Genomic DNA, 48,743 nt, shown 5'->3' on the forward strand with positions numbered 1-48,743 from the left:
GCATCTGGTCGATTTCATCCGCTTCTCCTCCGACCAGGTGAAAAACTTCAACCGCACGCAGGTCGATATCCTGCGCTGCCATGCGCCCGGCCGGCCGGTGACCCATAATTTCATGGCCAACAACTTCGATTTCGACCATTACGAGGTCGGCGAAGACATCGATATCGCCTCCTGGGACGTCTATCCCATGGGCGGGCTGATCAACGGCCGGCTGTCGGAGGCGGACAAGGAGCGCTATCTGCGCACCGGCGACCCCGACCAGACGGCCTTTTACCATGATCTCTACCGCGCCGTCGGGCGCGGCCGGGTGTGGGTGATGGAACAGCAGCCGGGGCCGGTCAACTGGGCCTCCCACAACCAGGCGCCGGCCGATGGCATGGTGCGGCTGTGGACCTGGCTCGCCTATTCCCATGGCGTCGACATGGTCTCCTATTTCCGCTGGCGGCAGATCCATTCTGCGCAGGAGCAGTTCCACGCCGCCCTGCTGCTGCCGAATGGCGAGCCGGATCAGGGCCATCTCGAAGTGGCGCAGGTGATCGCCGAAGTCGACCGCCTGCCGAAGGGCGAGCGCCGCGAGGCGGCCAAGGTGGCGCTGGTGGTCGACTATCCCTCGCGCTGGGCAAGCCGCGCTCTGCCGCAAGGCCGCAGCTACCAGGCGACCGCCATCGCGCTCGACTGGTATGCCGCCCTGTCGCGCCTTGGCGTCGATGTCGACATCGTCGGTCAGCATTCCGATCTCGACGCCTACGCGCTGGTGCTGGCCCCCGACCTGCTGATCGCCGACGCCGCCTTCGTCGCCAAGCTGAAGCGGAGCAAGGCAAAGGCCCTGTTCGGCCCGCGTAGCGGCAGCAAGACGGTGGAGATGCATATTCCTGCCGATTTGCCGCCCGGCCCACTGGCGGACCTCATCGACCTCAAGGTGACACGGGTGGAATCCCTGCCCGAATTCCACAGCGAAACCGTACTTTACGGTAACGAGATGCACGCCTCCCGCGTTTGGCGCGAAACCATCCGCAGTCCGGAAACGGTGCTCGCCCGCTTCTCCGGCGATTACCGCGACGGCGCGCCGGCGCTGGTCGGCAATGACAAGGCGCGTTATCTCGCCGCCGGCGCGCAAGGCGATTTCCTGATGAAGGTGATCGGCGATGCGCTCGACTGGGCCGGCGTCGCGCGCCTGCCCGATCTCGGCGACCTGCGCCTCGCCCGTCGCGGCGCGCTGCGCTTCGCCTTCAACTACGGCAAAGGCCCGGCCGAAGTGCCGGCTGGGCCCGATGCTGTCTTCCATGTCGGCGGGCGCATGCTGGCGCCGGTCGATGTCGCCGTCTGGACGGAATAAGTCAGACGCCGACAAGGCCCAATACCCTCTCTTTCGTCATGCTCGGGCTCGTCCCAAGCATCTGCCGGCGCATCCAAAAAATTCAACGTTTGTAGATGCTCGGCACAAGGCCGAGCATGACGAAGAGTATGTGGGCCAGTTTGTCTTCAATCAGGCGGCGAGCGCTGTCTCGACGGCTTCGGCTGTCGCGAACAGGGCGGCGTCGTGGCCGCCGGCGGCGGAGAGCATCAGCCCGGCCGGCGCTTCGCCTGATACGTGCATCGGCAGCGAGATCGAGCAGCCATCCATGACGTTGATCAGCGTCGGATTGCGCAGCATGGTCATGTTGACGCGGGTGAACAGATCCTCGTCGGCCTCCAGATCCGCGATGCGCGGCGCGATCATCGGCACGGTCGGCATGACCACTGCATCGAAGGGGGCGATGACGGCCTCGATGCGGCGAATGAAATCCGCGCGCCGGCCGATCAGTTCGACGTAATCGGCCGCACTCTGCTCCTGCCCGCGCATGATGCGCTTCAGCACCCGGCCGTCATATTCGCTGCCGCGCTCGGCGATCAGCTTGCGATGCCAGGCGAGCGCCTCCGGCGGCGCGAAACCGCCCTTGGCATTGATCGAGGCAACCTCGGCAAATTCCTTGAGCGGCAGCACGGTGATGCGCGCGCCGGCCGCTTCGAGTTGCTTCAGCCGCCGTTCGAACAGTTCGGCGACATAGGGCTCGATATCGTCGAAGGCGACGGTCTGCGGCACGGCGAGGCGCAGGCCCGCAATGTCGCGCGCCGGCATGGCCGGGAGCGCCTGCCCGCTCATGACCTCATGGACGATGCGGCAGCAATCGACGCTCGGCGCCATCGAGCCGATGGAATCCAGCGTCATCGACAGCGGCACCACACCTTCACGGGAAACGGAGCCGGCCGTCGGCTTGTAACCGACCGTGCCGCAAAGCGCTGCCGGAATGCGGCAGGAACCGCCGGTATCCGAGCCGATGCCGGCTGCCGCCATGCCGTCGGCGACGGAAACGCCGGCCCCGGAGGACGAGCCGCCGGGAATGCGCCGCGCCGCCCGGTCCCAAGGGCTGGAGGGCGTACCATAATGCGGATTGAGGCCGAGGCCGGAAAAGGCGAATTCGGTCATGTTGGTGCGGCCGACGACGACGAAACCCGCCGCCTTCAGCCGGGCAATCGCCGGCGCATCCTGTTTCGCCGGGGCGGAATCGGCATGAGCCGTGGAGCCGGCCGGAGTCGGCTCGCCCTTGAGGTCGAACAGATCCTTCACCGAGATCGGGATGCCGGCATAGGGCGACGGTGCGGCGCCCGCAGCGCGCAATCCGTCATGGGCGGCGGCAGCGGCCAACGCCTGCTCGGCATGCACCGTGACGAAGGCGCGCTCGCCCTCCCCCTGCGGATCGCGGATGCGATCCAGCGCCCGGCGCACCATCTGCACCGCATTTTCGCGCCCGCTTTCCAGCGCCTCGGCCCGCGCCTTCAATGTCTCCAGCATTGCCTAACCCTCCGTCACCTTCGTCCCGCATGGGATAATCGATTTGCAGGGAGTGGCAACCTTTTTTGCCGGCTTGGGACGGTTTAGGGATCCGATTGAACGAAGGGTTGCAGGGAGACGCTTCGCAGCCATTCGATGAACTGGCGCACGCTGTCCTTCGACCGCTTGCGGGCGGGGACGACGACGAAATAGGCGGCGCGGGTGCGGATCGAGGCGTCGGTAAGGCGCACCAGTCGGTTCTGCTGCAGCAGGTCGGCGACCAGGCGATGCCAGCCAAGCGCGATGCCCTGGCCGTTCATAGCGGCATAGATCGCCTCGCTGTAGAAGCTGCAGCGCAGGCCGCGGCCCTTCTTCGGCGCCTTGATTGAAAAAGCCGCCAGCCACTCGTCCCAGCCGGTCCAGGTGGGATCGCCGATATCACTGGAAATCAGCGGATGGGCAATCAGGTCCTGCGGCGTGCGGATCGGATCGTGGGACTGGGCGTATTCGGCGCTGCAAATTGGAAAGATGTCGTCCTCGAACAGGAGTTCGGCATGTCCATCCGGCCAGATGCCGGTGCCGTAGCGTATCGCCAGATCCACCTCGTCCGCATCGATGCTCGCCACCGCATCCTGGGTGATGATACGCAATTTCACATCCGGGAAGGCGCGCGAAAAGGCGGCGATGCGCGGCAGCAGCCAGAAATGCGAAAAGGAGATTGTCGCCGAGATCGCCAGTTCGTCGTCGCGCCGTTCCGCCCGCAACTCGGCGACGGTATCGGCGATCAGGCCGAAGGCATCGCCGGTGGCCGTCGCCAGCAGCCTGCCTTTCTCCGTCAGTTCGATCCTGCGGTGCAGCCGTCGAAACAGCGGAAAGCCGAAATCTTCCTCAAGCAGATGGATCTGCCGGCTGACGGCAGCCTGTGTTACCCCCAGCTCCGCCGCAGCGCGCGTAAAACTCGCCAGCCGCGCCGCGGCCTCGAAGGCCGTCAGAGCGGTGAGCGGCGGCAACTTCTTTCTGAGGTTGGTCATGCCTTCATCTTCCCATTACATCCGGTAATGCCAGGCGCGCTTATTTGTGCCGTTGTGCTTTGAGGGAAATTGATCAATCGTACTTTTATCATGCCGTGTCGCCGGCAAAACATGAGGTGGAATTATGCTGCAGACCTTCGCTTCTCCCATATCGGCCCTGCTCGATGCAAGGGCAGAGGGCCATTCGCTTCCGGCCGGGCTTTACACGCGCGAGGATGTGTTCGAGGCGGATCTGGACGTCTTCTTCCGCCAGCACTGGATCTGCATCGGCGTCGAATGCGACGTGCCGGAGCCGGGCGATGCGACTGTCGTCGATATCGGCAAGACCAGCCTCATCCTGCTGCGCGACGATGACGGCGAAATCCGCGTCATGCACAATGTCTGTCGCCATCGCGGCGCCCGCCTGCTCGATCCCGGCAAGACGATCGTTTCGAAACTCGTCTGTCCCTACCACACCTGGGCTTACGAGCTGAGCGGCGAACTGGCCTATGCCCCGCATATGGGCAAGGCGTTCGACAAGGAATGCCGCAGCCTCAAGCCGGTGACCTTCAAGGTGATCGGCGGCCTGATCTATATCTGTCTCTCCGAAAATCCGCCCGCGGATATCGACAATCTCGAGCAGGTGATGGCCGAACGCCTCGCCCCTTACGGCATCGCCAATGCCAAGATCGCGCATGAGGTCGATGTCATCGAGAAAGGCAACTGGAAGCTGACGATCGAGAACAATCGCGAATGCTACCATTGCTCGGCCAACCATCCTGAGCTGTGCGTTTCCTTCGTCGACCTCGATTTCGGCTTCGATCCCGAAAGCCTGAGCCCGGAGGACCAGGCGCAGGCGGAGGAGCATTTCAAGCTCTATGCCGAGCGCACGCAGCAATGGGAGGCCGAGGGTTATCCGTCCGCCGCCGTCGAGCAGCTTGTGGATTGCGCCACCAATTTCCGCACCCAGCGGCTGATCATCTCCGGCGCCGGCGAATCCCAGACGCCGGATGCGACCGCGGCCTCGGCAAAACTGCTCGGCAGCATGACCCGCAAGGATCTCGGCGACACCCATCTGTGGGGCCACAATAGCTGGAAGCATTTCATGGGCGACCATGCGGTGGTGTCGTTCATCATTCCGCTGTCGGCCGACCGGACGCTGGTGCGCACCAAGTGGCTGGTCCACAAGGATGCGGTCGAAGGCGTCGATTACGAGCTGGACAAGCTTACCGACGTCTGGATCGCCACCACCGACCAGGATTCCGAACTCGTTGCCCGCTCCCATGCCGGCGTCGAGGATCCGGCCTATGTTCCCGGCCCCTATTCGCCGTTCACCGAAACCAATCTCGACAAGTTCGCGACATGGTACATCGACCGGATGCGCGCCCATGGATATTAAGAGCCTGGCTGCCGCCGAGCGCCCGCATTCGGCCGCCCTCTGGAACCGCGATGCCGACGAAGATCTCGTCTGCATCGATATCCACTCCGAAACCCATGACGTGAAGACCTTCACCTTCGCGTCGCCGCATGGGAAACGCTTCGCCATCGAGGCGGGGCAATATTTTCTGTTCGACCTGGAAATCGGCGGCGATGCCGAAAGCCGCTGCTACAGCGTCTCCTCCTCGCCGCGGCGCGACAATGCCTTCTCGATCACCGTCAAGCGCGTCGCCGGCGGGCTGGTTTCGAACTGGCTGCACGACAATCTCGGCCCCGGCTCCAAAATCAAAGCCAACGGTCCGCTCGGGCATTTCATCCGCCCTGCCGCGAAGAAATACCTGTTCCTGTCGGGCGGTTCGGGGATCACCCCCGTCATGTCGATGGCGCGAGAGCTTGCCGATACCTGCGAGCCGGCCGACGTCGTCTTCCTGCATGCCGCGCGCAGCCCGAAGGATCTGATCTTCCGCGACGAACTCGCCTGTCTGGCCGCCCGGGTGAAGGGGCTGCGGCTACATTTCCTGCCGGAAACGGTTCTGGGCGAGGCGCAATGGCCGGGGCTGACCGGGCGCATCTCCACCGACTATATGAAACTCGCCGTGCCCGATCTCGCCGAGCGCATCGTCATGTGCTGCGGCCCGGCGCCCTTCATGGCCGCCGCGCGGGCCATCACCGCCGCGCTTGGCGTTCCCGCCGCGCAGTATATCGAGGAAAGCTTTGACGCCGTCGTCATCGACGACGTGGACATTCCCGTGGTGGAGGAAGCGGCGGCGCGGATTTTCCAGGTCGAATTCGCCAAGCAGGGACGCAAGATCGAGGTCACCGGCGAGCAGACCGTGCTTTCCTGCGCCAAGAAGTCGGGCGTCAAGCTGCCCTCTTCCTGCTCCAACGGCGTGTGCGGCACTTGCAAGTCGAAACTCATTTCCGGCACCGTCGACATGAACCACAATGGCGGCATCCGGCAACGCGAAATCGATGCCGGGATGTTCCTGCCCTGCTGCTCCAAACCGCTCAGCGACCTCGTCATCGAACGCTGATCGAGATGGCGGCGCCGTTGCGAATCGGGCGCCGCTCCTTTTTTCTCGCCCATTTCCGGCGAGATGTTCGCGTAGGAAACCGCGAACGGAACCCCGGCAGGACCGCGTGCAGCCGAACGGCTCTTGATCTGCCATCCCCGACCGACTAACACAGGGCTCGCCTGAACCTTCGGGATGCGTCGTACGACGTCTTCTCCTGTCCGCGAGGCCGGTCCCGCTCGATACCACCATGCATCGATCGCGTCATCGGCGGCCGCATTCGGCCGGAGCCGTTTCCGGCGCAGATTTCGAGGTAGTCATGAGTTCCGGACTGGTCGATACGAAACCGCTGGCGGGCATTGCACTCGCAACAGCCGGATATTCCTGTTTCGCCATGCAGGATGCCCTGGTGAAATGGCTGGTCGCGACCTATGAGGTTCCACAAATCCTGTTCATGCGCAGCCTCGTCATCGTGCTGGTCTCGGGCGTGCTGATACGCGTGCGCCGGCATCCGTCGATCTTGAAAAGCCCCTATCGCGGCACGGTCGTGCTGCGCGCCGCCCTGATGCTCGTCGCCTGGATGTTGTTTTATAATTCCGCGCGCTATCTCGGCCTTGCGGAACTGACGACGCTCTATTTCTCAGCGCCGATCATCACCGTCTTCCTTTCGATTCTGGTGCTCAAGGAGGCGGTCGGCGCCGGCCGCTGGATTGCATGCGTCGGCGGTTTCGTGGGCGTGGTGATCGCCGCCAATCCCTCGCATTCGCCCAATCTGATCCCGGCCGCGATGTGTCTGGTGGCCGGCTTCTGCTGGGCCTGGAGCACCATCCTCATCCGGCTGGTCAGCCGCAGCGAGAGCACGCTGACGCAGATGTTCGCCACCAGCCTGCTGTTCGGCATCGCCTGCGCCGCCGCCTTTCCGTGGATTTGGCGCACCCCGGACGCGCAAGGCTGGATGCTGATGATCGCCCTCGGCGTCATCGCCACGATCGGCCAGTTCCTGCTCTATGAAGGCTTCCGTTATGCGCCGGCCTCGGCGTTGGCGCCGGTCGAATATACCGGGCTGATCTGGGCCTTCCTCTACGGCTACATGATCTGGGCGGAAATCCCAGCCTGGAACGTGTTCGCCGGCGCGCTGCTGATCGTCGCCTCCAGCATGGTGCTCGTCCTCTGGGAGCGGCGCGGCGAAATGCCGTCACGGAAACGCACTGTTTCCTAGATTTACGGCAATTAACGGTTTAATCCGCCCGGCGACGGTGATACCAGCACATCATCCCATGCCGCTCACCGCCATGGGGCGCCTTTTATCGAGCGCCTTGCATCTTCGCAGGCGACGGCGGCGATGCTATCTGGCCGCCATGATGGACTCAAGAGCGTGAACTGAAATGACACTTTCAACCGCCGCAGGCAGCGCCGCACCGCAGGAAGGGGTCGCGTCCGCGCCCATGGTCCTGTTCGAGGGCATCAGCAAACGTTTTGGCGACGACGCCAACGCCTTCGTCGCGCTTGACGGCATCGACATGGCCGTCGACCGTGGGGCGATCACCGGTATCATCGGCCGCTCCGGTGCCGGCAAATCGACGCTGATCCGGCTGGTCAACGGACTGGAAAAGGCCAGCGCCGGCCGCGTCGTCGTCGATGGCACCGAGGTCGGCGGGCTGAACGATGCGGGCCTTCGTAGCCTGCGCCGCGAGATCGGCATGATCTTCCAGCATTTCAACCTGCTCTCCTCGCGCACCGCCTTCGACAACATCGCCCTGCCGCTGGAAATCGCCGGTTTCGGCGCTGCGGACATCAAGGCGAAGGTTGGCCCGCTGCTCGATCTCGTCGGCCTCGGCGATAAGGCGGAGCGCTATCCGTCCGAACTGTCCGGCGGCCAGAAGCAGCGCGTCGGCATTGCCCGCGCGCTCGCGACATCGCCGAAACTGCTGCTCTCCGACGAGGCGACCTCCGCCCTCGACCCCGAGACGACGCAATCGATCCTCGCGCTTCTCAAGCAGATCAACGCCGATCTCGGCCTGACGGTGCTGCTGATCACGCATGAGATGGAGGTGGTCAAGACCATCGCCACGCATGTCGCCGTCATCGACCGGGGGCGCATCGTCGAGCAAGGCCCGACCTTCGGAATCATCACCGCGCCGCAACACGAGACGACACGTATCCTTCTCGCCTCGACGGTCGGCACCAACCTGCCGGAATGGCTGCGCAGCGGCCTGAAGCCGGAGCCGTCCGCGGGCGACCGCGTCCTCGTGCGTCTCACTTTCTTCGGCGCGACCGCCTTCCAGCCGCTGACGGCGCAACTCGTCACCGAGATCGGCGGCAGCGTCAACATTCTCGCCGGCGCCATCGAGGAGATCGCCGGGGACCCCTTTGGCACGCTGGTCGTCGCGTATCCGGCGACACCGGACATCCTAGACCGCGCCAACCGCTTCTACGCCGCAACCGGCCTTGCCACGGAGGTGCTCGGCTATGTCGCCTGAGATGCTGTTCGACCTGCTCTGGAAGTCGTTGCTGCAGACGCTGCACATGGTCGCCGTGTCGGGCCTGGTCGGCTCGCTGGTCGGCCTGCCGATCGGCGTCTTCTTGGCCACCAGCGGCCGCAACGAGCTGTTTCCCGCCCCGGCGCTGAACCGCGCGGTCGGGCTCGTCGTCAATGCGGCGCGCTCGACGCCGTTCATCATCCTCGTCGTGGCGATCATCCCGCTGACCCGCCTTTTGACCGGCACGTCGATCGGCACCAGCGCCGCTATCGTGCCGCTGACCATCGCCACAGTGCCCTTCTTCGCGCGCCTGGTGGAGGCGGCGATCCGGGATGTCGACAAGGGGCTGATCGAGGCCGCCCGCGCCATGGGCGCAACGCCGATGCAGATCGTCTTGAAGGTATTGCTCGCCGAGGCGCGGCCGGCAATCCTGCTTGCCTTCACCATGACCATCGTCAGCCTGATCGGCTATTCGGCCATGGTCGGCGCGGTCGGCGGTGGCGGTCTCGGCGATCTCGGCATTCGCTACGGCTACCAGCGTTTCATGCCCGAGGTGATGCTGGCGGTCGTCGTCGTGCTGATCGTGCTTGTGCAACTGGTGCAGAGCGCCGGCGACGCGCTGGCGCGGCGCTTCGACAAGCGCAACCGCAAGAGCTGATTTTCCTCCTCCCAAGTCCGTGTAACCATCAAGGAGATACACATGTTGAAGTTTCTCGCCACCGCGGCCATCGCCGCCCTCATCAGCGTTCCGGCGCTCGCCGAAGACATCAAGATCGGCGTGACGCCCGGCGAGCACGCGCAGATCATGGAAAAGGTCAAGGAAGTCGCCGCCAAGAAGGGCCTCAACATCGAGATCCTCGAATTCTCCGACTATGTCGTGCCGAACCAAGCGCTCGCCGATGGCGATCTCAACGCCAATTCCTTCCAGCACCAGCCCTATCTTGATAACCAGATCGCCGATCGCGGCTTCGATCTGGTCAGCGTCGGCAAGACGATTACAACCCCGATGGGTGTCTATTCCAAGAAGGTGAAGACGCTCGGCGAGCTTGCCGACGGCGCCACCGTCGCCATCCCCAACGACCCGACGAATGGCGGGCGCGCGCTTCTCGTCCTCGCCAAGGAAGGTCTGATTAAGGTCAAACCGGATGCCGGCCTGAAAGCGACCGCCGCCGACATCACCGAAAACCCGAAGAACATCCAGATCGCCGAACTCGACGCCGCCCAGTTGCCGCGCTCGCTCGATGACGTCGACGCGGCGGTCATCAACACCAACTACGCCATGGAAGCCGGCCTGCATCCCAAGACCGACGCCATCGCCATCGAAGGCAGCGAGTCCCCCTACGCCAACGTCATCGTCGTCCGCCGCGCTGACAAAGACGCCCCCTGGGTCAAGACGCTGGTCGAGTCCTACCACGACGACAGCATCAAGGCCTTCATCAACGATCAGTTCAAGGGTGCCCTGATCGCGTCATGGTAGTCGACGACAGGATGTGAAGACCCGCGAACGGTGTGAGGGCTCTTCCGGAAGGAGGGGCCTTCGCGTCAGACGGTGAGCGCCGGTTTCACGGTGTCACCCTGACAAGAATGCACATTCCCACGGATGCGACGCTGATCTATGGATTGGGCAGCAAACAGCCCGGAAGCGTGTTTATGACATCCATCGAAATGATCGCCGCCGCCCGCGCCCGCCTGCAGGGCCATATCCGCCGCACGCCATTATTGTCGTCGCCGTTCCTCGATGAGATGGCCGGGCGGCGCGTCTTCGTAAAGGCGGAATGCCTGCAGCATACCGGTTCGTTCAAGTTTCGGGGCGGCTGGTCCGCGCTTTCGGGGCTGGGGCCGCAGGTTCGCAGCCGTGGCGTGATCGCGTTTTCCTCGGGAAACCATGCGCAAGGGGTCGCCCTTGCCGCAAAGCGGCACGACGTTCCCTCGGTGATCATCATGCCCGCCGACGCGCCCCGGCTGAAGATCGAGAATACGCGCGCCTTCGGCGCTGATGTCGTTCTCTACGACCGCGAAAAGGAAGATCGTGACGCCATCGGCGCCCGTTTGTCCGAGGAGCGTGGTCTCACCTTGATAAAGCCGTTCGACGACCCGCTGGTCATCGCCGGCCAAGGCACGACCGGCCTCGAAATCGCCGAGCAGGCGGATGAGGGAGGCATTCGGGCGGCCGAGGTTCTGGTGCCCTGCGGCGGCGGCGGACTGAGCGCCGGCATCGCGCTCGCCTTGGAAGCGCACGCGCCGCATTTCACCCTCCGCACCTGCGAGCCCGAGCATTTCGAAGATACCGCCCGCTCGCTGCGCTCCGGGACGACCACGCGAAACGCCGCCATCTCCGGCTCCATTTGCGATGCGATATTGACGCCGGAACCCGGCAAGCTCACCTTTCCCATCCTCAAGCGTCTCGCGGCCGCCGGGATCGCGGTGACGGACGAGGAAGCCCTGCGCGCCATGGCGCTCGCCTTCAAGCGTCTGAAAATCGTCGTCGAGCCCGGCGGCGCCGTCGCGTTGGCCGCCGCCTTGTTCCACGGCAAGGCGTTGGAAAGCGACACTGTCATCGCCGTCGCTTCCGGCGGCAATGTCGATACGGCGGTGTTCTCGATGGCGCTCGAACGCTTCGGCTGATCCAGAAGCCCCGACCTCCGCTTATGCGGCTGGTTCCAGTTAAAAAAGGCCCGGCGCTCGGCCGGGCCTTTTATTTTTTGCGCGTTTATTTCGCGATCGGTGCGTAGGCGCCGTTGCTCCAGCGATTGATGTCGTAGCTGGCGTTCTTCAGGTCGCCCTTTTCGTCGAAAGTGACGGTGCCGACGACGGTGTCGATCGGCTGGCCGTCCTTCAAGGCAGCCGCGACCTTGGTCGGATCGTCGGAGCCGGCGCGTTCGATCCCTTGCGCGAAGGCCTGGATGACGGCGTAGGAGAACAGCGTGAAGCCTTCCGGCTTGAAGCCGCCGGCCTTGATCTTCTCGGCGGCGTCCTTCGCCTCGGGCTTGGCCTGCGGATCGGACGGGAAGACGAACAGCGTGCCTTCGCCGGCCGGGCCGGAAACCTGCCAGAATTCCGGCGAGGCGATGGAATCGGGCATGATGAGTTGGAACTTGTAGCCCTGCTCGGCCGCCTGGCGCAGGATCAGGCCGGCTTCCGGGTGGTAACCGCCGAAATAGACGACGTCGATCTTGGCATCCTTCAGCTTGGTTACCAGCGCATTGTAGTCCTTCTCGCCGGGGTTGATGCTTTCGGCGAGCGTTTCCTTGAGGCCGCTGGCGTTCATGGTGGCGCGCACCGCATCGGCGACGCCCTGGCCATAGGCGGTCTTGTCATGCAGCACGGCGACCTTCTTGCCGGCATATTCCTTGGCAATCCACGGGCCGATGAAGGCGCCCTGCGCGTCGTCGCGGGTGTAAAGGCGCATGATGTTGGTCCAGCCCTTGGCGGCGGCGTCATCCGTCATGACCGGGTTGGAGGAGGCCGGGCTCATCATCAGCGTGCCGTTTTCGGCATAGACGGCGGAGGCCGGGATGCTCGAGCCCGAGCAGGCATGGCCGTCGACGAAATTGATGCCGCTGGCGGCAATGCGGTTGGCGACCGAAACGGCCTGCTTCGGATCGCACTGGTCGTCTTCGAACTGCAGCTTGATCTTGCGGCCCATCACGCCGCCCTTGGCGTTGATGGCATCGGCCGCCGCCTGCGCGCCCTGCCGGAACTGGTCGCCGATGGTGGCGAGCGGGCCGGTCAGCGGGCCGGCCACCGCGAAGGTCAGATCCTCGGCGCGCGCCGCCGTGCCCATGAGCAGGCCGATGGCCGTGCCGATAATCAGAATGCGCTTCATTGTCTCACTCCCGTTTTCGTTTTCGCCCGCACCAGCGCGGGTCGCTCCATCCAAAACCGATTCATGTTTTAAACACCTGCTTATCCGAAAGCAGCGGCTGGCATTCAAGCCATTCCCAGAGAGAGGCGGCAAGCCCCCGCTCGACATGCACACGCAATGCCTGCGGCCCTTCATGAAAATACACGGCGCATGTCACGCCGCCAAACGGTATGGCGGCAGAGGGACCGGCCCGGTCCGGATCGACCGTCACCGCCCGCCCCAGGAGATTGCGCAAGCCTTCACCCCGCATCTCCAGAACGCGCTGCCCCGCGCCGACAGTGGTAACAGCATAGCCTTCCTCATGCCACCCGTCCGCACATTCGCCCGGCGCAAGGCCGATGGCAAGCATCCGGTCGCGCGCAAGCCGCACCGCATAACGTTCGCCGGAGGCCACCGCCAACCCGCCGACATCCCCGCCGAGATCGTATCGCGCCAGGAAGCGACCGAGGTCGCCGCTGACGAGCCGTTGTGTCAGGCCGGTGATCGCGCGGATGGTGATATCGGGGCCGGTCAGACGGGCTTCCGCCCAATCCGGTTCCGGCCGCCATGTGCGGGAGAGGTCAAGCATGGAGGCGGCTCCCTTCCTCATCGAAGGCGCAGGCGGAGACGATGCGGGCGCGCCGGATCTGGCGCAAGTGCTGCAACTCGATCACCTCGCCCATGCGCGACAGGCCGCGCTCGATCAACCCGAGCGCGATCGGCTTCTGCAGCGCCGGGCTGAAATAGCTCGACGTGACGTAGCCGGTGCTGCGCAGGCCGGCCGATGACGGCTCGATGCCGTGCGCGCCGGTCGGCAGCAGGCCTTTGTCGTCGATTGCCTCCAGCCCGACGAACTGCCGGCGATCTGCGCGGGCGGCATCCTCTGCCAGCAGCGAGCGACGGCCGATGAACTCGACCTTCTTGCGCTCCAGCGGCGCGGTGAGGCCGAAATCCATCGGCCGGCTCGTCCCATCCGTATCCTTGCCGATGACGATATAGCCCTTTTCGGCGCGCAGGATCATCAGTGCCTCAAGCCCGAGCAAACGCGCGCCAAAAGCCTCGCCCGCCTGCCGCAACCGCGCCCAGAGCGCTGCCGCACGATCGGCCGGCACGGAGATCTCGTAGGAGCGCTCGCCGGTAAAGCTGATGCGGGCGATGCGCAGCGCGACCCCTTCGAAGACGCCTGAAACGACGGCCATATGCGGCAGGGCCATATCGTCGAGCGCGATGCCGAGGTCGAGCACTTCCATCAGCGCCAGCGCCTTCGGGCCAGTGACCGTCAATGTCGCCATCTCGGCGGTGGCGTTGTGGATGAAGATCCGCCGCTTGTCGAAACGATCCTGCCGCCATTCCTCCAGCAGACCATGCACGCCCGCGACATGCGAAGAAGAGCAGGAAACGACGAAACGGTTTTCATCGAGCCGCACCAGAACGCCGTCGTCATAGACATTGCCGCCCTCGGTCAGGATGAAACCGTAGCGGCAGCGGCCGGGCGCCAGCGTCGACATGGTGTTGTAATAGATGAAATCGAGGAAGTTCGCGGCATCCGGCCCGATCACCTCGATCTTGCCGAGCGGCGAGCCATCGAACAACGCGACGCCGTTGCGCGCTGCATGCGCTTCCGCCTGGATGCGTTCGTCGGCCGGGCCGTCCCCGTAATAGGCCGGGCGCAGCCAGCCGCCGTAGTCGCGAAACACCGCAGCGTCGGCCCGATGCTGCTGTTCCAGCGGCAGGCGGCGCAACGGCTTCATGCGCGTGCCGGAGCGCGCACCGGCGAAGGAGGCGAGCGGTACCGGCGTGAAGGGCGGACGATAGGTGGTGGTGCCGACCTCGGGAATGCGCCGGCCGGTAAGTTCCGCCATCAGCGCCAGACCGTTGACATTCGAGGTCTTTCCCTGGTCCGTTGCCATGCCGAGCGTCGTGTAGCGCTTCAGATGCTCGACGGAGACGAAATTTTCGCGCACGGCGAGTTCGACATCCTTGGCGGTGACGTCGTTCTGGAGATCGATCCAGACTCGTTCCTTGGAGTTTGGCTTCGGCCAAGCGGCGACGATGCCGAATTCCCGGCCTTCCGTCGCGCCAATCTCCGCCGGAAGCTTGAAATCGCCTGCGGCGGCCCCGACCACGTCGACACCGTCAACCGGCCGGCCGGGAACGAAGGCCAGGATATCGTCGCGCCAATCCAGCTTGCCCTGTGCCTGGCAATAGAGATGCACGCTTGGCGTGAAGCCGCCGGAGGCGAGCACGGCATCGGCTTCCAGCAAGCTGCCATCGGACAGTCTGACGGCATTGACCGCACCACGGCCCATGGCGGAAACGACGGTGCGTCCCGTCAACACGCGAAGGCCGGCCGGGGCGGGAGCATCGGCGCGGTAATCGACGACGATGACATCCGCCCCGGCCGCCGACAACGCTTCCGCCGTCTCATAGGCCAGGCCGTTATTCGTGGCGATCATCACCTTGCGCCCGGCGACGATGCCGTAGCGGCGCAAATAGACGAGCGCGGCCTCCGCCGACATGATGCCCGGCAGGTCGTTGTTGCCGAAGGGCAAGGGGCGTTCGATGGCGCCTGTCGCCAGCACGATCGATGTCGTGCGGACGCGCCACAAGCGGTCCGGCGCACCGTCCAGGCCCTTCTGGTTGAGGCCGACCAGATGGTGGTCGTAGATGCCGAAGGCCGTCGTGCCGGTCAGCACCAGAGCGCCGGCCTCGGCCAGTTCCGCCGCCACATTCGCAGCCCAATCGGCGCCGGCTTTTCCCTCGATGGCGCCCTCGCGAAACAACAGGCTGCCGCCGACCTGCCGGCCGTCGTCGCAGAGAAGCACGCGTTTTCCGGCGCGCTGCGCCGTGCGGGCGGCGAGCAGGCCCGCCGGCCCGGCGCCGACCACCAGCACGTCGCAGTGGTGATTTATCTGGTCGGCGAAGGCGGGGTCTTGCACCTTTTCGTCAAGCACGCCGAGACCCGCCATCTGGCGGATGCGCGGCTCGAACAGATGCCAATCCGGAACCATGAAGGTTTTGTAGTAGAAGGCGGCCGGGATGAAGCGCGCGAAGGCATCGAGGAAGGCATGGCGATCCTTCTCGGCGCTCGGATCGGCATTGACGCTGCGCACGGTCATGCCATCGACGGCAAGCGCCTGCGTGGCGCGGGTGTTCGGCATGTCGCCGGCGATATCGACCAGCGCATTCGGCTCCTCGACGCCGGCGCCCCAGAGGCCACGCGGGCGATGATATTTGAAGCTGCGGCCGAGCACGGAAACACCGCCGGCCAACAGCGCCGAGGCGACCGTATCGCCGGCAAAGCCTTCGATCACGCGCCCGTCGAAGGTGAAGCGCAGCGACCGCGCGCGGTCGATGGCGGAGCCGCCCTCAGTACGCCATGCCGTCATTGCCGTCTCCCTCTCCGAGCGCGAAAGACTGCGCCACACGGTGATGCACGGTATCCCGCTCCATACGGAAAATTTCGCCGCAGGTCATGTGCATCCAGATTTCGTTCGCCGCCCCGCGCGGATTGTTGCGCTCGTAGAGATAGGCGGTCCATTCGCCGTCGGTGACGGTGCGAAACCCTTCCGGGCGATGGTTGCCGGCATCGCCGCCGAAATGAAATTCGCTCTCGCTGCGCGGGCCGCAGAAGGGGCATGGAAAAAGCTGCATGAAAACCTCCTAATGCGCGATGCCGGAGCCGGCAGCCTCATCGATCAATCGCCCGCGCGAAAAACGGTCGAGATCGAAGGGGCGGCTGACATCGTGATGCTTGCCGGTCGCCAGCAGATGGGCGAGCAGCGTGCCGCCGGCCGGAATGGCCTTGAAACCGCCCGTGCCCCAGCCGCAATTCAGGAACAGGCCCGGCAGCGGGCTTTCCCCGAGGATCGGCGAGGAATCCGGCGTCACGTCGACGATGCCCGCCCATTGCCGCATCAGCCGGAGCTGGCGGAAGGACGGGAACATTTCGAGAAGGCCCGAGACCACCTCCTCCAGCACCGGCAGGTTGCCGCGCTGGCCATAGGAGGGCACCCGGTCGAGCGCCCCGCCGACGACCATCTCGCCCTTGTCCGACTGGCTGGCATAGGTGCCGGTTCCCGGAGACAGCACGACGGTATCGAGCACCGGCTTGATCGGCTCGGACACGCAGGCCTGCAGCGCATAGGAGGTGATCGGCAGGCGGAAACCGGCCTTGGCCGCCAGATGCGAGGAATGGCCGGCGACGACCATCCCGGTGCGCTCGGCGCGGATTTCGCCGCGGCTGGTCCTGACGCCACGGCACCTGCCGCCTTCGATCAAAAAATCCTCGACCTCGCAGGACTGGATGATATCGACGCCCAGCCGGTCGGCGGCGCGCGCATAACCCCAGGCCACCGCATCGTGGCGCGCCGTGCCGGCCCGCCCCTGCCAGACGCCGCCGAACACCGGATAGCGCGCCTGCGGCGAGACATTGAGAAGCGGCAGAACGCGGCGCACGTCGTCGATGCCGAAGAGTTCGGCATCCGTGCCGTTGATCTGCATGGCGTTGACGGTGCGCGCCGCCATCTCCATCTCCGCCTCGCTATGAGCGAGCGTGATGATGCCGCGCTGGGACAGCATGATGTTGTAGTTGAGATCGCGGCCGAGCCCCTCGTAGAGCTTCAGGGCCATCTCGTAGAGCGCCGTACTCTCGGGGAAGAAATAGTTGGAGCGCACGACGGTGGTGTTGCGCCCGGTATTGCCGCCGCCGAGCCAGCCCTTCTCGATGATCGCGATATTGCGGATATTGTGCGTCTTGGCGAGGTAATAGGCCGTCGCCAGCCCATGGCCGCCGCCGCCGATGATCAGGATGTCGTAGCGCGGTTTCGGTTGCGGCGAGCGCCAGGCCTGCTGCCAGCCCCTCTGGCCCCTGAGGCCTTCCTTGAAGAGCGAGAATGCCGAATAGTGCCGGGTCATCGCGCGCCTGCGCGGCGGCAAGATGGCAAGGCCGAGTGTCGCGTCATGCGCTGCCCCATGGATGAAAAAACCGTTCCCTCCGGGCCTCCGACGCCCGGTCCGGCATCATGCGTATTCCCTCTGGACACAAATGTCCAGAACATTGCGGAAAGTGATGCGAAACTGCAGCTTATCCACCGCATCTCGCCTTGCTATCCGGATATTTCGGCGTGTACAGAGATGCCCGTTTTCAGCCGTCCGGCTGGACTCGACGCGCGAGTTCCTCGAAAGCCGCGACCTCGTCATCCGAGCCCTCGCGGCCAGTAAAGCTGAGGAGATAGGGCTGCAGCAGGCGCAGCCGCATGTCGCGGTCGTCGCGCATGCCGAGCGTGTAATGGCCGATCTGCGTGAAATAGAGGACGCGCGCGCGGATGAAGGCTTCCTGCTCCGGATAGCCGTAACGCAGGAACATGCGGGTCACGGCATCGACGCGCTGGTCGTCCGCCTGGTCGACCACCTCGCGCACCGCCGCATCCACCTGCCCCCAGGAACGCACTGCCGCATCGAGCCGCGGATTGAAAAGCCCCGGATCCACCCAGCATTCGAAGATATGGCACACCGCTTTCGTCACCGTCGGCGCGGGGCGCAGCGCCCGCTCGATGATCGGGCTGGTGTTCTTGCGCAGCCAGTATTCGAGCAGTTCCCGATGCAATTCCTGCAAATCGGCGAAAAACCAGTAGAAACTGGACCGCGACACGGCCAGCGTCCTGGCCATCACCTGGATCTTCACATTGGCGATGCCCTCTTCCATGAGCGCCGCAATGCCCGCCTCGACCCACGCCTCCCGCGTCATGCGCCCGGCCGCCGCCCTCTTCGCCCTGGAAGCGTCCGGAACACTCACGATCTCTCCTCCCGGCGGTTTTCATTGCGCAGGGGCTAGGAGATATCAAGTTTACGGCAAGAATCCACCCTGCGCGCCTCGCAAAGATCGCCGTTCGGCGGGATCCGGATTGCCAACATTTGTGGATCGGCGGTCTCGCCGGTCAGCAGGAACAGGCCATGGCGCCCGATGGCCGGCCGCCATGACCTGAGGATGGCGCGAAAGTTATCAGATCTCTATCCCCCGCGCCCGGAGCTTTTGAAGCAGCGGCGCATACCAGTGCGTGTCACGGATCAGGCGGAAGCCGACATTATCAGGGGGTACACCGACCGCGCAGCCGCCGCCTTTGGGGTTGCGGATGAAAGCGCTCATGGCCGCCCGGTGCTTGCCGCTTGCGATGTGGACGCCGCAGGAGGAATCGGCGCTCGCCACCTTCCCGGCCGTGTCCAGATTGACGCGCCGGTTGCAACTCGTGGTCCATTCCCAGACATTGCCAGCAAAATCGGCGAGCCCGTATTCGTTTTCGCCGAAGTGCCCAAGCGGTTGCGGCATGGGATCGCGCGACGCCTTGCGCGCGGCTTCGCGGCGATAATCGGCAAGCCAACGGTCGGCCGGGTTGGTGCTCGCGGCATCGACGCCGAGCGCGTCGTCGGGAAAACGCTCGCCGGCGGCGAAGGCCAGATCCTGATCGCTCGGTAACGTCCAGACCATGCCGGTGCGATCGCTCAGCCAGCGGGCATAGACGGCTGCATCGTCATAGCTGACCCCTGTTGCCGGCATATCCGCCGTTTGCGCGGAAAGAAAGCCGGGTTCGGCCGGGGCGCACACCTGATCGGCCACGCAGCGTTCATAATCGGCTGAGGTCACCTGGTATTTCATGATCGTCAGCGCATGTTTGACGGCAATCGTCGTCATCGGCCCGTCGACCGCGAAGCCATTGCGGTAATATTCGCCATTCTCGCGATAGCTGAAACTGCGCGGCGCGATGTCCACGGTCGTCGGTGCGGCCAGCACCGGACCAGCGGGGGCGAGGTCGACAAGGCCGGTTTTCACCGCGACGCCGCCGACAAGCGCGGTCAGCAGCAGGATTGGGAAAGCAAGCGAAGTCCAGGAATTCTCGAGGGTTGACGTCAGCGCAGCCATGGCGGCCTCCACGCGTTACATCGAAATGCTTGGCGCATAATCCGGACGGAGTGAAACGAGGATCGACAAGATTATGCTTCAAACAAAAGAGCTTAGAGTGTCGATCTGAACCAGTCAGACCGAACGGCGCTCTCAAGCGACGATTGACCGGGCCGCCAGGAGCGGCCCCAGGTCGGAGCGGACATGCCCGCACGAGGGTCGGGCATGTCGAACTGCCAGCGTCATGCGCCGTTCGGCGGGGTCAGCGAAGTCATCAGATCGTTGTTCCACTCGCCGGTCACGGTGAAATGCGCGGCCGCGCCCAGTTCGAATGCCTCGATCAGATTGTGGTTGACATAGGCATAGATGCCGGGCTGCTGGAAAGTATAGAATGCCGCCCCAGCCGTGCCGCCCGGAATGAACCAGGTTTCCTGATCCACATCGGGGATGTTGCGGAACTTCCCGGTCGCCCAGACGTAATCGCCATGGCCGCCGATCAGGTGCGGACGCGTGTCACGATTGGCCTGCGAGTGGACGATCAGCACCTTTTCCCCGACCTTTGCCTTCAGCGCATTGTCGCCGGTCAGGGCGCCGACGGCCCCGTTGAAGACGATGTGGGTCGGGGTCAGCGTGCGCATCACCTCGACCGTATCGGCATAGGCATCGCCGGCAGACTCGTATTTCTTGTAGTTCCCGTCAGCGTCGCGGGGAACGTAGAAGTCCTGCTCGCCGACATAGTAGATCCGGTCATAGGCCAGTTCCTTGCCATGCCCGTCCGTCAGTCCTTCGCGCGGCAGCACCATGATGGCGCCGTTCATGCCGGACGTGACATGCCAGGGCACCATTCCGGGAGGTGCGCAGTGGTAGACGAAGACACCGGCCTTGGTGGCCTTGAAGCGCAGCACGGTCCGTTCGCCGGGGTTGACCACCGTCAGCGCGCCGCCGCCGAGTCCGCCGGTTGCCGCATGGAAGTCGATATTGTGCTGCAACGTGTTGCTTTCGGGGTTGATCAGCGTCAGTTCGACATAGTCGTTCTGATGGACGACGATCATCGGGCCGGGGACAGAACCGTTGAAGGTCATGGCATGGACTTCGGTGCCCTTGTCGTCGAGGATCATCTTCTTTTCCTCGATCGTCATGGTGACTTCGTAAATCTTCGGGTCGCCGACCGCCTTCTGGGTGTGGGCGTGAACGAAGGGCGGCTTGACGAGCTCGATCTTCACACGCTCCAGCTTGGAGATATCGACTGCGCCCGCCGGCGCATCCGTTATGGCGGCGGTGCCTTCCGCATGCGCCATCGATGCCGCAATGATCGGCGTCAGAACGCCGGCAAAGGCGGCCCCGCCAAGAATAGTGCGGCGTGTCATCTGAAACTGCTCGGTCATTGCTTTTCTCCTTTTAAAGGACGGAGCGATCTTTCGCTCTGTCATTCCTGTTTTAGGAGTTTCCGGGCCGAACTCTTTGCGAATGAACAAACATCTTCTGAGAGCGGGTGCGACATATTGGCATGAATGGGGGTAATACTTGCCTATCCGCCTCAAGAATCCAAATATCGCCACACGATAGATTTTGGAAATACATTAGAATAATTATAAGAAAGCATGAGCCGCAAATAAAACGGCCCGGAGAGATATCCGGGCCGTTGGCGTCACGCCTGCATCATATCCGGCGTCCAGGGCGGGTCATAGGTCAGGTGAACCTCGGCATATTCGACCCCCGGCACGGCCCAGGCGCAATTGTCCACCGCTTGCGTGAGAAAACCGCTTGCCGGACAGAAGCGTGTCGTCGTGGTCATGGTGACGTGGGCAATGCCGCCCTCCTCCACGCGGACATCGTAGACCAGTCCGAGATCGACGATATTGCTGCCGAGTTCCGGGTCGATGACCAGCCGCAGGGCATCGCGGATATCCTGCTCGATCCTGGCTTTTTCGTTTGCGTCCATGGCGTCAGTTCCCCGGCCGCCCGACGCGCACGAAAATCCGGTAGCTCGCGCCGCTCGCGTCGAAATTCCCGGCCCAGCGATGGCCGCGTTTCGTCAATTCGGGAAAGAGGAAGACCGGCTCGCGGGAAAGCAGCGCAAACACCACCTCGCCCTCCGCCAGTTCCTCAACAGCGGTCAGAATACGAACCATCGGCTCGGGAGGGTCGAGTTGCGCAAGATCGAGATAGCGGGACGGCTCCGGCCAGGTTTCGGGGTTGTCGGCATCCGGCGAGGTTTCGACTGCCGCGACGGCGCTCTGCGGCGTGAACAACACTTCCCAATCCCCGCCCTCGATTTCACGGGCCTCGTGGTCGAAGCCACGGTTCGCCATGACGTTGAACAAGGGCTGTGGACGAAACGTGGCGATCAGCTTCAATGCCTGGCCCGGAAGAAGGTCCTGCACGGCCTGCATGATCGCCTGGAACGGCTCGCCGCCGTTGCGCAAGACAGGCCGCACGTCGAGCACCGCCGGCGTGATCTCACGAGAAATGTCGGGCATCGGTCATCTCCTTGACGTGGTAAGGGGCAGAAAAAGATTCGGCGGCACAATGGCGGCCGGGGTTCGCAGGGCGGCGGGCACGGCGGAAAGCCGGCGCGCCCGGACGAATTCGCGCATGATGGCGAGGGTTGCGGCCAGTTGCGCGAACACGACGATACGGAAGAGGCCGGACGCCCCTGCGAAAAGCGCCAGCGTCGCGGCGGCGACCGCACCATAATACAGCATGAACAGAATGCGCGCGCGGCTTTCCTCGACCAGATCCTGGACCCTGGGAATCGGCGCCCGGCCCATGATCGGGCCGTAGGCTTCCAGCCACGTCAGGAAAGCGACGATCTTGTAGAGCTGGGCAAGCCCCAGCCCGGTCAGCCAGCCGAACACAAAGAGATAAACGAGTGCGGCGACGCCGTCGCCGTCACGCATGGCCGGCACGTTGACCAGCAGGATGGCAACCAGCAGCGCGGCGATGGCGATGAAACTGGCGCGAATGTTCAATTCGGCCTGCTTGCGCTTGCGCGCGCGATAGATGTGAAGCACGTCGCCGCCATAAAGCAAGGCTGCCACAAGCGTCAGCAGCAGCGCGGCGGCAAAAAGCACGGCCTCCCCGGAAAGGCCGAACAGAACAGTCGCAATGCAGATGAAAAGCAGTCCCATAGCAAGGCCCGTTGCCTGCAATGCCGCGTGGCTTGTCGGCCGCTCCTTTTCGGGCGCCAGCAGAAACATGGTCAGCAGGCGATAGCTGACGCCGATGGCGGTCACGCTGAGCCAGCCGCCGAGGCCGAAGGTCGCATGCAGACTGACGCCATCGGCGACGAGTCGGTCGAGCAGCGATCCGGCGCCGACCCCCGACAGGGCGAGGGTGAAGCAGAAGCCGAGCAGGATCGTGCCGGCGAGCGCGGCAAGTCCGAGCGCAACGAAGCGCGCCGGCAGGGGCAGCGGTCGCGCCGCCAGCAGCGAGGCCAGGAGAATGGCAAGCACGAGGCCGAAGCCGGCAACCAGCGCCCCGCCGCCGAGAGGCAGCAGGACAAGCGGCAGGTCGACCGCACCTGAAAGCGCAACGAAGCCTGCGACCAGGCAAATGAGCCCGACGATGAGCAGCAGCAGGGCCGGCGCGGCATAGTTTCCGCCGACCAGCGGCCGGCCGACCAGCACGGGTACGAACTGAAGCAGCGCGCCCACCATCAGCAGGCTCAGCCAACCGATGGCGACGACATGCACGAGCACCAGCGTTTCCGGCGCGCCGATGGCGGCGGCCGGATAGCCAAAGCCCGCCGCCATCAAGCCCTGCCCCACGACAAGCATGAGGCAGGCGGCAGCGAAATAGGACATGGTCCAGCGAGAGAGCGTCGCGCCCGGCATATCGTGTCTCCTCCTTCGCCTTTTATTTCCGCGTCTCCAAAAAGCGCGGACATGCCCGATCTCTTCGTTTCGACGTCGTTCAGGACGGAAAACCGCCTCGCGTTTTTCCCGGAGATGCGTCTAGTGGTTGGTTCCGCAGCAGCATTCACAGCCGCCGCTTTCTTCCAGCCGGCCGATCTCGACGCGCCAGACCTCCGGTCCCTGTTCGAGATAATCCCAGCCGAACTGACCGGGGAAATTGGTTTCAAGCTGGTAGTGCAACGGACGCGGATCGTGATCGCTGGTGATCAGCATGGTTTTTCCGGGAAGCAGCGCGCCGAGCATGCCGAAGATGCGCGGATGGCGTTCGCGCGGCGGGACAGTGCGGACGTCGATGAAGGGCTTTTCCTGTGGTTCAGACATATCGGTGTTTCCGTTGCAGCCGCTTGAGAATTCGTCCCCGGTCGGATACGGCCCGAACCAACCGGAACCCTCTGACATTAGTCGCAGAGCTCTCCCGCCACTTTGTCGGCGCGCAAACAAAATCGGAATTTTGCGTTCGTCATACCTTTGCTTGGCTTTCCGCAAAGAAGGCCTCTTCCGCCTTGGCTAGAACCGTCCTCAATCGACACACGGAAAAGAGGAAACGCCATGCAACAGGCGCTGATCGAAAAATATGGCGAGGCACGGCTGCCGCGTTACACCAGCTACCCCACGGCGCCCGCCTTTTCGCCGGCCGTCGGCGCCGGAACCTACGGCGATTGGCTGGGCGGGATCGCGCCGCAAACCGAGGCGTCGCTTTATCTGCACATTCCCTTCTGCCGCTCCATGTGCTGGTATTGCGGGTGTCATACGACCATCACCCAACGCGACGAGCCGATCCTCGATTATATCGATATGCTCCGGAAGGAAGTCGGCCTCGTTTCCGGCACGGTCGGCGATCGCCTCAGGATCCGTCATGTGCATTTCGGCGGCGGCACGCCGACGATCATGCAGCCGGAGGAATTCCGCGATCTGATCTGGCTGCTCCGCGCCCGTTTCGCCTTCATGGAGGGCGCGGAAATCGCCGTGGAGATCGATCCGCGCACGCTGACGCCCGACATGGCAGCCGCGCTCGGCGAAGCCGGCGTCACCCGCGCCAGCCTGGGGGTACAGAGTTTCGATCCCGTCGTGCAGAAGGCGATCAATCGCATCCAGAGCGAGGCGCAGACCGCGGACGCGGTGGCGCGGCTGCGCGCGGGCGGGATCGGCGGCATCAATTTCGATCTGATATACGGTCTGCCGCACCAGACGACGGCCTCCTGTATCGAAACGGCGAAGACGGCCATCGCCATGCGGCCGGAGCGCTTCGCCGTCTTCGGCTACGCGCATATCCCGTCCTTCAAGAAACACCAGCGCCTGATCGACGAGCGCGCGCTGCCGGATGCGGCGATGCGGGCCGAGCAGGCCGAGGCGATTGCCGCAACGCTTATCGCCGCCGGCTATGTCCGCATTGGTCTCGATCACTACGCGCTGCCGCAAGACAGTCTGGCGGTGGCCGCCCGGCGTGGCCGGCTGCATCGCAACTTCCAGGGCTACACCACGGATGCCTGCACGACACTCATCGGTTTCGGCGCATCGTCCATCGGCCGGACGCCTGACGGCTACATCCAGAACGAAGTGCCGCCAGGCCTCTATGCGCAGCGCATCGCCTCCGGGCAGCTCGCCACCGTCAAGGGCTATCGACTGACGGCCGAGGATCGGCTGCGCGCCGACATCATCGAACGGCTGATGTGCGATTTTCGTGCCGACGTCACGGCCATCGCCGCGCGGCACGGATTCGACGCCGCCGCCCTTTTCGAGGGCAACGGACGGCTGGCGGCGTTGCAGGAAGATGGCGCGGTCGATGTCCACGGCGGCGTTGTCACCGTACGGCAGGATCATCGCTTCATCATCCGCGCCGTCGCCGCCGCGTTCGACGCCTATATCGAGACCGCCGCCCGGACCCACAGCAAGGCGGCATGAAAGCAAGAGGGCCGGCATGTTCACCATGCCGGCCCTCCCATTTGCCGCATCTCCTGGAAATCCGGTCTGTCTAGCCGACAAGACCGCGATAGATTGCCGGCAACGCCGCCGGCAGCCGGGCGATATTGCTGACGATCGCGTAACCGTTGCGGCCGAAGATCGCCGGCACATAGGCCTGCGCTTCGCGATCGACCGTCACGCCGAAAACGCTGACACCTGTGCGACGCGCCTCCGTGACGGCGCGGCGGCTGTCCTCCAGCGCAAACCGGCCTTCGTAATGGTCGACATCGTTCGGCTTGCCGTCGGTGAGAATCAGCAACAGCTTGCGACGATTCGGCTGTGCGCGCAGCTTCGCGGCGGCGTGACGGATCGCGGGGCCGATGCGGGTATAAAAGCCCGGTTTGAGCGCGGCGATGCGCGCTTCCACGCCATGGCCCATCGGCTCGCCGAAGTCCTTGACCGTCTCGACCCGAACCCAGGAACGGCGGCGCGAGGTGAAGGTGAGGATCGAATGGCTGTCGCCGCAAGCCGCAAGGCCATGGGAAAGCACCATCAGCGCTTCCTTCTCCACGTCCAGCACCCGGCGGTTGTCGAACCAGGCGTCGGTCGAAAGCGATACGTCGACAAGGATGGTGACGGCGAGGTCATGCACCTGCGGCCGGCTCATCAGGTGAATGCGGTCGCTGCCCTGTCCACCAGCCGCCAGGTCGCAGCGCGCCCGCACCGCCGCATCGAGATCCAGTTCGGCCCCGTCGAGTTGTGCGCGCAGCATTTCATGACGCGGCCGCAGCACCTCGAACTGGCGGCGCACGCGCCGGATCAGGCTTTTCGTCTCCGCATCGGCCTCCGGCACCGTCGCCTTGTCCGGCGCAGGCGATGCGAAGACCCGGCAATGATCCGGCAGATAGGTCGCGCTGCGATAGTCCCATTCGGGATAGGTATATTCGCCCGTCAACCGCGAGCGGTCGAGCGCTTCCGGCGGCAGATCGAGGTCGAAGCGAAAGCGGGCGGCGGGGCGTCCCTTTCTTTCGCCGAGCGTCATGTCGTCGAGTTCGTCGGCGGCAGCGGCGTCGTGATCGTCGCTGTCGTCGCCGGGACGGTCGACATTGACCATCTCCGCCATGGCGAGAATTTTCTCGAAACGGTTGAGAATGAAGGGGCTGCGCTCGCTCTTGCGATCCTGCGCCTTTTCGCGCTGCGCGATGTGGCGACCGGTCTCGGGCGCCTGCGGATGGTCACCGGCGGCGGGCTGGTCATCCTCACCCCGCCCCTCGCCGTCGGCGCGCAGACGTGCATCCGGCCAGAGCGGCACCGGCAGCATGGGCAGGTATCCGGGCGGCGCGCGGTGCGGAAAGATCACCGGCAGCGTGTCGTCGGCGATCCCCGCCCCGCGCTTCAAAAGGCTGAGGATACGGTTTTCGACATGGCGCTCGATCGAAGGCAGCGGCCGCTTCAGACGGGCTTCCAGTGTCGCGGCGCAAAGCCGGCGGTAACGCCGGTCAAGACCGGGAAAGGCGGCGAGAACGGCTTTCGCCGTCGCCTCGGCGCGCGCCAGAACCGCAAGGTCGCGCCGGAGCGGGTCGTCGTTCACCACCTGATCGAGCGGCATGGTCGCCATGGCGGCGGCAAGCCAGACATAGAGGTCGCGGTTGAGGTTGCGGTCGGCGAAGAGGTCGATTTCGCCGGGCAGCATCAGCGTCGCATGATCGCGGCCCGGCTGCACCAGCTTTTCCTCGCCAAGCCCCACGCGCTGGCGTAGCCGCAGCCGATGCGTCGAGGTGCGGCCGCGTGCCGGCGCGATCTGAACCGTTCCCTCGCCGCCGAAGCCGCGAAAGCAGACGGCGAGAACCGCGCGAACGTCTTCCAGCCGGACGGCATGTTCCGGATGGCGCGACCAGCTGGCCGTATTGCCGACCAGCCTGTGCCAAGCCCGGCCGACGGTTTCCTCCAGTTCCAGAAAATCCAGCATGGCGGACCTCAGCGCATGGTCGCGTCGGCGACTTCCAGCAATGCGGTGCGCACGTCCGGTTCGTCGGTCAAAGGCTCGATCATGGCGGCGCGCACGGCCTCGCGCATCGGCATGCCGCTGTCGATCAGGCAGGCGCAATAGACGAGCAGGCGCGTGGAGACGCCTTCCTCGAGATCGTGGCCCTTGAGGGCCCGCAGCCTGCGGGCGAGCTCGACTAGCGGCGCGACCCGCGCCTCGTCGAGCCCGCTTTCGGTGGCAACGACCGCGATCTCTTCCGCCTTCGGCAGGAAGTCGAACTCGATGGCGACGAAGCGTTGTCGGGTCGATGGTTTCAGCGCCTTGAGAAGGTTCTGGTAGCCGGGATTGTAGGAGACGACGAGCATGAAGCCGAGCGGTGCTTCCAGAACCTCGCCGGTGCGTTCCAGCGGCAGGATTCGCCGGTCGTCGGTCAACGGATGCAGCACCACGGCGACATCCTTGCGGGCTTCGACGATCTCGTCGAGATAGCAAACGCCGCCGTCGCGCACGGCGCGCGTCAGCGGTCCGTCGACCCAGACCGTATCACCGCCCTTGAGCAGGTATCGGCCGGTCAGGTCGGCGGCGGACAGGTCGTCATGGCAGGAGACGGTGGACAGCGGCAGGCCGAGCTTTGTGGCCATGTGGCTGACGAACCGGGTCTTGCCACATCCCGTCGGCCCCTTCAGCAGCAGGGGAAGCTGGCGCGTCCAGGCCTTTTCGAACAGGGCGCATTCATTGCCCGAAGGGCTGTAGGCAGGAATGGACGGCGCGGAAGCAGTCGCGTGAAGGACGGTCATTGTAATCTCCGAAAAAAGGCGCGAACAGAGCATTTCCGGCCGGCTTTCCGTGCGGAAATACGATGGAAAGGGAGCCGGCCCCGGGGGATGGCGGGGCCGGCCGACGCTCACTCGGCCGGTTGGGCCAGACGGGTGAGGTTTTCGCGGCGTTCCCGGCCGGGGACGAGCACCGCCCAGATGAACATCAGCGCGGAGACGAGCACCACCGCGCCGGAACCGAGGCGCACCCAGTAGAACAGCGTGAGCTGGTCCTGCACGACCATGAAGCTTTCGCCCAGGACGCGCTGGAGATGCACCTGCACGACGCCGGCGAAGGTCAGCGCGAAGGTCATCACCGACATGGCGGCGCACATGATCCAGAAGCTGACGATGGATAGCCACTGGTTATAGGGCGCGCGGCCTCGGATTTCCGGAATGGCATAGGCCATCATGGCGAGGTTCAGCATCACATAGGCGCCGAAGAAGGCGAGATGGCCATGCGCGGCGGTCACCTGCGTGCCGTGGGTGTAGTAGTTCACCGACGACAGCGTGTGCAGGAAACCCCAGACGCCGGCGCCGAAGAAAGCCATGACCGAGCAGCCGATCGACCACAGCAGCGCCGCCTTGTTCGGATGGTTGCGGCCGGCCTTCCAGGTCATCATGATGGTGAAGACGACCATGGTGAAGAAGGGCGCAACTTCCAGCGTCGAGAACAGAGAGCCTATCCACTGCCAGTAGCCCGGCGCGCCGATCCAGTAATAGTGGTGTCCGGTGCCGAGGATGCCTGAGAACAGGGCGAGGCCGACGATCACGTAGAGCCATTTTTCCACGACCTCGCGGTCGATGCCGTTGAGCTTGATCATCAGGAAAGCGAGCACGGACGCCATGATCAGTTCCCAGACGCCTTCGACCCACAGGTGGACAACGTACCACCAGTACATCTTGTCCAGCGCAAGGTTGGCCGGATTGTAGAAGGCGAAGAGGAAGAAGATCGCCAGGCCCCACAGGCCAAAGAGCAGAATATTGATGACCGTGGTCTTTCGACCTTTGAGCGCCGTCATGGTGATGTTGAACAGGAACATCAGCACGGCGATGACGATGCCGACCTTGGCGATGAAGGTCTGTTCCAGAAATTCGCGGCCCTCATGGACATGGAAGATATAGCCGACGACCGTCGATCCCGCCACGACGAAGAACAGCCAGAACTGGGCTATCGCCAGCTTCGGACTGAACAATTCGGTCTCGGTCTCCTCCGGGATCATGTAGTAGGTCGCGCCCATGAAGCCCATGAGCAGCCAGACGATCAGCGCATTGGTGTGGATCATGCGCACGATGTTGAAGGGCAGAAGCACGGAGAGCGTGTTCGGCAGCACGTAGATCGTGCCGGCGAGAACCCCGAAAAGCACCTGGGCGAGAAACAGACCGAGCGCGCCGTAGAAATACAGCATCGCGATCTTTTGTGTTTGATATTTCATGTTTTATCTCCTCGACCCGTGTCGCTCAGCCGGCATCGTTCGGCGGCCAGTTCTGGGTCTTGATCTTGCTGGTCCATTCGAGGAAATCGGCGAGATCGTTGAGTTCCTGGTCGGTGAGGTTGAACTGCGGCATCTGCCGCCGGCCTTCCACGCCGCTGGGCTGCGCGGCCATCCATGCCTTCAGCGTCTCGCGCGCGCTCTCCGGATCCTCGACGCCGCCGTAGCGCTTCCAGACATTGCCGAGCTCGGGCGCGAAATAGGCGCCTTCGCCCAGCAGCGTGTGGCAATTGATGCAGGCGTTCTTTTCCCAGACGTGCTTGCCGCGCGCCACGCTTGCGGTCAGCGTCGATTCGTCCGTCGAGGTCGTGCGCATGTAGTAGTGGCTGTGGGCGGTCAGCCCGACGAAAATCGTGAAGAAGAAGATGGACCCGCCATAGAAGACGTTGCGGGCCCCGGTCTTGGTTAGGCGCTCGGCCATCCCACGGTCCTTTCATTGCCCGGTCCTTCAAGGGGACCGGCGTTCCGTTCCCGCTGTCGAAGCCTGGCGACCCTTCGCTGGCAGTGCGAGACAGTCCTTTTTTAGAGGGCGGGAGAAAGCCTTCTTTGCGCTCCGCCAAACAGCGGCGTTTCCTCAGACGAATAAGGTGGTCGCGACGATACGCGCCAGCGCCAGCGACAGCATCAACGCCGGCCAGGCGAGCAGCGCGATGCGCATCGGGCCGGCGCTTTCGCGCAATTCCATGAAATCGAGAACGACGAGACGGCCCTTTGCATAGGCGAGCACCAGAACCGTCGCGACCGGCACCAGCAGGCCGCCGCTCAAGCCGCCGATGAAAGCCCCGCCGGCGGCAAGCGTCAGCAGCAGGGCAAGGGTGGCGGCAAAACGTTCGCGGTGCTGGCGGCTCATGATGACCTCAGGTGAGATAGACGATCGGGAACATCACCAGCCAGACAAGATCGATCGCATGCCAAAGCGTGGCGATGACGACGATATTGCCGCGCGACGGTCGCCAGGCGACAAGAAGCAGGATCGCAGCGCCAAAGACGACATGCAGCAGATGAAAGCCGGTGACGAGGAAATACAGTTCGGCAAGCGCCCCCGCATCGCCGATGCCGGAGCGGATCTCGATTGCATATTCGACAAGCTTTACCGCCATGAAGCCAAGCCCGAAAACGGCGGCCAGCACCAGGGGCCGGCGCACCGCGCCATCGCCTACACGCATGGCCAGCGCCGCGTGCCAGCCGCTGACGACGAGAAGCGTCGTGTTGAGCGCCGCAAGCCCCGGATGCAGATGCGAACGCAGGAGCGCCGCTGCTTCGCCATCGCGCAGCGTCATCACCATGAAGGCGATCAACAGCGCGCCGAAGGCGACGAGCTCGCTCCAGACCAGAATCCAGAGCAACAGCGAATCCGCGCTGCCGCTCTCCGTTTCGTCGCCCGCCAGGCGCATGTCTTGTATCGTTGCCATGGGGCCATCTAGGACGGTCCCGCCGCCGGCTTCTTTGCGCCGGCGCAAAGAGCGGAAAGGCCGGGCGCGGCAGGATGGCGGCAAAGGAAAGGATGTCTTCATGACAGACGCGCAACTTGGCCTGGTCGTGGCCGCACCCGTTATCGCCGGTTTTGCCTTGATGCTCTATCGCATGGGCGTGCTCCAGGGAGCGGGAACACTGTCCGCCGTGGGCGCCTCCTTCGTCATCGCCGCCATCCTCTTCCTCGGACAATAGGAGTGACGGCGATGGATGAAACGACGCTTGCGGCAAGCGATATCGGCCGGTTGGAAAAGCTTCACGGCGATGTGCTCGAACTCTGCCTGCGCCTGGAGGCCGCCGCCGGCGAACCCGATATCGGCGGCGAATTGCGGGATCTGGCCGAGGCGATCCCGCAGACGCTGAAATCCGTCCAGGAACTGGAGGAGAGGTTGCTCTTCCCGGATTTCGATCGCCATGCCGGCTCCTGTTTCGCGGCGATGGCGATCGAGCGGCTCAAGGCGGAGCATCGCTGCGACCGGTTGGCGGCCGAAGAGCTGTCATTGACGCTCAAGGCGGTGGCCGAGGACCGTTGCGGCCTGATGCCGGAAACGGTCTCGCGCATGATCATCGGTTTCCAGGAGGCCCTGCGCCGTCACGTCTTCCTCGAAAAGATGATGCTCGAAGCCCTGATCTCGGCAAAATCCGGGGACCGCGACGTTTTCTCGTAAGCGACGTTCGGGAGCGCTCAATCACGCCCCATCGCCGCGGTCCGCCCACGCGATACCCAGGCGGCGCCTTCCTGCTGATGCAGGAAACCGTTCGAGAAACCTACGCCCGGATAAATGCCGGCAAGTTCGGCAAGCGCCTTCTCGCCATCGATTTGCCCGTCGAGCACGGCGCGGTAGAGGCGCGCGACCTTCACCATGTCGCAATCCTGCGGGGAAAGCCGGACGCGCGACAGGCCTGCCTCGACCAGGGCCGCAAGGTCATCGATCAGCACGACGCAACTGCTCGACATGGTCTGCACGCCGTTCAAAGCCAGGAAGGATTGCCGGTCGAGCGTGCGCAGCGGCAGCCCATCCGGCTCCTCGCCGCAGATGAACTGGCAATTGTCCTTCGTCAATCCCTTGGAGCGGGCGTGGGCGCAGCGAGCCGAGATCGCCAGCGGCATCCGTCCGAAGGCGAAGATCTCGAAGGAGAAATCCGGCATGGCGCCGATCATCTGCCGCACGGAACGCGCCGGCAATTCCGGCGGCAGACAGATGTTGTCGGCGCCGCGATCGGCAAGCATGCGGGCGGTCGCGGCATTGTAGACATTGACGAGCGGACCGATGGAATGCGGCCGGTCGCGCAACAGGCCGAGCGCCGACAGGTCGTTCGCCTCCACGGGGTGGACGCTGTCACGGATCAGATCCCGCACATGCCGGCTCTCCCGTTCCAACGTGACCATGGCGAGCGTGGAAAGGGTGACGCGCTTTCCCGCTGCCTCCAGCCTCTCGATCACATCGGCGACATGCGGCTCGCTGAAATGCTGGCGTTTCGAACAGACGGTCTCGCCAAGCGTGACATGCTCAACCGGCGCCTCGTCGGCGATGCGAAAATAGAAATCCCGCCATTTCGGCCCGTCCCAAAGAAAATAGACCGGGCCGAGGCTGAGCGTCGGCTTGGCATTCGTCGTCATGTCGGTCTTCTCCTATCGCCAGCGCTTGTCATAGGCGCCGGTGGTGGTGCGCTGGCCTTCGCTCATGGCGCGCAGCCGGGCAACGAGGGCGGCGCGCTCGGATGGAGTGGCGCCAAGCGCCTTCTTCAGCGAGGATACGACTTCGGCGACATAGGCCTTGCCCCGCTGGCGACCCTCGATTTTCAGCGCCGAGACGCCAGCCGCACGCAAGGCATCGATCTGGTCGATGACATCGAGCGAAACCGGATCCTCGAACGCATAGGCTTCGACGTCGCCGACCTCGAAACGGCCTTTGCAAAGCGTCGGATAACCGGAAGCCTCGCCGGGGCCGAAGCGATTGATCGTGTATGCGCCGAGCTCGGAGACCAGATCCGCCGCATCCTGCCGGTAGCGCACATGGCTTGCCGGTGAGCAGACGCCGTTCATGTTGGGCGATTTCCCCGTGGCATATGAGGACAGCGAACAGCGGCCTTCCGCCATGACGCAGAGGCCGCCGAAGGCGAAAACCTCGACCTCGCAATCGATCTGTCGCGTCAGCCGGGCAATGTCCTGCACGGTCAGAACGCGCGGCAGGACGACGCGTTTCGCGCCGAACGTCTCGACGAGGAAACGAACCGCGTCCGGATTGGACGCCGACGCCTGGACGGAGACATGCAGCCGCTGTTGCGGGTAGTTTTCGGCGACATAGGCCATCAGACCGAAATCGGCGAGGATCAGCGCATCGGCGCCGAGCGCGACCGCATCGTCTGCCGCGCGATACCACAACGCCTCGTCGCCGGCGCGCATGAAGGTGTTGAGCGCCACGAAGGTCTGCACGCGCCTGCCGCGGGCCAGCGCGATCGACTGGCGCAGCTCTTCGCGGCTGAAATTCAGGCCCGGAAAATTGCGGGCGTTGGTCTCGTCGCGAAAGCCGCAATAGATGGCGTCGGCGCCCGCCTCCAGCGCCTCGCGGAAAGCGGCCGGCGTGCCGGCGGGGCAGATCAGTTCCATGTGGCATCCCTTCCTTCGAGCGCGCGCGTGCGGATGTTGCGCGCCACGCGACTGACCAGCGGCGACAGCGGCCCCGCCAGGGCGCCAAGTTCCCGCGGCAGATCGATGGCGCTGTCGTCGAGTGCGTTGCGCAGCGCCAGCATCGCCTCCATGTCGCCGATGACCGACAGGTCGCGCGAGAAGAACAAGGCGTCCGCATCGCAGCGGCCTTCCAGCAGACCGAGCAGTAGCGCCAGCGGCCCCTCGATGCGGGCATCGGCGAGCGGCGGCTGCCCACGCGACACGGTCAATGAGCGCGCAGCCGGCAGGACGGTGAAATGCAGCGGCAGATCGGTGGGCGAGAAACCGAAACGGGTCTGGCGATAGATATCGAGCCGCTCGAACAGATCCGGATGCGCCTTCATCACACGGTCGAAAATCAGGCGCGCAACACGCTCCACCAGCCAGATCGGCGCGATATCGACCGGCTTTGCAAGGATCGGCGGCAGCGATGACATTGTGGCCTCCCGGAAGAACGAACAGGCGGACACTAGGCAGGCTCGGGCATCACGAATTTGCGCCAGCACAAAGACCGCAAGATTTTTCCCCGGCAAGCAGGCCGCATGAAAACAGATGCTTCCATCCCGCGCCGTTTCGACAATCTCCAGGATTTCGTAACCCTGCTGGAACGCCGGGCGCGGCTGAAGCGCATTTCACAACCCGTCTCCCTCGTTTACGACGTGACGGAAATCCATCGACGGGTGCTGGCGGAGGAAGGGCCGGCTTTGCTGTTCGAGCGCCCGGTCGATGCCGAGGGCAGAATTCAGCCGATTCCGCTTCTCGCCAATCTTTTCGGCACGCGTGAACGCATCGAATGGGGGTTTGGGCTCGAAGCCGGCGGCCTGCCGCACCTCGCCGTCTTCCTCGCCGATCTGCGCGATCCACGCCCGCCGCGTTCGTTGCGCGACGCCTGGGGCAAGCTGCCGCATCTGAAGGCCGCTCTGTCCATGAACCCGCGCGAAACCCGTCGCGCGGCCTGCCAGGAAATCGTCTGGCGCGGCGAAGGCCTCGATCTCGGCCGGCTGCCGATCCAGAGCTGTTGGCCCGGCGAACCGGCGCCGCTCGTCACCTGGCCGCTGGTGATCACGCGTGCGCCGGATGATCCTGCCGACATCAATGTCGGCATCTACCGCATGCAGAAGCTCGGGGCGACCCGGCTGATCATGCGCTGGCTGGCGCATCGCGGCGGCGCGCGCCATCACCGCCTCTGGCAGGCGCAGGGCCGTGACATGCCGGTCGCGGTTGCCATCGGCGCCGATCCCGCAACGATCCTGTCGGCCGTCATGCCGTTGCCGGATGGCATGAGCGAACTTGCCTTCGCCGGCGTTCTCGGCGGCCGGCGGCAGGAAACGGCAAGCGCCATGACGGTTCCTCTGCCCGTGCCCGCCAATGCCGAAATCGTGCTCGAGGGCATGGTCTCCGCAAACGAGGTGGCGGATGAAGGCCCCTATGGCGACCACACCGGCTATTACAATGCCGTCGAGCCTTTTCCGGTCATGACGCTGTCGGCGATCACCATGCGGAAGAACCCGATCTATCTTTCCACCTATACCGGCCGGCCGCCCGACGAACCGTCGCGACTGGGCGAGGCGATGAATGCGCTTTTCGTACCGCTGGTAAAGCGGCAGTTTCCCGAGATACGCGACCTGTGGCTTCCGCCGGACGCGTGCTCCTACCGCGCCATGATCGTGTCGATCGACAAGCGCTATCCGGGCCAGGCGCGGCGCGTGATGATGGGCCTGTGGTCGGTGCTGCCGCAATTCAGCTACACGAAGCTGATCATCGCCGTCGATGACGACATCGACGTCAGGAGCTGGCCGGATGTGATCTGGGCGCTCTCCACCCGTTTCGACGCCAGCCGCGACCTCATGGTCGTCGACAATACGCCAATCGACTATCTGGATTTCGCCTCGCCGAAATCCGGCCTCGGCGGCAAGCTCGGACTTGACGCGACCACGAAGATCGGCACGGAAACGGATCGGGAATGGGGACGGGTTCTGGCCATGACGCCGGAGGTGACAGCGCGCATCGACACCATCTGGGCGTCGCTCGGCCTTGGCGAAAGTCCGCTCTGATCGCCCTCCATTGTATCCGGCGACGGTTTCACCGTCAGGAGAGCCGTCGCGCGCTCAGAACGGGAAAGGGCGTCGGCATCGCAAGCGCCTGAATCTGGACGGACAGGAACAGCATCCACGCTGCGGACCAGGCGATTCCCGCCGGAAGCAAGGCCATCGGCATCTGCCCGGGCAACGCCGCCAGGCAACGCAGGGCGGCCGCCCCGAACATGAGCCAGAGCGCGCTCCAATGCCGCCGCCGGGGCAGAAGTTCTCCCTCCGGCGACCGGCGCATCGTTGTCCGGGCGGCTATTGCCAGGATCATTGGCCCCATCGTCGCCATGGTCAGGGCGTGTACCTGCACAAGTTGCGGCACCAGCCCGGCTCTTGCAGCCGCGATGGCGAGTATTCCCGGAACGAGACCAGCATAGCCGAGGCATAACATCCGGTTCGCCTCGCCGAGGCGCATCCCCTCAAGACTGCGGGCGGCGACCCACGCCATGGCGGCAAACAGGGCAAGCATTCCGATGACATCGTCGCAAAGAAGCCCGACGACCAGAGGGACGATGCCTTGCCAAAGTGGCGGCCCCCGCCGCATATCGAGGCCACGCCGGCGGTGTCCTTCCATGACGAAGGAGCGGACGAGACGTCCGCCGACGGCAAGGATGAGGACGGCAAGGGCGACAGGCAGGAAGCCCGCGAGTTCGGGCAGGTCAGGAAGCAGGATCTCCGCCGCGACGAGCACCAGCGGAACCGTTGCCAGAGGCAGCTTGTCCCAGCGCCGCGCCTGCAGGACGGGCCATGCGACCATGATCGCAACCGGCAGCGAAAACAGGATTATCGGCCAGAGATGCGCCGGAAAGCCGAGGGACGCCAATCGGCCGCCAAGGGCGAGGCCGCCGGCAAGAAGGGCCGGCACCGGAAACGCGCGCCCTGTCCAGGCCTTCTGTGCGGTCATGATGTAACCGGAGATGGCGATGCCGCCAAAGCCGAACAATCCCAGCCGGACATGCGCCAGCCACGGGTCTTCCAGCGGAAGGAGCCAGAGCCACGGGAGAGTCACGGCAATCGCCGCGGCCAGCGCAAAGAACACGCCCGCCGGATGGTAAATCAGCAGCCGGCGGTTCTCTCCGGCTTCCTTCACCCGCCGATTTCTGTCCGGGGAAACCATGATCGGCTCAGCTTGACGCCGGCCGAAAGGTTTTAACGCGGGCGGGATCGGTCTCTATCCGCCCGGCTCCGATGAGATCGAGACAATAGGGCACCGCCGCAAAAACGGCGTCGAGGCTGAAACGGATCGACGCCGGTTTTCCCGGCAGGTTGATAATCAGCGACGTTCCGCGGGTTCCGGCCATCTGCCGCGAAAGAATCGCGGTCGGCGTCTGTTCGAGGCTCGCGCGCCGCAACTGCTCGCCGAAGCCCGGCAATTCGCTGGTCACGACCTCGCGCATGGCCTCCGGCGTCTGGTCGCGCGGGGCGGGCCCGGTTCCACCGGTCGTGAGGATCAGATCGGCGTGTTGCTCGTCGCAGAGCGCCAGAAGGACATCACGTACCGGGACGACACCATCGGGAACGATTTGCCTGACGATCTCGAACGGCGTCACGATCACCTCCCGCAGCCATGTCTCGATCGCCGGACCGCTCACATCCTCGTATTGTCCGCGACTGGCGCGATCCGATATCGTAACGATGGCGATCAGCATGGTTTTCTCCTCACGAAGAGGCAAGAACAAGCGAGGAAAACCCGCTCGCCGGAGATACGACGCGGCGCGGATTCCAGTCGGCCAGGCATTCGTCCGTGTGGCGGATTTGCCGCGTCATTCCTGTCACCTCCGCTGCGATTGCGATGAGTAACGCAGCAGAAGAGCGCGACGTTCTTTGTCCTGGCGCAAAGAAAGCGCGACGAACCGTTCGCGAGAGGAAATAGCGCCGTTTGCGGCATTTCATCGAGCGGCGCGATGGCCCGCAGACTGGCGGGGAACGCAACGCCATTGCGATCCCGCTTCGATTGGAAGCGCGCTAGACGAAAATCATGACCGCGAAATAGCCGATCGCAATCATGACGAGCCCTGCAATGAGCATCGGCATCAAGCTGCTGCCGCCGACCTCCCGGCCGCTAACGTGCTCGCCGGAAAATTCGAGTGATTTGCGTGTCTGGTCCCTGTTCACGGCCCCCTCCTGTTCGACTGATGGATCATGATTGCAACGAACGGTCGTCGCGCCAGATGGCCGACTTGCGTGCGCCCGGTTACTTTCCGAAAACCTGGCGCGCGGGCACAAGAAGCATCGCTTGCTGCCGGATCACGCCGTCCTCGGTCATGATTCCCTGCCATGCCCGGTTGCCGCATCGAAGGGTCAGCCGCCAGCAACCGGCATCTTCGCCGACACCTTCCTCCACGACGCTTCGGAAAAGCTTTCGCTCCATGAACGTCCGGACACGGTCCTCGCTCATGTTGAACGTCTTCGCGATGAAGGAGGCGTTGAGGTGAAACTTCTGGTTCCCGCCCTCCTCGGGGCATTGCACGAGCATTTGACCTGCGATTGTCATGACGCCAACTCCAGCCGGTTTTGAATAGAAGACGGATCGACGACCAGGTCCGCCAGCGTCAGCCGATCAAGTTCGGCGAAGAACGCCTCGATCGCGCCCCGGAACGCCCTGGTCAATCGGCAAGACCCGATAAACACGCATCCGGCGGGCTGGCTACCGAGGCATGCGACCAGATCCATGTCCGCCTCCAGCATGCGGACGACCCGACCGATCCGGATGTCTTCAGGCGGCAACGCCAGGGCTATCCCACCCCTTCTGCCACGGATTCCCTTGACCACACCAAAGCCCACGAGCGCCTGCACGACCTTCATGAGATGATTTCGGGAAATGCCGTGGCGGTTGGCAAGCTCCTCGATCGTCGTCAGCCGCTCGATCACTGCAAGCGAAATCAATACGCGCAATCCGTAATCCGTGTGCGTCGTCAGCCGCATGCGAGAGGCCTTTCCAAAAAGATGCATTCTTGATACATCTTTTTGGAAACAAGGTAAAGCGCTATCGTTTCTTCAGAGCTTTTCCCGGCCGGCCATGCGCCGAGCGCGCCGGCAAGCAGCGTTTTGAACGAGCGGAACTGAAGCCGGTGGTCCTTGCTGCCATTTTGCCGCAGCCAGCCTTTCCGCTTCTCGGCAGGGTTTGGTGGTGCTATTCGTTCGCCAGAAAGAAGGGGGATCGTCTCTTGACGTGCCGTTGGCGAAGACCGGGGACATGGGTTGCGTTTGTCGCAGCCTACATGCTCGTTCTGCAGTCGCTCCTGACCGCGTTTGCGGTCGGCGCGATGGCTGCGCCGCGCCCTATCGACGCCTTCGGCGGCATCATCTGCACCTCGCATGGCGATACGAAACCGTCAGGAGACGGCTCGTCCGATCGTCACGATCCGCCCGATTGCTGCATGGCCGGTTGCGCCATGCTGTCCGGCGCGCCCGCGCCGCGTGGCGCCGACGCGCTTCTTTTCGTCGGCGCGCCGCGTGAAATCGCGGTCGTTTTCCGAGAATACACCTCGCCGGTGTTTCACCTGCGGGAAGGCCGATCCGGAAACCCGCGCGCCCCTCCGGCCGCCCTCTGAACGCTTCCAGCGCTTTCGATCATCGCTTCAATCCGTGCCAGGCATGGAGTTCTGGCGGTCATTCATGACGCGCAGTCTTTGACTGCGGCTGTGCAGCGATGGCGTTTGCGTCCTCCTCCGAAAAATGTCCGCGCCCTTGCGCAGACAACGATGCCCCACCTGCATCCGCTTTTCCTGCTGAAAGGCGACGAACGCAGGTGCAACCAATCTCCCGATTTCAGGAAAACTGTCATGAAACATTTGAAAACCATCCTTCCCGCCCTTGCCCTGCTCGGGATCGGCGCCACCGCCGCATCCGCTCACATCACGCTGGAGACCCAGCAGGCCCCGGTCGGATCGACCTACAAGGCTGTGTTCCGCGTCGGTCACGGATGCGAAGGCAAACCGACCGTCAAGATCAAAGTACAGATTCCCGAAGGTGTTATCTCGGTGAAGCCGCAGCCCAAGACCGGCTGGAGCATCGAGAAGATCAAGGGCAAATACGAAAAATCCTATGATTATTACGGCACGCCGACCACCGAAGGCGTCAAGGAAATCGTCTGGAGCGGCGGCAGCCTTGCCGACGACGAATATGACGAATTCGTCCTGCGCGCCTACCTCACCGGCGACCTCAAGCCCGGCGCCACGCTCTACTTCCCCGTCGTCCAGGAATGCACCGAGGGCGCGACGCATCGCTGGATCGAGATTCCGGCCGAAGGCAAGAGCGCCGACGACTACGAGGACCCGGCTCCGGGCCTTTCCCTGACCGAGCACAAATGAGCCAAGCCCAGGCGCGTCCCTCGTGGGCGCGCCTGCCTTCAGGGGGCAACGACATGCTTGAAACCCATTTTTCCGGACGATCGGGACGCCCCGGGACGGCGGCGATCCTCATGGCGTTGTTCTGCCTCATGGCGGCGTTGCTGGGATCGAATGGTCCGGCCTTCGCCCATGCCTCGCTGGTGCGCGTCGAACCGGCTGACGGCTCCATGGTCGCCACCGCGCCAAAATCCTTTTTCCTGACCTTCAGCGAGCCGACCTCTCCGCTGGTTCTGAAGCTCGTGCGCCCGGACGGGACAGCGGTGATTCTCGACCGCTTCGCCCTCAAAGACACGACCCTCGACATCGAAGCCCCCGCCGACCTCGCAGACGGCACATATGTCCTGAGCTGGCGGATCGTCTCCGAGGACGGCCACCCGGTCGGCGGTTCCGCAGTCTTTTCGATCGGAGCGCCAAGCGCCGGGCCGGCTATGGGCGGGATTGACGAAACCATCGACTATTGCGTGCGCGCCGCGATCTGGATCTCGAAAATATGCCTTTACAGCGCCCTTTTCTTCGGCGCCGGCGGCATCTTCTTCATCCATTGGGTCGGCGGGCGATCCAGGACAGCCAGATGCGTGGCATGGACGGCAGCAGCGATCGGGCTTATCGCGACGCCGCTGTCGGTCGGTCTCCAGGGACTCGACGCGCTCGCGGTCCCGGTGAGCGGTCTTCTGGCGCCGGCTGTGTGGAAAGCAGGGTTTTCCACCAGCTACGGCATGACAGCAGTGATCGCTTGTGTGGCGCTTCTCGCCGCCCTGGCGGCGGGGCTGCTCCATGGGCCGGCCGGCAAGGCTTTGTCGCTTGCGGGCTATGTCGGCATCGGTGTGGCGCTTGCCGCAAGCGGCCATGCCAGCGCGGCACACCCCCAATGGCTGATGCGCCCCGCCGTCTTCCTGCATGGCATCGGCATCGCCTTCTGGGCCGGCTCGCTGGTGCCCATGGCGATCGCCTTCAAAAGCCCTTCGGGGGAGGCTATCCCGCTTCTGCGCAGATTTTCCAGGATCATCCCGTTTGCGATCGTGCCGCTGGTGGCGGCCGGATTGCTGCTCGCCGTCGTTCAGGTGCGAACCGTCGGCGCTATCACGACCACGGCCTACGGCCAGGTATTGCTTGCCAAACTCCTGGTCCTCATCGTTCTCTTCACCCTTGCCGCAATCAACCGCTTGCGGCTAACGACACCGACGGAAGATGGCGACGAACGCGCCGCGCGATGGCTGCGCCATTCCATCCGCTGCGAAATCGTCCTCATGCTGGTGATCTTCGCGATCGCCGGCCTGTGGCGCTTCACGCCGCCGCCGCGCGCCCTCGAAGAAGCGGCGGCCGTGCCCGCCTCTGTCCATATCCACACGGAAAAGGCAATGGCCGAGGTGACCATGACGCCGGGACACGCCGGCCCCATGGCCGCCACGATCGTGGTCATGACCGGGGATTTCGGCCCTCTGGATGCCAAGGAAATCGCGCTTGTCCTGTCCAATCCGTCCGCGGGCATCGAGCAGATCAAGCGCCAGGCCAGAAAATCCGATGACGGAATCTGGCGGGTCGACGATCTCACCCTTCCCGTCCCCGGCCAGTGGACCGTGCGGGTCGACATTCTCGTCTCGGATTTCGAGCGCTTCCGGATCGAGGACCGCATAGACATCAGGCGATGATCAAACCGTCACGGATCTCCAGCGGTCGATTGACGCCGCTCTTTGTCGCGCTATCTCCCGAAGAATTCCGCCGCAAAGATTCACGACTCCGAGGACTATGCCTGCAAAACCGATCCGATTGCCCGAGGGGATTGACGATCATCGACCGCTTCAGAAAAAGATCTGGGCGGCGCAACGCGTCGCCTGGGCTCTGTTTGCCCTTATGCTCATCGCCTGCCTCTTCGGCGCGTTCGGGCGGGGCGGCTATCTGTCGCGCGCAATCACGCAATCCGCCGCCGGCGCGATCGATTTCCCGCTCCTGACCCGCTGGAATGCGCCGGAAAACCTGGAGGTCACCCTTGAGCCTTCCAGCAATGACCGTGTCTTCTTTGTGGACGGGCGGTTTTTCGAGAGTTTTTCCGTCGAAGGCATAGACCCGCCGCAGAAGGCGACCACGATCAGAAATGGCCTGACCGGCTATGTATTCGCAAGCGATGCGGAGCATCCCGTCCGCATCGTCTTCCGCCTGCAGACGCAATCGCCTGGTCTGCGCCGAATGTCGCTGGGCATCGACGGCGACGTCTCCGAACATATCAGTTTTGTCTTTCCATAAGGCCGCACCATGGACGCCGTCATCCGCGGGCTTGCGATCTATTTCACGCTTCTCGCCATCATCAGATTATCCGGAAGGCGCACGCTTGCGCAAATGACGCCGTTCGACCTTGTCATCGTGCTCGTCATTTCGGAAACGACGCAACAGGCGATGCTCGGCGACGACTTTTCCATTACCAATGCGGTCCTCCTGATCCTGACCCTTTTCACGACCGATATTGCGCTTTCCTATGTCAAGCGCTGGTCCCCGAAAACCGGACATATCATCGACGGGGTGCCGACCGTTTTGGTGACCAACGGTGTCTATGACGAGAGGGCCCTTCGGGGATGTCGACTCGACAAGGAAGATGTGATGGAAGCCGCGCGCGTCCAGGAAGGAATAGAAAGCGTCAGGGACGTGAAATTCGCCATCCTGGAAGTCAGCGGCGCCATCAGCATCGTGCCGAAGAAGACGGACTAGACAGCGCTTCGCGTCGAGGCGACGTCTCGGCTTGCCGTCATCTTTGATGAGCAAGCACGGCCAAGACGGGAGAGCGCGCGGCGCATCGAACACAGATGCAGACGGTAAAGCGCAGCGTTTGCCCGCGAGGGCGCAAAGGCCCAAAAGATCGGTCGCGGCATTGTGTCACCCTCTGTCATAAATTTTGCGGCGGCCCTATTTCATCCTGCTACCATATGATATAGACGACTATCATTAGTACCCTAATAATAATGCCGTCTATGGACACAACCGCACATTCGCTTGCCCTCCTCAACGATATCGCCCGCCTGCTGCGCAAGCGATTCGAGCAGCGGGCGCAGAGCCTTGGGCTGACGCGCGCGCAATGGCGCACGCTTGCCTATCTCTCGAAGAACGAGGGCATCCACCAGGGTGGACTGGCGGAACTGCTCGAAATCGAGCCGATCGCGCTGGTGCGCGTGCTCGACAAGCTGGCCGAGCGCGGCCTGATCGAGCGTCGTCGCCATCCGACCGACCGTCGCATCTGGCTTCTCCACCTGCGTGACGAGGTGCGGCCGCTGTTGGACGAGATCCATGCGCTGGCCGACGTGACGCGGGCGGAGGCGCTCTCGGGCATTGCGTCGGCGCGGCTGGCGGAAGCCTTTGACGTCCTTTCCGAAATCAAGACCAACCTCGTGGCTGCGTGCGAAACACCGATTGCCGAAAAAGAGCAGAAGCATGGCTGACAAACCCACTTTTCGCGTCGTTTCCGATGCCGACGCAAAACCTGCCTCTCCCGAAGCCGAAGCTGGCGCCGCGCAGGAAACGGTCGCGGAAGCGCCCTCCTCCGTCTCCGCTCCGACGCCTGCCGCGCCGCCGGTCGATATCCGCCCACGCCGCAGGCGCAGTCTCATGCGACCCCTGCTGTTTGCCCTGCTGCCGGTGGCGCTGGTCGTCGGCGGTTACTATTACGTCAATGGCGGCCAGGTGATGGCCACCGACAATGCCTATATCCAGGCCGACATGGTCGGCATCACTACCGATGTCTCCGGCATCGTCGAGCGCATCGACGTGCATGAAAACGAGACGGTCAAGGCTGGCCAGGTGCTGTTCAGCCTGCGTCCCGATGCCTTCCGCATCACACTCGAGGGCGCAAAGGCGCAGCTCGGCGTCCAGCGCAACCAGATCGAAAACCTGAAGGCGAGCTATCGCCAGTCGCTGGCCGAAATCACCCAGGCGGAAGCGGACCTTCCCTATTTCCAGGCGCAGTTCGATCGCCAGCAGAATCTGGTCAACAGCGGCGGCGCGACCCGCTCGGCCTATGACGAGGCCAAGCATAATCTCGATGCCGCCCGGCAGAAGGTCGCGGTTTCCAAGGCCGAAGCGGCGGCGACGCTTGCCCAGCTCGGCGGCGATGCCGAGCAGCCGGTCGAACAGAACCCGCTTTATCTGCAAGCGAAATCCAACGTCGACAACGCCCAGCGCGAGCTGGATCATAGTGTGGTGCGCGCCCCCTTCGACGGCGTCGTCACCAATGTCAGCGCCTTGCAGGTCGGTTCCTATCTCCAGGCCTCGCAACAGGCGTTTTCACTTGTCGCCACCGATCACCTCTGGATCGCCGCCAGTCCCAAGGAAACCGAGCTGACCTATGTCAAGCCCGGCCAGGACGCGACGATCGAGGTCGATGCCTATCCGGGCGTGATCTGGAGGGGCAAGGTCGAGAGCATCAGCCCGGCCTCCGGCTCGTCCTTCTCGCTGCTGCCGGCGCAGAACACCACCGGCAATTGGGTGAAGGTGGTGCAGCGCATCCCCATGCGCGTCAGCATCGAGGATACCGCCGGCAAGCCGCCGCTGCGCGTCGGCATGAGCACTGTCGTCGATGTCGATACCGGTCATGTCCGCGGCCTGCCGGATTTCGTCCAGGCGCTGGTGGATCGTTTCAACGGCAAGGTTCATGGCTAGCGCAACCGCATCCCCGGCGGCCGTGGTCGCCAATCGCGGCGCCATCACCGCCTGCGTCATCCTCGCAGTCATCATGCAGGCGCTGGATACGACCATCGCCAATGTGGCGCTGCCCTTCATCCAGGGCAGCGTTTCGGCTTCCGCCGACCAGATCAACTGGGTGCTGACCTCCTACATCGTCGCCGCCGCGATCATGACGCCGCCCTCCGGCTTTCTCGCCGCCAAGTTCGGCCGCAAGCGGGTGCTGCTGACGGCGATCGCCGGCTTCGTCGCCGCCTCCGTGCTGTGCGGGCTGGCGCAATCGCTAAACCAGATCGTCGCCTTCCGTCTGTTGCAAGGCCTGTTCGGCGCCTCGCTGGTGCCGCTGTCGCAGGGCATCCTGCTCGATATCTACACCGTGGAGGAGCGCGGCTCCGCGATGGCGCTGTTCGGCGTCTCGGTGATGGTCGGGCCGGTGCTCGGGCCGGTCATCGGCGGCTGGCTGACCGACAATATCAGCTGGCGCTGGGTGTTCTACATCAACGTGCCGATCGGGGCGCTCGCCTTTGCAGGCATCGTTATCTTCGTGTCGGAAACGAGGCGAGACGCGCTGGCCAAGCTCGACTGGTTCGGCTTCGGCATGATGAGCCTGTTCATCGCCTCGCTCCAGCTCTTCCTCGATCGCGGCGCGCAGCTCGACTGGTTTTCCTCCGGCGAAATCATGATCGAGGCCATCGTCTGCGCCTCCGCCTTCTACCTTCTGTTCGTGCACACGCTGACGGCGGACAAACCATTCGTCAACCCGCGGCTGTTCCTCGACCAGAACTTTGCCGTCAGCATGGTGTTCATCTTCGTAATCGGTATCACCTATCTGGCGTCGCTGGCGCTGATGACGCCCTATTTGCAAACGTTGATGGGCTATCCGGTCATCACCGCCGGCATCGTCATGGGGCCGCGCGGCGTCGGCACGATGGTGTGCATGTTCATCGTCGGCAAGTTGATCGGCAGGGTGGATACGCGGCTGCTGCTGCTCGCCGGCCTCGGCCTGACGGCCTGGGCGATGTATGACATGACCGCCTGGACGCCCGAGGTTTCGCAATGGACCATCGTCTCGGTCGGCTTCATCCAGGGCGCCGGCCTCGGTTTCCTGTTCGTGCCGCTGACGACCATGGCCTTCTCCACCCTGCCGCCGCAGATGCGCGGCGACGGCACGGGCCTCTACAATCTGTCGCGCAATATCGGCTCCTCCGTCGGCATTTCGCTGGTCACGGCACTGATTACCGAGAACGTCCAGAGAAACCATGAAAGCATCGCGGCTTACGTCACCCCGTTCAACCATGCTTTCAGCAATCCCGCCGTCATGGAGCACCTCAACCCGCTGACGGCCACCGGTCGCGCGGCGCTCGACGGGGTCATCACCCTGCAGGCGACGATCATCGCCTACATGGATGATTTCAAGCTTTTGATGCTCCTGTCGCTCGGGGCCATGCCGCTGGTGTTGCTGCTGCGCAAACCGCGCGCCGCGCCGGTGGTCGATCACAGCGTCGCCATGGAATAGGCTGGTGCGCCATCCGTTCCGGCAAACGGAAACGAAGACGGCCCGGATCACTGCGCGGCATCGAGCCTGCGATAGGTATCCGCTTCGGTGACGATCGTGTCCATCGGTATGTCATGCGGCTGCGGGAAGATCGAGGATAGCCGCGCCTGCTCGTAACCGATACCGATGACTCGGGGCTTGGCCGGCATCGCCGCCAGCGTCCGGTCGAAATAGCCGCCGCCGTAACCCAGCCGGAAGCAGAGCGCATCGAAACCGACGACAGGGGCGAGGACGATATCGGGTATGCAGGGATCGGCCACGGCCGGGACCGGGATGTTCCAGACACCGCGTTCCAGCTTTTCGCCCGGCGCCCAGCGATGGAAGGCGAGCGGTTGCGCCTTCTCGACGACGACCGGCAGCGCGCAGGCCCCGCCCCCGGCGATGATCTCGACGACCAAAGCCCGCGGATCGGGTTCGCCTTTGAAAGGCCAGAAGATGCTGACGGTGCGGCCGTGAAGCTCGCCCAGTTCATCGCGCAGGCGCGCCATGACCGAACGGTCGAGCATGTCGCGACGCTCGGCGGAGAGCCGCATCCGCTGGCCGATCAGGTGCTCCCGGCTCGCCTTGCGCCAGCGCGCCACATCGAGCCGGGTGCGGTCGTCGGCGCCGGAATAACCGGCTTCGAATTCGTGCATCATGCAGGGCGGCGAGGAAAAACAGGCGGGGTCGTCTTCAGGCTTCATGGCACACTCCCAGCGCTCAGCATCCGTTCAGTCCGGCGATATCGGCCATCCGCGTCCGCATCAGCGTCGCGCCTTCGTCGAGCGCACTGACGAGGGCGGCGGTGTCGCTCTGGTGCACGACGCGATGCCAGGTGCCCCAAATCCGCCCGCGTCTTCCAAAGACGCGACGTGCCACCATAACATTGCGTCAGCCGATGACGATATCCATCTCGCGCAGGCGCCCGCACAGCAGATCAACCGCCGCCCCGCCACAAGCGGCGACCATGCCGGCGTCGTGCGTGCAGACAACTGAATATTATTGCGGGATGACCGCAAAACTCTTGCAAGTCATCCCGCAAGCGGCGTGCGCCGGACCCGTGTCAGCATCGGGGCATATTCCACCAGGAACAGCCCGAAAGAAGCCATCCACAGCAGCGCCGAAACGGAGAGAATCTCCTGGTAGAACTCAGGCACGATTTCCGCGACGGGGCGAAGGACGGCCGCGCCGATCAGGCAGGCATAGGCGAGGGAGGTGATGCGCGAAGCGGCGAGATCGCGGCCGGTATGGCCACGCGTCGCGCGACCCATCACAGCCAGCATCATCAGCCCGATGGCGCCGACCGTGACGACATGCAGGGCCGAGTAAGGGTTCAGGTGTCCCGCCGCCGCACAGGCAATGGCAAGGAAGCCGAAGGCGACGAAGGCATAGGCGACATGCAGGATCGCCAGCAGCGGTTCGGAACGCACCGCCCAGCCGCGCCAGCGCCACAGCCGCACGGCATGGAAGAGCGCGGCCGCGCCGGCGACGACGACGGTCAGAGGATGCTCCGGAAGCGCGATCCAGCTTGCCAGCGCCAGCGCGGCCAGCGCGAGGCAGGCGACGTCATAACCGTTCATCGGCGTCGGAAAGCGCGTTTCGCCCGCGCGGTTCAGCCAGTTGCGGGTGAAACTCGGGATGATGCGGCCGCCGATGATGCAGATCAGCAGCAGATAGGCGCCCGCCGCCGCCCGGCTCGCCATGGCAGGATCGCCATCGGTCAGCACCGCATGGTGGAAGACGAGATTGGCCGAGGCCAGCAACGCCACCCCGAACAGCACCTTCAGGTCCTTCCATTTGCGTCCGGCGACAATTTCGCGCACGCAGATGAGCAGCAGGACAGGCAGAAAAAGACTCTCGATGGCGACGGCGACATCGACATGGACGATGTCTGGCTGCAGGAAGGCGAGCCGACCGAGCAGCCAGAGGCCGGCAAGCCCCATCAGCGGCTTACCCGAGACCGGCAGACGGCCGGTCCAGTTCGGCACGGCGGTCAGCAGAAAGCCGGCCAGTACCGCCGGCCCGAAGCCGAACAGCATTTCATGCGCATGCCAATGAACCGCGCCATAGGTGCCGCCGACGGGCAGACCGGTTGTCAGCGACAGGATCCAGAGCAGCATGGCCAGCACCGCCCAGAGGCCGGCGCCCAGGAAGAAGGGGCGAAAACCATAGGAAAAGACGACCGGCCCGGTCGTCTTCAGGCCCCGCGGAACAGGCTTTCTGGCCGCCGCGAAGGGATGTATCTGGCCGGTCGTCTTCATGATCGTCACCTTTCGGTCATTTCGCCGCAGCGACGGCCTTTTCGAGGCGGTCCTGCACCGGCTTCGGCTTCTTGGCGGCCATGATGGCGTCGAGA

The 48,743-nt window shown here is 64.1% G+C and carries 51 protein-coding genes (1 of these 51 only partly in view); 19 read left to right on the plus strand and 32 right to left on the minus strand.

The window, feature by feature from the left end; translation table 11 throughout:
• A protein-coding gene (locus tag P7F60_RS26390; protein ID WP_277920624.1) for a beta-galactosidase crosses the window boundary here: on the plus strand, positions 1–1,336 show its 3' portion. It extends 665 nt beyond the left edge of the window; 1,336 of the gene's 2,001 nt are visible here — the last part of the coding sequence; its start codon lies beyond the left edge, outside the window; its stop codon occupies positions 1,334–1,336.
• Between the two features lie 150 nt (positions 1,337–1,486).
• Here P7F60_RS26390 and P7F60_RS26395 read toward each other — a convergent pair whose 3' ends face one another.
• Positions 1,487–2,833: an amidase gene (locus P7F60_RS26395; RefSeq protein WP_277920625.1), complete on the minus strand. Its 1,347-nt coding sequence runs from the start codon at positions 2,831–2,833 to the stop codon at positions 1,487–1,489.
• 83 nt (positions 2,834–2,916) lie between these two features.
• Entirely contained in the window at positions 2,917–3,843 is a 927-nt protein-coding gene (locus P7F60_RS26400) for a LysR substrate-binding domain-containing protein (protein WP_277920626.1), read from the minus strand.
• A gap of 124 nt (positions 3,844–3,967) precedes the next feature.
• Between P7F60_RS26400 and P7F60_RS26405 the strand changes: the two genes are divergently transcribed.
• The 7 genes from P7F60_RS26405 (at position 3,968) to P7F60_RS26435 (ending at position 11,377) form a co-directional block, all read left to right on the plus strand.
• Entirely contained in the window at positions 3,968–5,221 is a 1,254-nt protein-coding gene (locus tag P7F60_RS26405; protein ID WP_277920627.1) for an aromatic ring-hydroxylating dioxygenase subunit alpha, read from the plus strand.
• The gene (locus P7F60_RS26410; protein WP_277920628.1) at positions 5,211–6,293 is read left to right on the plus strand and encodes a hybrid-cluster NAD(P)-dependent oxidoreductase; all 1,083 of its coding nucleotides are present in this window, start codon (positions 5,211–5,213) and stop codon (positions 6,291–6,293) included. The genes P7F60_RS26405 and P7F60_RS26410 overlap by 11 nt, the downstream gene beginning before the upstream one ends.
• Positions 6,294–6,591: 298 nt before the next feature.
• Complete coding sequence (locus P7F60_RS26415) at positions 6,592–7,491, plus strand: DMT family transporter (protein ID WP_277920629.1); 900 nt, start codon at positions 6,592–6,594, stop codon at positions 7,489–7,491.
• Positions 7,492–7,657: 166 nt separating this feature from the next.
• The gene (locus P7F60_RS26420) at positions 7,658–8,752 is read left to right on the plus strand and encodes a methionine ABC transporter ATP-binding protein (protein WP_277920630.1); all 1,095 of its coding nucleotides are present in this window, start codon (positions 7,658–7,660) and stop codon (positions 8,750–8,752) included.
• A complete protein-coding gene (locus P7F60_RS26425) occupies positions 8,742–9,410 on the plus strand; it encodes a methionine ABC transporter permease (RefSeq protein WP_277920631.1) in 669 nt (222 codons plus the stop codon). Before P7F60_RS26420 ends, P7F60_RS26425 begins: the two co-directional genes overlap by 11 nt.
• 42 nt (positions 9,411–9,452) lie before the next feature.
• A complete protein-coding gene (locus tag P7F60_RS26430; RefSeq protein WP_277920632.1) occupies positions 9,453–10,229 on the plus strand; it encodes a MetQ/NlpA family ABC transporter substrate-binding protein in 777 nt (258 codons plus the stop codon).
• 173 nt (positions 10,230–10,402) lie between these two features.
• Positions 10,403–11,377, plus strand: coding sequence for a threonine/serine dehydratase (locus P7F60_RS26435; protein WP_277920633.1), 975 nt, complete (start codon positions 10,403–10,405; stop codon positions 11,375–11,377).
• Positions 11,378–11,462: 85 nt separating this feature from the next.
• Here the strand turns inward: P7F60_RS26435 and P7F60_RS26440 are convergent, their stop codons facing one another.
• The 12 genes from P7F60_RS26440 to P7F60_RS26495 all read right to left on the minus strand — a co-directional run bounded on the left by P7F60_RS26440 (position 11,463) and on the right by P7F60_RS26495 (position 23,732).
• Positions 11,463–12,578 carry a branched-chain amino acid ABC transporter substrate-binding protein gene (locus P7F60_RS26440; protein ID WP_277920634.1) on the minus strand — a complete coding sequence of 372 codons (1,116 nt, stop codon included), beginning with the start codon at positions 12,576–12,578 and terminating at the stop codon, positions 11,463–11,465.
• Between the two features lie 61 nt (positions 12,579–12,639).
• On the minus strand, positions 12,640–13,185 hold the full coding sequence (locus P7F60_RS26445) for a sarcosine oxidase subunit gamma family protein (protein ID WP_277920635.1): 546 nt from the start codon (positions 13,183–13,185) through the stop codon (positions 12,640–12,642).
• Positions 13,178–15,985 (minus strand): 2Fe-2S iron-sulfur cluster-binding protein, encoded by a 2,808-nt coding sequence (locus P7F60_RS26450; RefSeq protein ID WP_277920636.1) that lies wholly within the window; start codon positions 15,983–15,985, stop codon positions 13,178–13,180. The genes P7F60_RS26445 and P7F60_RS26450 overlap by 8 nt, the downstream gene beginning before the upstream one ends.
• Entirely contained in the window at positions 15,966–16,250 is a 285-nt protein-coding gene (locus tag P7F60_RS26455; protein WP_277920637.1) for a sarcosine oxidase subunit delta, read from the minus strand. The genes P7F60_RS26450 and P7F60_RS26455 overlap by 20 nt, the downstream gene beginning before the upstream one ends.
• A gap of 9 nt (positions 16,251–16,259) precedes the next feature.
• The gene (locus P7F60_RS26460; protein ID WP_277920638.1) at positions 16,260–17,513 is read right to left on the minus strand and encodes a sarcosine oxidase subunit beta family protein; all 1,254 of its coding nucleotides are present in this window, start codon (positions 17,511–17,513) and stop codon (positions 16,260–16,262) included.
• 229 nt (positions 17,514–17,742) lie between these two features.
• Entirely contained in the window at positions 17,743–18,393 is a 651-nt protein-coding gene (locus P7F60_RS26465; protein ID WP_277920639.1) for a TetR/AcrR family transcriptional regulator, read from the minus strand.
• A gap of 207 nt (positions 18,394–18,600) precedes the next feature.
• Positions 18,601–19,515, minus strand: a complete 915-nt coding sequence (locus P7F60_RS26470) for an SUMF1/EgtB/PvdO family nonheme iron enzyme (RefSeq protein ID WP_277920640.1) — start codon at positions 19,513–19,515, stop codon at positions 18,601–18,603.
• A 221-nt stretch (positions 19,516–19,736) separates the two neighbouring features.
• On the minus strand, positions 19,737–20,879 hold the full coding sequence (gene nirK / locus P7F60_RS26475; RefSeq protein WP_277920641.1) for a copper-containing nitrite reductase: 1,143 nt from the start codon (positions 20,877–20,879) through the stop codon (positions 19,737–19,739).
• 263 nt (positions 20,880–21,142) lie between these two features.
• The gene (locus P7F60_RS26480; protein WP_277920642.1) at positions 21,143–21,436 is read right to left on the minus strand and encodes a metal-sulfur cluster assembly factor; all 294 of its coding nucleotides are present in this window, start codon (positions 21,434–21,436) and stop codon (positions 21,143–21,145) included.
• 4 nt (positions 21,437–21,440) lie between these two features.
• Positions 21,441–21,974, minus strand: coding sequence for a DUF2249 domain-containing protein (locus P7F60_RS26485; protein WP_277920643.1), 534 nt, complete (start codon positions 21,972–21,974; stop codon positions 21,441–21,443).
• A gap of 3 nt (positions 21,975–21,977) precedes the next feature.
• Entirely contained in the window at positions 21,978–23,330 is a 1,353-nt protein-coding gene (locus P7F60_RS26490) for a hypothetical protein (protein ID WP_277920644.1), read from the minus strand.
• 120 nt (positions 23,331–23,450) lie between these two features.
• Positions 23,451–23,732, minus strand: coding sequence for a DUF2249 domain-containing protein (locus P7F60_RS26495; protein ID WP_277920645.1), 282 nt, complete (start codon positions 23,730–23,732; stop codon positions 23,451–23,453).
• A gap of 228 nt (positions 23,733–23,960) precedes the next feature.
• Here P7F60_RS26495 and hemN point away from each other — a divergent pair, with 228 nt between their 5' ends.
• Positions 23,961–25,313 carry an oxygen-independent coproporphyrinogen III oxidase gene (gene hemN, locus P7F60_RS26500; protein ID WP_277920646.1) on the plus strand — a complete coding sequence of 451 codons (1,353 nt, stop codon included), beginning with the start codon at positions 23,961–23,963 and terminating at the stop codon, positions 25,311–25,313.
• A gap of 70 nt (positions 25,314–25,383) precedes the next feature.
• On the opposite strand, the gene P7F60_RS26505 is transcribed toward hemN, so the two are convergent.
• The 6 genes from P7F60_RS26505 to P7F60_RS26530 form a co-directional block, all read right to left on the minus strand.
• Positions 25,384–27,282, minus strand: a complete 1,899-nt coding sequence (locus tag P7F60_RS26505; RefSeq protein WP_277920647.1) for a nitric oxide reductase activation protein NorD — start codon at positions 27,280–27,282, stop codon at positions 25,384–25,386.
• Between the two features lie 8 nt (positions 27,283–27,290).
• Complete coding sequence (locus tag P7F60_RS26510) at positions 27,291–28,097, minus strand: CbbQ/NirQ/NorQ/GpvN family protein (protein WP_277920648.1); 807 nt, start codon at positions 28,095–28,097, stop codon at positions 27,291–27,293.
• A gap of 107 nt (positions 28,098–28,204) precedes the next feature.
• Complete coding sequence (locus P7F60_RS26515) at positions 28,205–29,551, minus strand: cbb3-type cytochrome c oxidase subunit I (protein WP_277920649.1); 1,347 nt, start codon at positions 29,549–29,551, stop codon at positions 28,205–28,207.
• A 25-nt stretch (positions 29,552–29,576) separates the two neighbouring features.
• Positions 29,577–30,029 carry a cytochrome c gene (locus P7F60_RS26520; RefSeq protein ID WP_277920650.1) on the minus strand — a complete coding sequence of 151 codons (453 nt, stop codon included), beginning with the start codon at positions 30,027–30,029 and terminating at the stop codon, positions 29,577–29,579.
• Positions 30,030–30,182: 153 nt separating this feature from the next.
• Complete coding sequence (locus P7F60_RS26525) at positions 30,183–30,458, minus strand: cytochrome C oxidase subunit IV family protein (RefSeq protein ID WP_277920651.1); 276 nt, start codon at positions 30,456–30,458, stop codon at positions 30,183–30,185.
• Between the two features lie 7 nt (positions 30,459–30,465).
• Positions 30,466–31,020: a cytochrome c oxidase subunit 3 gene (locus P7F60_RS26530; RefSeq protein WP_277920652.1), complete on the minus strand. Its 555-nt coding sequence runs from the start codon at positions 31,018–31,020 to the stop codon at positions 30,466–30,468.
• 100 nt (positions 31,021–31,120) lie between these two features.
• Between P7F60_RS26530 and P7F60_RS26535 the strand changes: the two genes are divergently transcribed.
• Complete coding sequence (locus P7F60_RS26535; RefSeq protein WP_277920653.1) at positions 31,121–31,276, plus strand: hypothetical protein; 156 nt, start codon at positions 31,121–31,123, stop codon at positions 31,274–31,276.
• 11 nt (positions 31,277–31,287) lie between these two features.
• Positions 31,288–31,749, plus strand: a complete 462-nt coding sequence (locus P7F60_RS26540; protein WP_277920654.1) for a hemerythrin domain-containing protein — start codon at positions 31,288–31,290, stop codon at positions 31,747–31,749.
• 17 nt (positions 31,750–31,766) lie between these two features.
• Here P7F60_RS26540 and P7F60_RS26545 read toward each other — a convergent pair whose 3' ends face one another.
• From P7F60_RS26545 to P7F60_RS26555, 3 genes are read right to left on the minus strand one after another with little or no spacing between them, the layout of a single operon-like run.
• Entirely contained in the window at positions 31,767–32,702 is a 936-nt protein-coding gene (locus P7F60_RS26545) for a U32 family peptidase (RefSeq protein ID WP_277920655.1), read from the minus strand.
• A 12-nt stretch (positions 32,703–32,714) separates the two neighbouring features.
• Positions 32,715–33,692, minus strand: coding sequence for a peptidase U32 family protein (locus P7F60_RS26550; protein ID WP_277920656.1), 978 nt, complete (start codon positions 33,690–33,692; stop codon positions 32,715–32,717).
• Entirely contained in the window at positions 33,683–34,189 is a 507-nt protein-coding gene (locus P7F60_RS26555; protein WP_277920657.1) for an SCP2 sterol-binding domain-containing protein, read from the minus strand. The genes P7F60_RS26550 and P7F60_RS26555 overlap by 10 nt, the downstream gene beginning before the upstream one ends.
• 105 nt (positions 34,190–34,294) lie before the next feature.
• Between P7F60_RS26555 and P7F60_RS26560 the strand changes: the two genes are divergently transcribed.
• Positions 34,295–35,806: a UbiD family decarboxylase gene (locus P7F60_RS26560; RefSeq protein WP_277920658.1), complete on the plus strand. Its 1,512-nt coding sequence runs from the start codon at positions 34,295–34,297 to the stop codon at positions 35,804–35,806.
• Positions 35,807–35,840: 34 nt separating this feature from the next.
• Here the strand turns inward: P7F60_RS26560 and P7F60_RS26565 are convergent, their stop codons facing one another.
• The 5 genes from P7F60_RS26565 to P7F60_RS26585 form a co-directional block, all read right to left on the minus strand.
• Positions 35,841–36,929, minus strand: coding sequence for an NnrS family protein (locus P7F60_RS26565; RefSeq protein WP_277920659.1), 1,089 nt, complete (start codon positions 36,927–36,929; stop codon positions 35,841–35,843).
• Between the two features lie 34 nt (positions 36,930–36,963).
• Positions 36,964–37,488: a molybdopterin adenylyltransferase gene (gene mog / locus P7F60_RS26570; RefSeq protein ID WP_277920660.1), complete on the minus strand. Its 525-nt coding sequence runs from the start codon at positions 37,486–37,488 to the stop codon at positions 36,964–36,966.
• 316 nt (positions 37,489–37,804) lie between these two features.
• Positions 37,805–37,954: a hypothetical protein gene (locus P7F60_RS26575; RefSeq protein WP_277920661.1), complete on the minus strand. Its 150-nt coding sequence runs from the start codon at positions 37,952–37,954 to the stop codon at positions 37,805–37,807.
• A 79-nt stretch (positions 37,955–38,033) separates the two neighbouring features.
• Positions 38,034–38,333 carry a DUF6522 family protein gene (locus P7F60_RS26580; protein ID WP_277920662.1) on the minus strand — a complete coding sequence of 100 codons (300 nt, stop codon included), beginning with the start codon at positions 38,331–38,333 and terminating at the stop codon, positions 38,034–38,036.
• A complete protein-coding gene (locus P7F60_RS26585) occupies positions 38,330–38,764 on the minus strand; it encodes an Rrf2 family transcriptional regulator (protein ID WP_277920663.1) in 435 nt (144 codons plus the stop codon). Before P7F60_RS26585 ends, P7F60_RS26580 begins: the two co-directional genes overlap by 4 nt.
• Before the next feature lie 146 nt (positions 38,765–38,910).
• Here P7F60_RS26585 and P7F60_RS26590 point away from each other — a divergent pair, with 146 nt between their 5' ends.
• Entirely contained in the window at positions 38,911–39,393 is a 483-nt protein-coding gene (locus tag P7F60_RS26590) for a DUF2946 family protein (protein ID WP_347276900.1), read from the plus strand.
• Between the two features lie 27 nt (positions 39,394–39,420).
• On the opposite strand, the gene P7F60_RS26595 is transcribed toward P7F60_RS26590, so the two are convergent.
• On the minus strand, positions 39,421–39,633 hold the full coding sequence (locus P7F60_RS26595) for a hypothetical protein (RefSeq protein WP_277920665.1): 213 nt from the start codon (positions 39,631–39,633) through the stop codon (positions 39,421–39,423).
• Between P7F60_RS26595 and P7F60_RS26600 the strand changes: the two genes are divergently transcribed.
• Both P7F60_RS26600 and P7F60_RS26605 read left to right on the plus strand, forming a co-directional pair.
• A complete protein-coding gene (locus P7F60_RS26600; RefSeq protein WP_277920666.1) occupies positions 39,625–40,152 on the plus strand; it encodes a YcnI family protein in 528 nt (175 codons plus the stop codon). The genes P7F60_RS26595 and P7F60_RS26600 overlap by 9 nt on opposite strands.
• A 53-nt stretch (positions 40,153–40,205) precedes the next feature.
• The gene (locus tag P7F60_RS26605; RefSeq protein ID WP_277920667.1) at positions 40,206–41,840 is read left to right on the plus strand and encodes a copper resistance CopC/CopD family protein; all 1,635 of its coding nucleotides are present in this window, start codon (positions 40,206–40,208) and stop codon (positions 41,838–41,840) included.
• On the opposite strand, the gene P7F60_RS26610 is transcribed toward P7F60_RS26605, so the two are convergent.
• Positions 41,830–42,411: a hypothetical protein gene (locus P7F60_RS26610; RefSeq protein WP_277920668.1), complete on the minus strand. Its 582-nt coding sequence runs from the start codon at positions 42,409–42,411 to the stop codon at positions 41,830–41,832. The genes P7F60_RS26605 and P7F60_RS26610 overlap by 11 nt on opposite strands.
• 30 nt (positions 42,412–42,441) lie before the next feature.
• Here P7F60_RS26610 and P7F60_RS26615 point away from each other — a divergent pair, with 30 nt between their 5' ends.
• The 4 genes from P7F60_RS26615 (at position 42,442) to P7F60_RS26630 (ending at position 46,369) form a co-directional block, all read left to right on the plus strand.
• The gene (locus tag P7F60_RS26615; protein WP_277920669.1) at positions 42,442–42,891 is read left to right on the plus strand and encodes a YetF domain-containing protein; all 450 of its coding nucleotides are present in this window, start codon (positions 42,442–42,444) and stop codon (positions 42,889–42,891) included.
• Positions 42,892–43,151: 260 nt separating this feature from the next.
• Positions 43,152–43,616 (plus strand): MarR family transcriptional regulator, encoded by a 465-nt coding sequence (locus P7F60_RS26620; RefSeq protein WP_277920670.1) that lies wholly within the window; start codon positions 43,152–43,154, stop codon positions 43,614–43,616.
• A complete protein-coding gene (locus P7F60_RS26625; RefSeq protein ID WP_277920671.1) occupies positions 43,609–44,832 on the plus strand; it encodes an HlyD family secretion protein in 1,224 nt (407 codons plus the stop codon). The genes P7F60_RS26620 and P7F60_RS26625 overlap by 8 nt, the downstream gene beginning before the upstream one ends.
• Complete coding sequence (locus P7F60_RS26630) at positions 44,825–46,369, plus strand: DHA2 family efflux MFS transporter permease subunit (protein WP_277920672.1); 1,545 nt, start codon at positions 44,825–44,827, stop codon at positions 46,367–46,369. Before P7F60_RS26625 ends, P7F60_RS26630 begins: the two co-directional genes overlap by 8 nt.
• A 47-nt stretch (positions 46,370–46,416) precedes the next feature.
• Here the strand turns inward: P7F60_RS26630 and P7F60_RS26635 are convergent, their stop codons facing one another.
• On the minus strand, positions 46,417–47,091 hold the full coding sequence (locus P7F60_RS26635) for a 5-formyltetrahydrofolate cyclo-ligase (RefSeq protein WP_277920673.1): 675 nt from the start codon (positions 47,089–47,091) through the stop codon (positions 46,417–46,419).
• Between the two features lie 327 nt (positions 47,092–47,418).
• The gene (locus P7F60_RS26640) at positions 47,419–48,648 is read right to left on the minus strand and encodes an NnrS family protein (protein WP_277920674.1); all 1,230 of its coding nucleotides are present in this window, start codon (positions 48,646–48,648) and stop codon (positions 47,419–47,421) included.
• Between the last annotated feature and the right edge of the window lie 95 nt (positions 48,649–48,743).

The sequence above is a fragment of the Rhizobium sp. YJ-22 genome, from assembly GCF_029601685.1.
GTDB lineage: Bacteria > Pseudomonadota > Alphaproteobacteria > Rhizobiales > Rhizobiaceae > Metarhizobium.

Coding starts and splice junctions, on each gene's coding strand:
- P7F60_RS26395 (WP_277920625.1), bottom strand. CDS start 2,833: ATGCTGGAGACATTGAAGGCGCGGGCCGAGGCGCTGGAAAGCGGGCGC.
- P7F60_RS26400 (WP_277920626.1), bottom strand. CDS start 3,843: ATGACCAACCTCAGAAAGAAGTTGCCGCCGCTCACCGCTCTGACGGCC.
- P7F60_RS26405 (WP_277920627.1), top strand. CDS start 3,968: ATGCTGCAGACCTTCGCTTCTCCCATATCGGCCCTGCTCGATGCAAGG.
- P7F60_RS26410 (WP_277920628.1), top strand. CDS start 5,211: ATGGATATTAAGAGCCTGGCTGCCGCCGAGCGCCCGCATTCGGCCGCC.
- P7F60_RS26415 (WP_277920629.1), top strand. CDS start 6,592: ATGAGTTCCGGACTGGTCGATACGAAACCGCTGGCGGGCATTGCACTC.
- P7F60_RS26420 (WP_277920630.1), top strand. CDS start 7,658: ATGACACTTTCAACCGCCGCAGGCAGCGCCGCACCGCAGGAAGGGGTC.
- P7F60_RS26425 (WP_277920631.1), top strand. CDS start 8,742: ATGTCGCCTGAGATGCTGTTCGACCTGCTCTGGAAGTCGTTGCTGCAG.
- P7F60_RS26430 (WP_277920632.1), top strand. CDS start 9,453: ATGTTGAAGTTTCTCGCCACCGCGGCCATCGCCGCCCTCATCAGCGTT.
- P7F60_RS26435 (WP_277920633.1), top strand. CDS start 10,403: ATGACATCCATCGAAATGATCGCCGCCGCCCGCGCCCGCCTGCAGGGC.
- P7F60_RS26440 (WP_277920634.1), bottom strand. CDS start 12,578: ATGAAGCGCATTCTGATTATCGGCACGGCCATCGGCCTGCTCATGGGC.
- P7F60_RS26445 (WP_277920635.1), bottom strand. CDS start 13,185: ATGCTTGACCTCTCCCGCACATGGCGGCCGGAACCGGATTGGGCGGAA.
- P7F60_RS26450 (WP_277920636.1), bottom strand. CDS start 15,985: ATGACGGCATGGCGTACTGAGGGCGGCTCCGCCATCGACCGCGCGCGG.
- P7F60_RS26455 (WP_277920637.1), bottom strand. CDS start 16,250: ATGCAGCTTTTTCCATGCCCCTTCTGCGGCCCGCGCAGCGAGAGCGAA.
- P7F60_RS26460 (WP_277920638.1), bottom strand. CDS start 17,513: ATGACCCGGCACTATTCGGCATTCTCGCTCTTCAAGGAAGGCCTCAGG.
- P7F60_RS26470 (WP_277920640.1), bottom strand. CDS start 19,515: ATGGCTGCGCTGACGTCAACCCTCGAGAATTCCTGGACTTCGCTTGCT.
- nirK (WP_277920641.1), bottom strand. CDS start 20,879: ATGACCGAGCAGTTTCAGATGACACGCCGCACTATTCTTGGCGGGGCC.
- P7F60_RS26480 (WP_277920642.1), bottom strand. CDS start 21,436: ATGGACGCAAACGAAAAAGCCAGGATCGAGCAGGATATCCGCGATGCC.
- P7F60_RS26485 (WP_277920643.1), bottom strand. CDS start 21,974: ATGCCCGACATTTCTCGTGAGATCACGCCGGCGGTGCTCGACGTGCGG.
- P7F60_RS26490 (WP_277920644.1), bottom strand. CDS start 23,330: ATGCCGGGCGCGACGCTCTCTCGCTGGACCATGTCCTATTTCGCTGCC.
- P7F60_RS26495 (WP_277920645.1), bottom strand. CDS start 23,732: ATGTCTGAACCACAGGAAAAGCCCTTCATCGACGTCCGCACTGTCCCG.
- hemN (WP_277920646.1), top strand. CDS start 23,961: ATGCAACAGGCGCTGATCGAAAAATATGGCGAGGCACGGCTGCCGCGT.
- P7F60_RS26505 (WP_277920647.1), bottom strand. CDS start 27,282: ATGCTGGATTTTCTGGAACTGGAGGAAACCGTCGGCCGGGCTTGGCAC.
- P7F60_RS26510 (WP_277920648.1), bottom strand. CDS start 28,097: ATGACCGTCCTTCACGCGACTGCTTCCGCGCCGTCCATTCCTGCCTAC.
- P7F60_RS26515 (WP_277920649.1), bottom strand. CDS start 29,551: ATGAAATATCAAACACAAAAGATCGCGATGCTGTATTTCTACGGCGCG.
- P7F60_RS26520 (WP_277920650.1), bottom strand. CDS start 30,029: ATGGCCGAGCGCCTAACCAAGACCGGGGCCCGCAACGTCTTCTATGGC.
- P7F60_RS26525 (WP_277920651.1), bottom strand. CDS start 30,458: ATGAGCCGCCAGCACCGCGAACGTTTTGCCGCCACCCTTGCCCTGCTG.
- P7F60_RS26530 (WP_277920652.1), bottom strand. CDS start 31,020: ATGGCAACGATACAAGACATGCGCCTGGCGGGCGACGAAACGGAGAGC.
- P7F60_RS26535 (WP_277920653.1), top strand. CDS start 31,121: ATGACAGACGCGCAACTTGGCCTGGTCGTGGCCGCACCCGTTATCGCC.
- P7F60_RS26540 (WP_277920654.1), top strand. CDS start 31,288: ATGGATGAAACGACGCTTGCGGCAAGCGATATCGGCCGGTTGGAAAAG.
- P7F60_RS26545 (WP_277920655.1), bottom strand. CDS start 32,702: ATGACGACGAATGCCAAGCCGACGCTCAGCCTCGGCCCGGTCTATTTT.
- P7F60_RS26550 (WP_277920656.1), bottom strand. CDS start 33,692: ATGGAACTGATCTGCCCCGCCGGCACGCCGGCCGCTTTCCGCGAGGCG.
- P7F60_RS26555 (WP_277920657.1), bottom strand. CDS start 34,189: ATGTCATCGCTGCCGCCGATCCTTGCAAAGCCGGTCGATATCGCGCCG.
- P7F60_RS26560 (WP_277920658.1), top strand. CDS start 34,295: ATGAAAACAGATGCTTCCATCCCGCGCCGTTTCGACAATCTCCAGGAT.
- mog (WP_277920660.1), bottom strand. CDS start 37,488: ATGCTGATCGCCATCGTTACGATATCGGATCGCGCCAGTCGCGGACAA.
- P7F60_RS26580 (WP_277920662.1), bottom strand. CDS start 38,333: ATGACAATCGCAGGTCAAATGCTCGTGCAATGCCCCGAGGAGGGCGGG.
- P7F60_RS26585 (WP_277920663.1), bottom strand. CDS start 38,764: ATGCGGCTGACGACGCACACGGATTACGGATTGCGCGTATTGATTTCG.
- P7F60_RS26600 (WP_277920666.1), top strand. CDS start 39,625: ATGAAACATTTGAAAACCATCCTTCCCGCCCTTGCCCTGCTCGGGATC.
- P7F60_RS26595 (WP_277920665.1), bottom strand. CDS start 39,633: ATGTTTCATGACAGTTTTCCTGAAATCGGGAGATTGGTTGCACCTGCG.
- P7F60_RS26605 (WP_277920667.1), top strand. CDS start 40,206: ATGCTTGAAACCCATTTTTCCGGACGATCGGGACGCCCCGGGACGGCG.
- P7F60_RS26610 (WP_277920668.1), bottom strand. CDS start 42,411: ATGTTCGGAGACGTCGCCGTCGATGCCCAGCGACATTCGGCGCAGACC.
- P7F60_RS26615 (WP_277920669.1), top strand. CDS start 42,442: ATGGACGCCGTCATCCGCGGGCTTGCGATCTATTTCACGCTTCTCGCC.
- P7F60_RS26620 (WP_277920670.1), top strand. CDS start 43,152: ATGGACACAACCGCACATTCGCTTGCCCTCCTCAACGATATCGCCCGC.
- P7F60_RS26625 (WP_277920671.1), top strand. CDS start 43,609: ATGGCTGACAAACCCACTTTTCGCGTCGTTTCCGATGCCGACGCAAAA.
- P7F60_RS26630 (WP_277920672.1), top strand. CDS start 44,825: ATGGCTAGCGCAACCGCATCCCCGGCGGCCGTGGTCGCCAATCGCGGC.
- P7F60_RS26635 (WP_277920673.1), bottom strand. CDS start 47,091: ATGAAGCCTGAAGACGACCCCGCCTGTTTTTCCTCGCCGCCCTGCATG.
- P7F60_RS26640 (WP_277920674.1), bottom strand. CDS start 48,648: ATGAAGACGACCGGCCAGATACATCCCTTCGCGGCGGCCAGAAAGCCT.